This window comes from Escherichia sp. E4736, from assembly GCF_005781225.1.
Classification (GTDB): Bacteria; Pseudomonadota; Gammaproteobacteria; order Enterobacterales; family Enterobacteriaceae; genus Escherichia.
The window spans coordinates 57672-114606 of record NZ_VATT01000020.1; the positions used below are offsets into that span (position 1 = coordinate 57672).

Annotated in this window: 56 protein-coding genes (2 of these 56 only partly in view); 33 read left to right on the forward strand and 23 right to left on the reverse strand. The window is 52.4% G+C overall.

Annotated features, from left to right (window positions below; translation table 11 throughout):
- From FEK46_RS15360 to FEK46_RS15420, 13 genes are all read right to left on the reverse strand, one after another.
- Nucleotides 1–573, reverse strand: the 5' portion of a protein-coding gene (locus tag FEK46_RS15360) for an outer membrane lipoprotein carrier protein LolA (RefSeq protein WP_135493079.1). It extends 33 nt beyond the left edge of the window; the window shows 573 of its 606 coding nt (coding positions 1–573); the start codon lies at nucleotides 571–573; the stop codon falls past the left edge of the window.
- Nucleotides 570–992: a thioesterase family protein gene (locus FEK46_RS15365; protein ID WP_000930891.1), complete on the reverse strand. Its 423-nt coding sequence runs from the start codon at nucleotides 990–992 to the stop codon at nucleotides 570–572. Before FEK46_RS15365 ends, FEK46_RS15360 begins: the two co-directional genes overlap by 4 nt.
- A gap of 3 nt (nucleotides 993–995) precedes the next feature.
- A complete protein-coding gene (locus tag FEK46_RS15370; protein ID WP_135559206.1) occupies nucleotides 996–2672 on the reverse strand; it encodes a glycosyltransferase in 1677 nt (558 codons plus the stop codon).
- Nucleotides 2663–3016, reverse strand: a complete 354-nt coding sequence (locus FEK46_RS15375; protein WP_024225041.1) for a 3-hydroxyacyl-ACP dehydratase FabZ family protein — start codon at nucleotides 3014–3016, stop codon at nucleotides 2663–2665. The genes FEK46_RS15370 and FEK46_RS15375 overlap by 10 nt, the downstream gene beginning before the upstream one ends.
- Nucleotides 3003–4364, reverse strand: coding sequence for an acyl-CoA synthetase (locus FEK46_RS15380; protein ID WP_135559207.1), 1362 nt, complete (start codon nucleotides 4362–4364; stop codon nucleotides 3003–3005). The genes FEK46_RS15375 and FEK46_RS15380 overlap by 14 nt, the downstream gene beginning before the upstream one ends.
- Nucleotides 4361–4942, reverse strand: a complete 582-nt coding sequence (locus FEK46_RS15385; protein ID WP_130260972.1) for a hypothetical protein — start codon at nucleotides 4940–4942, stop codon at nucleotides 4361–4363. The genes FEK46_RS15380 and FEK46_RS15385 overlap by 4 nt, the downstream gene beginning before the upstream one ends.
- A 4-nt stretch (nucleotides 4943–4946) precedes the next feature.
- Nucleotides 4947–5198 (reverse strand): acyl carrier protein, encoded by a 252-nt coding sequence (locus FEK46_RS15390; RefSeq protein ID WP_000139646.1) that lies wholly within the window; start codon nucleotides 5196–5198, stop codon nucleotides 4947–4949.
- An 11-nt stretch (nucleotides 5199–5209) separates the two neighbouring features.
- Complete coding sequence (locus FEK46_RS15395) at nucleotides 5210–5467, reverse strand: phosphopantetheine-binding protein (protein ID WP_047643688.1); 258 nt, start codon at nucleotides 5465–5467, stop codon at nucleotides 5210–5212.
- On the reverse strand, nucleotides 5442–6263 hold the full coding sequence (locus FEK46_RS15400) for a lysophospholipid acyltransferase family protein (protein ID WP_131161867.1): 822 nt from the start codon (nucleotides 6261–6263) through the stop codon (nucleotides 5442–5444). The genes FEK46_RS15395 and FEK46_RS15400 overlap by 26 nt, the downstream gene beginning before the upstream one ends.
- A complete protein-coding gene (locus FEK46_RS15405) occupies nucleotides 6251–6982 on the reverse strand; it encodes a beta-ketoacyl synthase chain length factor (protein ID WP_135559208.1) in 732 nt (243 codons plus the stop codon). Before FEK46_RS15405 ends, FEK46_RS15400 begins: the two co-directional genes overlap by 13 nt.
- Before the next feature lie 40 nt (nucleotides 6983–7022).
- The gene (locus FEK46_RS15410; RefSeq protein WP_130209102.1) at nucleotides 7023–8081 is read right to left on the reverse strand and encodes a methyltransferase; all 1059 of its coding nucleotides are present in this window, start codon (nucleotides 8079–8081) and stop codon (nucleotides 7023–7025) included.
- 68 nt (nucleotides 8082–8149) lie between these two features.
- A complete protein-coding gene (locus tag FEK46_RS15415) occupies nucleotides 8150–8527 on the reverse strand; it encodes a hypothetical protein (RefSeq protein WP_130209208.1) in 378 nt (125 codons plus the stop codon).
- A gap of 393 nt (nucleotides 8528–8920) precedes the next feature.
- The gene (locus FEK46_RS15420; protein WP_130209100.1) at nucleotides 8921–9970 is read right to left on the reverse strand and encodes an AI-2E family transporter; all 1050 of its coding nucleotides are present in this window, start codon (nucleotides 9968–9970) and stop codon (nucleotides 8921–8923) included.
- A 98-nt stretch (nucleotides 9971–10068) separates the two neighbouring features.
- On the opposite strand from FEK46_RS15420, the gene FEK46_RS15425 reads away from it, so the two are divergent.
- Complete coding sequence (locus FEK46_RS15425; protein WP_130209098.1) at nucleotides 10069–11319, forward strand: MFS transporter; 1251 nt, start codon at nucleotides 10069–10071, stop codon at nucleotides 11317–11319.
- Nucleotides 11320–11322: 3 nt separating this feature from the next.
- Here the strand turns inward: FEK46_RS15425 and dcrB are convergent, their stop codons facing one another.
- Together dcrB and FEK46_RS15435 are read right to left on the reverse strand one after the other, a co-directional pair.
- Nucleotides 11323–11880 (reverse strand): phage sensitivity protein DcrB, encoded by a 558-nt coding sequence (dcrB, locus tag FEK46_RS15430; RefSeq protein ID WP_130209096.1) that lies wholly within the window; start codon nucleotides 11878–11880, stop codon nucleotides 11323–11325.
- A gap of 72 nt (nucleotides 11881–11952) precedes the next feature.
- A complete protein-coding gene (locus FEK46_RS15435) occupies nucleotides 11953–12618 on the reverse strand; it encodes a 7-cyano-7-deazaguanine/7-aminomethyl-7-deazaguanine transporter (protein WP_130209094.1) in 666 nt (221 codons plus the stop codon).
- Between the two features lie 220 nt (nucleotides 12619–12838).
- On the opposite strand from FEK46_RS15435, the gene tusA reads away from it, so the two are divergent.
- On the forward strand, nucleotides 12839–13084 hold the full coding sequence (gene tusA, locus FEK46_RS15440; RefSeq protein WP_000130623.1) for a sulfurtransferase TusA: 246 nt from the start codon (nucleotides 12839–12841) through the stop codon (nucleotides 13082–13084).
- A gap of 214 nt (nucleotides 13085–13298) precedes the next feature.
- The gene (locus FEK46_RS15445; RefSeq protein ID WP_135559209.1) at nucleotides 13299–13607 is read left to right on the forward strand and encodes a hypothetical protein; all 309 of its coding nucleotides are present in this window, start codon (nucleotides 13299–13301) and stop codon (nucleotides 13605–13607) included.
- Between the two features lie 32 nt (nucleotides 13608–13639).
- Here the strand turns inward: FEK46_RS15445 and zntA are convergent, their stop codons facing one another.
- Nucleotides 13640–15838: a Zn(II)/Cd(II)/Pb(II) translocating P-type ATPase ZntA gene (zntA, locus tag FEK46_RS15450; protein WP_135559210.1), complete on the reverse strand. Its 2199-nt coding sequence runs from the start codon at nucleotides 15836–15838 to the stop codon at nucleotides 13640–13642.
- Nucleotides 15839–15911: 73 nt separating this feature from the next.
- Nucleotides 15912–16538, reverse strand: coding sequence for a lysoplasmalogenase (locus FEK46_RS15455; protein WP_064527705.1), 627 nt, complete (start codon nucleotides 16536–16538; stop codon nucleotides 15912–15914).
- A 141-nt stretch (nucleotides 16539–16679) separates the two neighbouring features.
- Between FEK46_RS15455 and FEK46_RS15460 the strand changes: the two genes are divergently transcribed.
- Nucleotides 16680–17039: a DUF2500 domain-containing protein gene (locus tag FEK46_RS15460; RefSeq protein WP_135559211.1), complete on the forward strand. Its 360-nt coding sequence runs from the start codon at nucleotides 16680–16682 to the stop codon at nucleotides 17037–17039.
- Between the two features lie 2 nt (nucleotides 17040–17041).
- Here the strand turns inward: FEK46_RS15460 and FEK46_RS15465 are convergent, their stop codons facing one another.
- Together FEK46_RS15465 and rsmD are read right to left on the reverse strand one after the other, a co-directional pair.
- On the reverse strand, nucleotides 17042–17311 hold the full coding sequence (locus FEK46_RS15465; RefSeq protein ID WP_089635439.1) for a DUF1145 family protein: 270 nt from the start codon (nucleotides 17309–17311) through the stop codon (nucleotides 17042–17044).
- Nucleotides 17301–17897: a 16S rRNA (guanine(966)-N(2))-methyltransferase gene (gene rsmD / locus FEK46_RS15470; RefSeq protein WP_130209084.1), complete on the reverse strand. Its 597-nt coding sequence runs from the start codon at nucleotides 17895–17897 to the stop codon at nucleotides 17301–17303. Before rsmD ends, FEK46_RS15465 begins: the two co-directional genes overlap by 11 nt.
- 149 nt (nucleotides 17898–18046) lie before the next feature.
- On the opposite strand from rsmD, the gene ftsY reads away from it, so the two are divergent.
- The 5 genes from ftsY (at nucleotide 18047) to livJ (ending at nucleotide 23781) form a co-directional block, all read left to right on the forward strand.
- Entirely contained in the window at nucleotides 18047–19585 is a 1539-nt protein-coding gene (gene ftsY, locus FEK46_RS15475) for a signal recognition particle-docking protein FtsY (protein WP_138194696.1), read from the forward strand.
- Between the two features lie 2 nt (nucleotides 19586–19587).
- Nucleotides 19588–20256: a cell division ATP-binding protein FtsE gene (gene ftsE / locus FEK46_RS15480; protein WP_000617723.1), complete on the forward strand. Its 669-nt coding sequence runs from the start codon at nucleotides 19588–19590 to the stop codon at nucleotides 20254–20256.
- Nucleotides 20249–21307, forward strand: coding sequence for a permease-like cell division protein FtsX (ftsX, locus tag FEK46_RS15485; protein WP_130209080.1), 1059 nt, complete (start codon nucleotides 20249–20251; stop codon nucleotides 21305–21307). The genes ftsE and ftsX overlap by 8 nt, the downstream gene beginning before the upstream one ends.
- Before the next feature lie 244 nt (nucleotides 21308–21551).
- On the forward strand, nucleotides 21552–22406 hold the full coding sequence (rpoH, locus tag FEK46_RS15490; RefSeq protein ID WP_000130217.1) for an RNA polymerase sigma factor RpoH: 855 nt from the start codon (nucleotides 21552–21554) through the stop codon (nucleotides 22404–22406).
- A 271-nt stretch (nucleotides 22407–22677) separates the two neighbouring features.
- The gene (gene livJ, locus FEK46_RS15495; RefSeq protein WP_074399485.1) at nucleotides 22678–23781 is read left to right on the forward strand and encodes a branched chain amino acid ABC transporter substrate-binding protein LivJ; all 1104 of its coding nucleotides are present in this window, start codon (nucleotides 22678–22680) and stop codon (nucleotides 23779–23781) included.
- A gap of 199 nt (nucleotides 23782–23980) precedes the next feature.
- Here the strand turns inward: livJ and panM are convergent, their stop codons facing one another.
- On the reverse strand, nucleotides 23981–24364 hold the full coding sequence (gene panM, locus FEK46_RS15500) for an aspartate 1-decarboxylase autocleavage activator PanM (RefSeq protein ID WP_135410755.1): 384 nt from the start codon (nucleotides 24362–24364) through the stop codon (nucleotides 23981–23983).
- 423 nt (nucleotides 24365–24787) lie between these two features.
- Here panM and livK point away from each other — a divergent pair, with 423 nt between their 5' ends.
- From livK to ugpQ, 11 genes are all read left to right on the forward strand, one after another.
- The gene (livK, locus tag FEK46_RS15505; protein WP_130209072.1) at nucleotides 24788–25897 is read left to right on the forward strand and encodes a high-affinity branched-chain amino acid ABC transporter substrate-binding protein LivK; all 1110 of its coding nucleotides are present in this window, start codon (nucleotides 24788–24790) and stop codon (nucleotides 25895–25897) included.
- 47 nt (nucleotides 25898–25944) lie between these two features.
- Nucleotides 25945–26871 carry a high-affinity branched-chain amino acid ABC transporter permease LivH gene (livH, locus tag FEK46_RS15510; RefSeq protein WP_130209070.1) on the forward strand — a complete coding sequence of 309 codons (927 nt, stop codon included), beginning with the start codon at nucleotides 25945–25947 and terminating at the stop codon, nucleotides 26869–26871.
- On the forward strand, nucleotides 26868–28145 hold the full coding sequence (gene livM / locus FEK46_RS15515; RefSeq protein WP_135559213.1) for a branched chain amino acid ABC transporter permease LivM: 1278 nt from the start codon (nucleotides 26868–26870) through the stop codon (nucleotides 28143–28145). The genes livH and livM overlap by 4 nt, the downstream gene beginning before the upstream one ends.
- Nucleotides 28142–28909 carry a high-affinity branched-chain amino acid ABC transporter ATP-binding protein LivG gene (gene livG / locus FEK46_RS15520; protein ID WP_135493067.1) on the forward strand — a complete coding sequence of 256 codons (768 nt, stop codon included), beginning with the start codon at nucleotides 28142–28144 and terminating at the stop codon, nucleotides 28907–28909. Before livM ends, livG begins: the two co-directional genes overlap by 4 nt.
- A 1-nt stretch (nucleotide 28910) precedes the next feature.
- Complete coding sequence (livF, locus tag FEK46_RS15525; protein WP_000416891.1) at nucleotides 28911–29624, forward strand: high-affinity branched-chain amino acid ABC transporter ATP-binding protein LivF; 714 nt, start codon at nucleotides 28911–28913, stop codon at nucleotides 29622–29624.
- A 524-nt stretch (nucleotides 29625–30148) separates the two neighbouring features.
- Complete coding sequence (locus FEK46_RS15535) at nucleotides 30149–30895, forward strand: tetratricopeptide repeat protein (protein WP_135559214.1); 747 nt, start codon at nucleotides 30149–30151, stop codon at nucleotides 30893–30895.
- A 359-nt stretch (nucleotides 30896–31254) separates the two neighbouring features.
- A complete protein-coding gene (ugpB, locus tag FEK46_RS15540) occupies nucleotides 31255–32571 on the forward strand; it encodes a sn-glycerol-3-phosphate ABC transporter substrate-binding protein UgpB (RefSeq protein ID WP_135559215.1) in 1317 nt (438 codons plus the stop codon).
- 97 nt (nucleotides 32572–32668) lie between these two features.
- On the forward strand, nucleotides 32669–33556 hold the full coding sequence (ugpA, locus tag FEK46_RS15545) for a sn-glycerol-3-phosphate ABC transporter permease UgpA (RefSeq protein ID WP_000099289.1): 888 nt from the start codon (nucleotides 32669–32671) through the stop codon (nucleotides 33554–33556).
- Nucleotides 33553–34398, forward strand: coding sequence for a sn-glycerol-3-phosphate ABC transporter permease UgpE (ugpE, locus tag FEK46_RS15550; protein ID WP_000572183.1), 846 nt, complete (start codon nucleotides 33553–33555; stop codon nucleotides 34396–34398). Before ugpA ends, ugpE begins: the two co-directional genes overlap by 4 nt.
- Nucleotide 34399: 1 nt before the next feature.
- A complete protein-coding gene (gene ugpC, locus FEK46_RS15555; RefSeq protein WP_130258722.1) occupies nucleotides 34400–35470 on the forward strand; it encodes a sn-glycerol 3-phosphate ABC transporter ATP binding protein UgpC in 1071 nt (356 codons plus the stop codon).
- On the forward strand, nucleotides 35467–36210 hold the full coding sequence (ugpQ, locus tag FEK46_RS15560; RefSeq protein ID WP_135405477.1) for a glycerophosphodiester phosphodiesterase: 744 nt from the start codon (nucleotides 35467–35469) through the stop codon (nucleotides 36208–36210). The genes ugpC and ugpQ overlap by 4 nt, the downstream gene beginning before the upstream one ends.
- On the opposite strand, the gene FEK46_RS15565 is transcribed toward ugpQ, so the two are convergent.
- A complete protein-coding gene (locus FEK46_RS15565) occupies nucleotides 36197–36637 on the reverse strand; it encodes a DUF2756 family protein (protein WP_130209058.1) in 441 nt (146 codons plus the stop codon). The two genes, ugpQ and FEK46_RS15565, sit on opposite strands and share 14 nt — an antisense overlap.
- Before the next feature lie 120 nt (nucleotides 36638–36757).
- On the opposite strand from FEK46_RS15565, the gene ggt reads away from it, so the two are divergent.
- Nucleotides 36758–38491 carry a gamma-glutamyltransferase gene (gene ggt, locus FEK46_RS15570; RefSeq protein ID WP_135410759.1) on the forward strand — a complete coding sequence of 578 codons (1734 nt, stop codon included), beginning with the start codon at nucleotides 36758–36760 and terminating at the stop codon, nucleotides 38489–38491.
- A gap of 60 nt (nucleotides 38492–38551) precedes the next feature.
- On the opposite strand, the gene yhhY is transcribed toward ggt, so the two are convergent.
- Nucleotides 38552–39040, reverse strand: coding sequence for an N-acetyltransferase (gene yhhY / locus FEK46_RS15575; RefSeq protein ID WP_130217728.1), 489 nt, complete (start codon nucleotides 39038–39040; stop codon nucleotides 38552–38554).
- A gap of 474 nt (nucleotides 39041–39514) precedes the next feature.
- On the opposite strand from yhhY, the gene FEK46_RS15585 reads away from it, so the two are divergent.
- The 5 genes from FEK46_RS15585 to gntU all read left to right on the forward strand — a co-directional run bounded on the left by FEK46_RS15585 (nucleotide 39515) and on the right by gntU (nucleotide 44469).
- A complete protein-coding gene (locus FEK46_RS15585; RefSeq protein WP_135559216.1) occupies nucleotides 39515–40552 on the forward strand; it encodes an oxidoreductase in 1038 nt (345 codons plus the stop codon).
- Nucleotides 40553–40674: 122 nt separating this feature from the next.
- Nucleotides 40675–41370 carry a quercetin 2,3-dioxygenase gene (gene yhhW / locus FEK46_RS15590; protein WP_130209049.1) on the forward strand — a complete coding sequence of 232 codons (696 nt, stop codon included), beginning with the start codon at nucleotides 40675–40677 and terminating at the stop codon, nucleotides 41368–41370.
- A 93-nt stretch (nucleotides 41371–41463) separates the two neighbouring features.
- A complete protein-coding gene (gene gntR, locus FEK46_RS15595) occupies nucleotides 41464–42459 on the forward strand; it encodes a gluconate operon transcriptional repressor GntR (protein ID WP_130209047.1) in 996 nt (331 codons plus the stop codon).
- A 138-nt stretch (nucleotides 42460–42597) separates the two neighbouring features.
- A complete protein-coding gene (gene gntK, locus FEK46_RS15600; protein ID WP_000108320.1) occupies nucleotides 42598–43125 on the forward strand; it encodes a gluconokinase in 528 nt (175 codons plus the stop codon).
- Between the two features lie 3 nt (nucleotides 43126–43128).
- A complete protein-coding gene (gntU, locus tag FEK46_RS15605; protein ID WP_135559217.1) occupies nucleotides 43129–44469 on the forward strand; it encodes a gluconate transporter in 1341 nt (446 codons plus the stop codon).
- A gap of 56 nt (nucleotides 44470–44525) precedes the next feature.
- Here the strand turns inward: gntU and yhgN are convergent, their stop codons facing one another.
- Nucleotides 44526–45119 (reverse strand): NAAT family transporter YhgN, encoded by a 594-nt coding sequence (yhgN, locus tag FEK46_RS15610; protein ID WP_135559218.1) that lies wholly within the window; start codon nucleotides 45117–45119, stop codon nucleotides 44526–44528.
- Nucleotides 45120–45310: 191 nt separating this feature from the next.
- Between yhgN and asd the strand changes: the two genes are divergently transcribed.
- The 7 genes from asd to FEK46_RS15645 all read left to right on the forward strand — a co-directional run.
- Entirely contained in the window at nucleotides 45311–46414 is a 1104-nt protein-coding gene (gene asd, locus FEK46_RS15615) for an aspartate-semialdehyde dehydrogenase (RefSeq protein ID WP_064527660.1), read from the forward strand.
- Nucleotides 46415–46685: 271 nt separating this feature from the next.
- Nucleotides 46686–48872 (forward strand): 1,4-alpha-glucan branching enzyme, encoded by a 2187-nt coding sequence (gene glgB, locus FEK46_RS15620; protein ID WP_130209043.1) that lies wholly within the window; start codon nucleotides 46686–46688, stop codon nucleotides 48870–48872.
- Nucleotides 48869–50842 (forward strand): glycogen debranching protein GlgX, encoded by a 1974-nt coding sequence (gene glgX, locus FEK46_RS15625; protein ID WP_130209041.1) that lies wholly within the window; start codon nucleotides 48869–48871, stop codon nucleotides 50840–50842. Before glgB ends, glgX begins: the two co-directional genes overlap by 4 nt.
- 17 nt (nucleotides 50843–50859) lie before the next feature.
- Complete coding sequence (glgC, locus tag FEK46_RS15630) at nucleotides 50860–52155, forward strand: glucose-1-phosphate adenylyltransferase (RefSeq protein WP_130209039.1); 1296 nt, start codon at nucleotides 50860–50862, stop codon at nucleotides 52153–52155.
- The gene (gene glgA, locus FEK46_RS15635) at nucleotides 52155–53588 is read left to right on the forward strand and encodes a glycogen synthase GlgA (protein WP_130209037.1); all 1434 of its coding nucleotides are present in this window, start codon (nucleotides 52155–52157) and stop codon (nucleotides 53586–53588) included. The genes glgC and glgA overlap by 1 nt, the downstream gene beginning before the upstream one ends.
- Nucleotides 53589–53606: 18 nt before the next feature.
- Nucleotides 53607–56054 (forward strand): glycogen phosphorylase, encoded by a 2448-nt coding sequence (gene glgP / locus FEK46_RS15640; RefSeq protein ID WP_135559219.1) that lies wholly within the window; start codon nucleotides 53607–53609, stop codon nucleotides 56052–56054.
- Nucleotides 56055–56536: 482 nt separating this feature from the next.
- Nucleotides 56537–56935, forward strand: the 5' portion of a protein-coding gene (locus tag FEK46_RS15645) for a fimbrial protein (protein WP_130209033.1). Its footprint extends 306 nt past the window's final position; only the first 399 of its 705 coding nucleotides appear in the window; its start codon is at nucleotides 56537–56539; its stop codon lies off the right edge, out of view.

Below are 56935 nucleotides of genomic sequence, written 5' to 3' on the forward strand. Positions count from 1 at the left end.
GGTCAGTTGCGCTGGCGTCAGTTGATGTTGGGTAAGAGCGATATCGGTGCGATCGCCCTGTTTATCATTAAGCTGAATGCTCTCCAGATAGGTTTGCCCGGCGAGATCGATGGTGTTGAAAATTTTATCCAGCGGCGTGGTGGTTGGGGTCAGGCGCAGCGTCCAGCGGCCTTCGCCTTTATCAGCAAATTCGACGCGGAAGTTTTGTTCCAGCACTTTGCGATCGGCCTGGAACAGCGCGCGCAGCAGGTGGTTAAACTGGAACATCTGCGGGTTATTTTCTGCCGTGATGATTTGCGGCGGCTGACCGTTGATCACCTGCACCATGCGTTTATCGTCCAGCAATAGCTGCATGGAGAACGGTGAGGTTTGATCCCACAATAACCCATGGTCGCGGGCGATCAACATCTGGCCCTGCGATCTCAGCGGCTGCGGCAGATCTTTAATCGTCCGAGTTTGATCGAAATGGGCGCGGATCACCGGCTGTTCGGTAAAGCGTTGCTGAAGATCGTCCAGGGTCAGGGCGCTCACAAACGGGCTAATCAGCAGCGCCAGCAGCGGTAAAAATTTCATGGTTTGACTCCCATGCGTTCAAACAGAATATCGGGGCTGACAAAGCACAGTTCGCGGCTTTGCTCGTCTACTGCGACCTGGATGGTGTATCCGGTGGTGGCGCGTTTTCCCGTTTCGGCATCGAAAATCTGATAGCCAATCCGCAGACGGTTTTCGAACTCTTCGATATGCGCACGCACGCGGATGCGTTGCTCAAAGGTGAGGGCGTGGCGATATTTCACCCGCGCATCGACCACCGGCCACAAATAACCGGACTCTTTCATCTGCCGATAGCCGTAATTGAACTGGTTGAGCAGCGCCTCGCGGGCCACTTCAAAGTAGCGAAAATAGTTACCGTGCCAGGCCACGCCCATCATATCGACGTCGTGAAAGGGAATGGTCAGTTCAACTTCAGCGGTAAATCGGGGATCGTTCAGCACCCTTTACTCCTTGTCCTGGACTTCCGGCAGTTGCCAGAAATCGAAAAAATTAAACCAGTCGAGGGGCGACTGGAGCGCGTAATGTTCCAGACGCGCGGCGTAATGATCGATAGCGTTTTGCAGCGCCTGCTGGCGTTCGCCACGCGGCAGCTGCAGCGGGTCGGCAAAGGTTTCGCAGTGAATATGCAGCTTGCCGTGCTGGCGCAGGGCGAAAATCAGATTCACCGGGCAGCGCAAAATGGACGCGAGAATAAACGGCCCCTGTGGGAAAGGCGCAGGCTGGCCCATAAACGGACTCCAGCAGACGCGCCAGTCGCCGCCGCGTTGCGGGTTGACGGCGATGCGGTCACCGACAATCGCCACCCATTCGCCGTTATCCAGCTTCTCTTTCAGCAGGATGGCGGTTTCCGGGCCGATATCTGTTACCGGGAGCAGGTTAATGCCTGCCTGAGGAGCCATCTCCTGCATTATCTGTTTAAAGCGTTGGGCATTTTCGCTAAACACCAGCGCGTTAATGGTTTTGTAGCCCTGAATTTTTGCCAGCGCCCGGCACACTTCGACATCGCCAAGATGCGAGGCCAGCAGCAATTTGCCGCGCGGATCGCGGACGTCAAGCGCCGCTTCTGCGCCTGGCGCAAACAGCACATCGCGCCCCAGTTGCAGCTCGCCGCGCCAACTGGCGATTTTGTCGAGCATGGCGTTGCCGAAACGTAAAAAGTGCTGGTAGCTGTTGAGTTTTGCTGCCTGTGGTTGATGCTGGCGCACACGGGCGAGCCAGTCTTGCGACGCTTTACGCGCCCGGCTGGCAGTGAGCCAGTAGACGCCCACTACCGGGTAAAGCAGCGCGCTAAACGCCGTTCTTCCCAGCAGACGCCAGACCAGCAGCATCAGGCGCATTCCCCATAATCCTTTCACTTCACTCTGCCGCGCCCAGTGGCTGGAAGAGCGGCGCATTAACAGCGAAGGAATACGCGGCAACATGCCGAAAAACAGACGCGTGTGCATGAGCGAGATGCGGACGTTATCTTTCAGGGCATCAAAATGCGAAAGCCCGTCCAGCGGATAGGTGACGCGGGTCGGCACGAAATAACTGGTATTTCCCTGCCAGTAGAGGCGCACCATCACTTCGGTGTCGAAATCCATCCGCTTGCCGATGGTGGCGTGTTTTGCCAGTTGCAGCGTTGGCGCAACCGGATAAACGCGAAAGCCGCACATGCTGTCTTTCAGTTGCAGGGAGAGCGTTTCGATCCATACCCAGACGTGGGTGACCCAGCGCCCGTACAGCCGTGAGCGGGGAATGGAGTCATCGTAAATCGGCTGGCCGGAGATCAGCGCCGCAGGGTGCTGTTCGGCAAGTGCCAGCAGTTTGGGGATATCTTCAATCGCGTGTTGACCGTCAGCATCCACCTGCACCGCATGGCTGAACCCCGCGTCTGCCGCCGCCTGTAAGCCGCGCATCACCGCCGCGCCTTTGCCTGCGTTTTCTGCCTGGCGAATTAAGGTCACGCCAGGCTGTTCGCTAACCAGCTTATCCAGTTGCTGTTGCGTGGCGGCATCGCTGCCGTCATCCACCACAATACAGGGCAGATTAAATGGCTTAAGACGCGCCAGCACGCCCGGCATCATTGCGCCGTGGTTGTAGCAGGGGATCAACACGCAGGGAGAAAAGTTTACCGACATAGGCGGATCTTCCCGCTACTGGCGGTGTGGCGGGCGTCACCGTCGTGACGCTGATAGCTAAAGCTCAGAATCTGGCGATCTTCCTGCCAGTTAAGCGTGAGCGTGACGCGGTTTTCCGGCAGCAACGGAGACTGGAATTTTATGTTCTGAATGGAGTGAAAACGCCAGCCGGGCGCGAGCAGAGTGAGCGCGTAGCTCATCGCCCAGTCGATTTGCGCCACGCCAGGGAGTAATGGTTGCACGGCAAAATGACCGCGAAACCAGAACAGATCTGCCCTGAGATGCAAAACAATCTCAAGGTGATTCGCTTGTGCCTGATGGCGCTCGATTTCATGGGGCTTCATGAAATAACTCCTGTAATTGCGCATAGACACGCTTGTTCATACTGTTTACTGGCATTTCATCAATAACGCGCCAGTAACGCGGAATGGCAACTGGCTCCAGCGTCGGGCGCAGTAATCGCCGCCAGGTCATTTCCTGGCTATGCCCGCCACCGTTCTGCCATTGCAGATGAGCTTCGTCATCCAGCACCAGCAAAACGCCAATGCACTGACGCCCGCCGCGCGTAACGGGAACTGCCGCCACCTCGCGAATACCGTCCAGCGCCAGCAGACGCTGTTCCACTTCCTGCAGAGAAATACGTTTTTCTTCAATCTTAACGATGCGCCCACGACGCCCCATCAGATGGAACTGGCCGTCTTCGCTAAACTGTAAGGCATCGTCGAGCAACAGGCCGTTATCTTCCGTCATCAGCGGTGAAAAGAGGCGAAAAGAATCACCTTCGGCCTGGAACTTCATACCTGGAAAGGGCAGCCAGCGTCGTTGCTCCTGATCGCGGTAACGCCAGGCAATGACGCCGGTTTCCGTGCTGCCGTAGATTTCATCAGGCCAGACGCGTAGCCAGCTCGCGGTGTGTTGTACGTCCTGCCACGGTAGCTCACCACCAGCAGAGAGAAGCACCTGAACAGGCGGCGGGGATAGCTGAGCATCCAGACGCTTCAAAAATGCCGGGCTGCTGATGAATATATAGCGATGCTGATGACTCAACGCGGCAAACTGTTCGACATACCAGAGCATGGCGGCATGCAGGGGTAATCCCAGCGCCATTGGCAAGAAAATGCGAAAAGTCAGGCCGTACAAATGCTGCGGTAATACGGAACCGACCACCCGACAACCCGCCAGACGTGCGCCTAATCGTTCAGCCAGCAGTTCTGCTTCACGGTCCAGCAAATGAACAGGTTTAATCACCCGCTTCGGCTGCCCCGTGGAACCAGAGGTAAATAGCTCGATATAAGCGTCTGGCGCTATAGCAACAAAGGTGAATGATTGTGGCGCGACTTGTGGGGAACTTGCTACCAACAGCAATGAACCTTGCCAGTTAAGTTCGCTGTCGCTAAGCACACCATCAAAAAGTTCACGTTGCTCATTAAGCTGGATGACGCGGTTATGCCCCGGAAGCACCGGCGTTTTTCCGGCGTGTAGCGTGGCGAGCAGGGCAACGATAAACAGATAGCTGTTCTCAAAGCATAGCGCCCAGCGTTTCCCGGGCTGTTGCTGTAAACGGCAGATAAGTTGCGCGACATCGTGACGCAAATCGCCCAGTGCCCAAGTGCTTTCGTCCAGCCACGCAATGGGCGTGTCATCAGGGCGTGGCGCAGTCAGCCAGCGTGCAAGCGGTAAGGTCTGCTTCATGAGCGATCTCTTTTCATCACCTGACGGCGCACCAGCCATTCACCAGCCATTAATGTTCCCATCAACAAATAAGCGATCATGCCGTTCCAGGCAGTCCATAACGACATATCGCCATGCAGCGCGGTAAAGAGGGCAATTCCGCCGTTGATGATGAAAAAGCCGCACCAGATTTGCGTGACGTGGCGGGTATAGCGCACGCCCTTTTCTGGAAGGTCTGGCTCCTGCAAACGCGCCAACCGCTCAACTATCGGCATTGCCGACCACAGCGAACCGCCAAAAACCGCCAGCATTACCGCATTAACCACTACCGGGTAAAACAGCAGTAGCTGGTGCGTTTTCAACAGAAAGCTGGCGACACACAAGGCGATGCCCACGACAGCGACGATTTGTGTGACGACCTGGAGCGGCCCCGCCTGGCGACGGGTCTGGCGCAGGCGCAACAAAAGCAGCAGCGCCATCAGCGGCAACAGCCAATGCAGGCCGTTATGTGCCAAACCAAGCCAAATTACAAACGGCCAGGCGAGCAGCAATAATCCGGTCAGCAGCTTTATAATCGGTAGCGAGCGAATGCCCGACATCAGATCAGGCTTCTTGTAGCAGGCGTTCTACGGCCTCTACGACATCCTGGACTGTACGCACTGCTTTAAACTCTTCCGGCTTGATTTTCTTACCGGTTTTCTTTTGCAGGTGCACAATCATGTCAACGGCGTCGATGCTGTCCAGTTCCAGATCTTCGTACAGGCGCGCTTCAGGTTTGATGTCCTGCGGATCGATTTCAAACAGCTTGACCAGCAGGGCTGAGACTTCCTGATAGACGGTTTGTTGTTCTGTCATGATGGCTTTCCTCAGGCGCGTTGCGCAGCAATGAAAGAGGCCAGAGTGGCGACGGAGAAAAAGTGCTGACGCATCTCTTCACTTTCCGCGGAAAGTACAACGCCATATTCATTTTTCACTGCCAGCCCCAGTTCCAGGGCATCGATGGAATCCAGCCCTAAACCGTCGCCGAACAGCGGCGCATCGGTATCGATATCATCAGGAGTCAACTCGTCCAGATTGAGGGTGCTGATGATGAGATTTTTAATTTCCAGATAAAGCGCTTGCATTATTTATTCCTGAGAGAGGTAAACAACCTTGTTGTAATTGAAGCAAAAGATGCCGGTTTAACCGCCTTGCTGCCAGCGCCGGTTCTTGTGAAGTTGCATCGTAAAATTTATTGATTTCTACCCGCCCACGGACTTCAACCGTAAAAAACGGCCTGGCAGGCGGAACGTCATACCATTTACTTTGTTTATCCAGCAGATGCTCGCTACAGCCGATCGTCACGATGCGTAAATCGCTGGCACAGCGCACGGCAATATTCGCTGCCCCGCGCTGCAACGTCATTTTTTCACCAGGCTTCGTTCGCGTGCCTTCGGGGAAAATCAAGATAGTGTCGCCCTGTGCCAGTCGCTGTTGGCAACGGGGTAAGAGGGTTTCAGCTTCGCTGTTGATTAAATAATCTGCCGCCCGCACGACGCCGCCAAGAAAAGGATTTTTTAACAGCGCGCTTTTCACCAGGCAGTCAGTTTCTGGCATGACTGACGCCAGCAGTACGTAATCGATCAGCGTGGGATGATTGGCTACGACGAGGCAACCGCGTTCCTGACGTAAAATTTCAGCCCCATCAATCCGATAATCCAGCACGCCAAGCCCTTTTGCGACTGTTAAAAACAGACGAAAACTGGCGGCAATGCTGCGGCGCGCCACACGACGGCGGCGGGAAGTATCCCACACCAAAACTAACAATACGTTAAACCACACCACAGAGAGCAGTAGTCCGCCGAGGCCAAACAGGGCAAAACACAACCCGGTCATAACCAATCGCCATGCCCACTCCAGGCGCGACATCAGCTTACGCATCTGCGGCTCCAGCGCCATTGCACGCGCTCGCCATGCAGTGAAAATTTATTAGCGTTTTGTAAATAGTGCTGTAAAAACAACATGCTTTGCGGCAGTGATGTTTCATTGCCCGCAATGGCTGGCTGTGTTTCACATTGCCAGTCATCGCCAGCTTCAATCACCAGCGCGACGGCGTACGGCCAGGTCGGCATTTCTGCTGGCAGTTGTGGGTGATAGAACTCAGGCAGAAAGCCATCAAAATCGACCATCAACACGCGCTGGTATCCCGCTTGTAACAGGCTAAGCACTTCACATAAACCTTGCTGGAAACTGTCGCGACCAGCCGAAAGCGATGACGAAACGATCGGTTGTTTGGCCGCAATGGTCAGGTTACCCACGGAAGAGTTATGTACGGAGAGCGCGAAGTCTGTCGGAGAGAGTGCCTGTTCGGTTGCCAGTGCATGAACAATGCGGTAATTGCGTTCCAGTTCGCCATGACGACTGGTATACAAAACGGCGTCTATTTGATGGCGGCGTAGCATTGCCAGACCGCACTCCACGGCCAGTTTGCTGCCAGAACTGAGACGGCGGGCGGTCATCATTGGCAATTCGCATAATTTTGCCAACGGTGCAGCAGGGTCAACCGCCCACGGCTGGCACGACCATGCTTGCCATTGCTGGACTTCGCTAAGTCCAGGCGCCAGTGCCTTCCAGTCGGTAATATTTAATGTAAATTTCATCAACGCGCGCCCGCGGTAAACCAAAATTATTAAGTGACGATTATTTCTTTTGGCATATCAATAATGTATGCCCAACGCCTAAATTATCGTGGCGCTCTGCTACCTGAAATCCTGCTTTATTCAGATAGTCGTAAAATTTCTCTGCGCTATAGAAACGACTGTTACCGTTTGCCATGCAGGTGAAATAAAGTGAGGAGGCATTCAGGCTAAACGATGCCGCTTCAAACCGCTGCGCATCCCAGAACAACTCCATAATGCAAAGTTTTGCGCCGGGCTTCATTACGCTGGCAACTTTGCTGAGTATGCTAATTATTTGTTCGGGTGAAAAACAGTCTAAAAATTGACTCATCCACCAGATATCAGCCTCGCCCGGTAACGGCGCATCGCTTAGCATATCCACAGCATGGAAATCTATACGATCAGAAAAGCCTGCATTCGCGATATTTTCTTTGGCGAGCACGATTTGTTGTGGCAGATCTAATAACGTAACGGTGATGTTTTCGTTGTATTTACAGCAGCGCAAAGCCCACTTACCGGTATTGCCGCCTACATCGTACAAGGTTGTGGGGTTGTTGGCGAATACATAAGGCAGTGCGGCGTTAAATGCGCCATCTGAATAGTAATGATCAAACGCGAACCAGCTTTCACGGGCGGCGTCAGGTAATTGTGAAAGTGCCGGATATATCGTCGGCCAGTCGCCAAATACTTTTAACCCGGAAGGTTTGCCTTCATTGAGTGAATCGGCGAGGAAGAATAGCCCCTGATAACAGACATCCTGGGTGAAATCCATATTCACGCGCGTCATGGTGTCATGCAGGAGGTAATGACCGATTTTCGCCAGGTAATAAATTCCCTCTTTGCAGGTAATAATTCGCCCGCTTAAGCCCATATCTAACAGAACGCTGGCAGCATATTCGTTGATATGACTATTTTCGGTGATATCAGACAGCGTTGCGCCATCTTTGCCTTGCCGATCCAGATAAGAAAGTACACCCGCATTACGCAGGCAGAGAGCTGTTTGAAAAAGCATGGGGGCAAAGGCAATGCGTTGAGCTTCGGTAATCGCATCCAGTGCGCTAAGAGAATCCTGTTCGTACATGTTGGGCACAACCTGTTAAGAGGGAATTAAATTATTATCGGACCGAAGCGGCCCGACTTTAGGGGAAATTACAAATCTGCGCCAGCCGACAAATTCAGTTGAATATCTTTGTCGAGATTGCGGACCCAGCGATTATAGTTTTTATGAATTTGTCCGCCTGATGCTTGCAGGTTCTGACTATTTTCATAATTGATATCGTAGCTGGATGCCGTGTAGTTAATGCGAATTTCTGCTGAATGATCGCGTGATTGTTGACGTGCTTTAATTACACCTTGTCCGGCTTCGGACATAATCCATTTGCGTTCAACGCCAGCTTTCAGAATCGCTTTTTTAACTTGATCCTGGGTATGACCGGCGCTGACGGTTGAGTGGACTTGATCAATTGGTGCAGTACGCGCACAACCCGCTAAAGCGCCGACAACAGCAATAGCAGCAAACCATTTCATGTAGTGTTTCATTAAAGCCCCATTAAAGTATTGTTTTTACGAGTAAAGCAGGATTTAACTGTAATTGCTGGTATCACTATTCTTTATTTAGCGAAAAATTTACTTATGAGATAAGTCAGTAAGTGCACATCAGAACAAATCATTTTGAGATGACTAAATTACTGCCAGCGGGGACCAACTATAAGTGAGTGAGAAAAATGAGGCAATAAAAATAACACAATATAATCAGTGCGTTCTCTGGGATGGGAATTTAATGATTATTTGGTGTTTATATATATTTGACTTAAGGAGTGGTTTTTAGAAATTAATTTTCTGAATAATATTGCATCATTTTCTCGAATCAAATGGCCACCGTTAGATAAACGGTGGCCATTGTCTGATCAGGGTGCGCTATTACCCCGGTAACCGACTTTTCGGTCTGCCTGGCCCCAGTAAAATCGCAAGTTTGCTACCGCCTTTCGTGGTTTCCATCCAGATTTTACAGACGCTGGTTAATGGCACCGAAAGTAGCATCCCTACCGGACCGAGCAGCCATCCCCAAACCAACAACGAAAGAAATACCACCATGGTGGACATCCCCAGGCGATGGCCCATCATCCGTGGTTCTAAAATATTGCCGATGACCATATGGACAACTAAAAACAATGCGCCGACCAGAATACATTCGTAAACACCATTAAACAGCAGCACCTGAATCATTGGCGGTACGGCGGAAATTACCGCGCCGATATTGGGGACGTAGTTGAGTAAAAAAGCCAGTACCGCCCACATCAGCGCAAACTGCACGCCCATCAGCGCCAGCCCCAGCCAGACGATAACGCCCGTCCATAAACTTAGCAGCGTTTTTAATGCCAGATAATGCGAAACGCCTTTTAATGCGCGGTGTAATCCGGCGATGTGAATCTGTGGGTTATTCAACGCAAAGCGCATTTTGTAAGGGACGTGGCGTACTTCAAACAGCATAAAAACAACGGTCATCACCAGCAGAAGTACGCTCGCCATGGCCCCGGAAAGCCCGGTCATTAAAGCGGTGGTGAAGGTAACCACTTTTTCTGAATCCATCCGCTGCAACATTCGTTCCGGCGACATATGCAAATTAAGAAAAGGCAGCATCTCCTGCAATTTAAAAAGCTTGCGCGTCAGCTCCTTATTAAACTTCGGCAGCATAGAGATGAATTCGTTAAACGATGCCGCCAGCACACCGACCAGCGCAGTAAGCGCAATCAACATCACTACGACTACAATCGTAATGGCAACGGGACGCTGAACTCCGCGACGAATAAACCAGGTCACCAGTGGATTGAGGACGATGGCGAAAAACAGCGCCAGTAACAATTGCACAATGATATCTGCCGCTGCGTGAATACCCGCGAGGATTACTACCAGTGAAGCCAGCTTGAGTAGAATGTGCATGCCCGTTTTATCGGGTTGAGATGTTTCCATTGGGGCTTCCTTATGACTTTTTGTATTAAGTGTAGCGGGAGTCACGCCAGCAATATTCTGATTCTTCTTGCTGATTTACACGCCACCACGTGGTAAAAATGAAACACTGTTGTAAAAATGTGGTGCTTCTCATGCCCGTACCTGTTGCCGAACCGGCGCTTAACGGAATGCGCCTGAATTTGCGCATTGTCTCCATTGTCATGTTTAACTTCGCCAGCTATCTGACCATTGGGTTACCGCTCGCCGTGCTACCGGGCTATGTCCATGATGTGATGGGCTTTAGCGCCTTCTGGGCGGGGTTGGTTATCAGTCTGCAATATTTCGCCACGTTGCTGAGTCGTCCTCATGCCGGGCGTTATGCTGATTTGCTGGGGCCAAAAAAGATTGTCGTCTTCGGTTTGTGCGGCTGCTTTTTGAGCGGGCTGGGTTATCTGGTGGCTGGGTTAACCGCCAGTCTGCCAATTATCAGTCTGTTACTACTTTGCCTGGGGCGCGTGATTCTTGGGATTGGGCAAAGTTTTGCCGGAACGGGGTCGACACTGTGGGGCGTTGGCGTGGTCGGTTCGCTGCATATCGGGCGAGTGATTTCGTGGAATGGCATTGTCACTTACGGAGCGATGGCGATGGGCGCGCCGTTAGGTGTGGTGTTTTATCACTGGGGCGGTTTGCAGGCGTTGGCATTAATCATTATGGGCGTGGCGCTGGTGGCTATTTTGTTGGCAATACCGCGTCCGACGGTGAAAGCCAGTAAAGGCAAACCTCTGCCGTTTCGCGCGGTGCTTGGGCGCGTCTGGCTGTACGGTATGGCGCTGGCGTTGGCTTCCGCCGGGTTTGGCGTTATCGCCACCTTTATCACACTGTTTTATGACGCTAAGGGCTGGGACGGTGCGGCCTTCGCGCTGACGTTGTTTAGCTGTGCGTTTGTTGGAACGCGATTGTTATTCCCTAACGGCATAAACCGCATTGGTGGCTTAAACGTGGCGATGCTCTGCTTTAGCGTTGAGATAATCGGCCTGCTGCTGGTTGGCGTGGCGACTATGCCGTGGATGGCGAAAATCGGCGTCTTACTGGCGGGGGCGGGCTTTTCGCTGGTGTTCCCGGCATTGGGCGTAGTGGCGGTCAAAGCGGTGCCGCAGCAGAATCAGGGGGCGGCGCTGGCAACCTACACCGTATTTATGGATTTATCGCTTGGCGTGACCGGACCACTGGCAGGGCTGGTGATGAGTTGGGCGGGCGTACCGGTGATTTATCTGGCGGCGGCGGGGCTGGTCGCAATCGCGTTGTTGCTGACGTGGCGATTAAAAAAACGGCCTCCGGTGGAAGCACCTGAGGCCGTTTCGTCATCTTAAAACTTACTGAATAACCAGCGTGTTAATGATGTTTTCTGCGGTGGTCTGCGCTTTTTGCTGATCGTCAGCAGGCAGTGTGATTTGCATGGTCAGCAGTTGGTTGCCCACGTTACCCAGAATGACGGAAGAGTACGCCGTCTGGCCTTTAGCAGAGATAACGCTGTCTAACTGCTGCATTTTGTGACCTTTCAGCTCAATGGCTTTGTTGGTCACCACTTGCAGCTGTGGATCGCGGCTACGTTGCTGATCTTCCAGACGCTTCGCCAGCACAGCCAGGTCTTCTTTCGGATCATCGCCCATAATAACAATCACCGCTTTCTGCCCGGTGGCGTCGGACCAGACGTGCATGTTATTGGCCTGTGTTCCCAGCTTACCGCTCTGGTCGGTCATATCCGCTGGCAGCGAGAAGCTTAACTTGCCATCAAGCAGGTTGACGGGATTCGCGGTAGCGTTACTTTCCGCGACTGTACCTTCCGCTGTAGCGTTAGTGTCTTTATCATCACAGGCCGCAAGCCCCATAACCAGCAGGCCAATTCCGACATATTTAACCAGATTGCGCATTGACATCTTCCTTTCGATAAACGGCCATAACGGCTCATTCATCCATCTTATCACAAGTCTGATAACGAACCTTTAACTGGCCTGCAAAGCGTTGATTTCGGATTTATCTGCCAGTCTTTTCAATAGCATATTGAGTAATACGCCATACATTGGCAGGAAAAAAACGATGCTGATTAACACTTTGAAACAGTAATCAACCAGCGCGATTTCCATCCAGTGTTCGGCCATAAAGGCATCCGGACTACGCCAGAAAGCAATGAAGAAGAAGGCCAATGTGTCACTGACGTTACCGAACAGTGTGGACGCCGTCGGTGCCAGCCACCAGCGGCGATTCTGGCGCAGGCGGTTAAATACATGCACGTCGAGGATCTGCCCCAGTGCGTAGGCCATAAAACTGGCGGCAGCGATACGGGCGACAAACAGGTTGAAGTGGGCGAGAGCGCCGAATCCCTGCCATGAACCCATATAGAACAGCGACGAGATGACATAGGAGATCAATAACGCCGGGATCATCACCGCAAAGATGATACGACGGGCCAGCGGTGCGCCAAAAATACGCACGGTCAGGTCGGTAGCAAGGAAAATAAACGGAAAGCTAAACGCGCCCCAGGTGGTATGAAAACCAAAAATGGAGACAGGAAGCTGAACCAGATAGTTACTGGAGGTGATCACCAGCAGATGAAATAACGATAACCAGAACAACGCCTTATAGCGTTGAGTTTGTGAGGAAACGTTCATATTGTACCTTTTTGATTAGTCATTGGGGTGAGGGAACCCAATACGTACGACACGTCTGTTACCTTAACATAATAACGTGCTTACCCTTTTTTCGAGCCGCCGCATGATACTGCTTTACGTTGACAATGCAATGGTTAATTTTCACGCAATCGTTAACCTGGTTTGCTTACGGACTCACAGAGCGTAAACTAGCGCCGTTTTTTTATGTGATGAGAAGAAAATGACCGATCTCTTTTCCAGCCCTGACCACACACTCGACGCGCTTGGCCTGCGCTGCCCGGAACCGGTGATGATGGTGCGCAAAACCGTGCGCAATATGCAGCCTGGCGAAACGTTGCTGATTATTGCTGACGATCCGGCGACGACTCGCGATATTCCTGGGTTTTGTACCTTTATGGAACACGAACTGGTTGCTAAAGAGACGGATGGACTGCCTTATCGTTATTTGATTCGCAAATCGGGTTAAGGTGGAGCAGGCTAGCGGACCGATCGCGCTCAATTTTGCGGTTTGCAACGGGTTTGTAGGACGGATAAAACGTTCAAGCTGCATCTGGCGATACGGTGCGCAATGCCTGATGCGACGCTGTCGCGTCTTATCATGCCTACGAGTTCGATGCCTTATGTAGGCCGGATAAGGCGTTCACGCCGCATCCGGCACGCAAGCGTAATGGAATACAAAAATGGATTATTTAATTCCAGTTTGTCTGGCATTGCTGGGATTGCTGGCGATCTTCACTCCCAATGGGCTGATCCCTGTTTTTATCGTCGTGGGGGGATGGCTGGGGGTACTTGCCTGGGGTTGGCTCTGGCTAATGATTTTTTTACCTTTACTTAACGGTGTTGGGCTTGCTTATGCCCTGTGGTTGATGTTCAAAAGGCCATCATTAGCATCCCGCCTGGTTGCTGCATGCTGTGTTATCTCAGTCATTCTGATGTTAGCGCTATATTACGCTATTCTGACCATGCCGCCGTTCCCGCCTCAGCACTAAGCCTGATAGCCAGAGGCTATCAGGCAACACCTTTATCTCCTGCGCAACAACCTTAACGCATTCGCCGTCACCAGCACCGTCGCCCCCGTATCTGCCAGCACTGCCAGCCACAACCCGGTCATCCCTAACAGTGTGGTGACGAGGAAAACGCCTTTCAGCCCCAATGCAATGGTGATGTTCTGGCGGATATTAGCGTGAGTGGCGCGCGCCAGTTCAATCATCTGCACCAGGCCGCGCAGGTGATTATGGGTTAATGCTGCGTCGGCGGTTTCCAGCGCCACGTCTGTGCCGCTACCCATTGCAATTCCGATGGCGGCAGCTTTCATTGCTGGCGCGTCGTTAATACCGTCACCGACCATTGCCAGCGGCGCATGTTGATTCAGCTCGGTCACCGCTTTGACTTTATCTTCCGGCAACAATCCAGCTTTAAACTCCAGCCCCAGCTCCCCGGCGATTGCCGCCGCTGCGCGTGGATTATCGCCGGTGAGGATCACCCCTTTGACGCCCAGCGCGTTCAGTTCATTGATAGCAGTTGCGGCATCGGCGCGCAGGGTGTCCTGCAATGCAATGACACCCAGCACGTCATCGTTACGTACCACCAGCACTACCGTTTGCCCGGCGCTTTCCAGTTCATTAATCAAACCGGCGAATGCATCAGCAGGATGTTTTCCGGCAGCGCAAATCAATACGCGCTCACCGTTAACCTGCGCTTCAATGCCGGACCCGACCAGCGCCCGCTGTGACTCGGCGGCGGGAATGGCGAGTGCAGCGACCTGTGCTTCACGAACTATGGCTTGCGCAAGTGGATGCGTTGCGCCTTGCTCGACCGCCGCCGCCAGTGTCAGCAGTTCAGATTCGCTAATACCCGTTGCCGGATGGATGGCGGTAACGCGTGGTTTCCCGACGGTCAGCGTTCCGGTTTTATCAAACGCCACCTGGGTAACGCGACCTAGCTGTTCCAGTGCCGCGCCACCTTTAATCAATGCCCCTCGACGTGCCGCCGCCGCCAGCCCGGAGGTAATTGCCGCGGGCGTGGAGATAACTAACGCACACGGGCAACCAATCAGTAGCAGCGTCAGACCTTTATAAATCCACTCCAGCCAGCTTGCGGCAAACAGCAGCGGCGGAACCAGCGTTACCAGCAGAGCGACGGCCATAATCGCGGGCGTATAGATACGGCTGAAACGGTCGATAAACCGCTCAATGGGCGCGCGGCGCTCTTCGGCTTCTTCGATCAGTTTCAGAATCCGGTCAATGGCGCTGGCACCCGGTTCTGACAGCACTTCCAGTGTCACCAGACGGTCTACGCTGGTGGCGCCTGCAGGAACTTTATCGCCCGTTGCGCGCTCCACCGGAATGGATTCTCCGGTCAGGGCGCTTTCATCAAAACTGGCAAACGGTGAGAGCAGTTTACCGTCGGCAGGCAAACGCCCACCTGCCGCAACTTCAATCACATCGCCAGGGCGCAGGCTATTGATCGCCACCTCTTCCCGCTCACCGTTACGCAGGCGCGTGGCGGTTTCTGGTTTCAACGCCATTAACGCGCTAACGCCCTGACGTGCGCGGCTGGCGGCCCAGCCTTCCAGTCGTTCGCCAATCAAAAACAGCAGCAACACCATCGCAGCTTCAGCCGTTGCGCCAATAAACAGCGCACCAATGGCGGCTACGCTCATTAACGTTTCAATAGCAAAGTAACTGCCGGATTTGATCAGCCGTAATGCCTGACGAGCAATTGGGTACAGCCCAACCAGCGTGGTCGCGATAAACGCCAGTTGACCAAACGGATGATTGAACTGCTCCAGTCCCCAACTGATTGCCATCATCACGATAAGCGTAATCAGCGGCAGATTCTCTTTCAGGCGCGATGCTTGCGGTTCGTCGGCGGCCTGTTCATCGCGCAGGGAATAGCCTGCTTTTTGCACCGCAGATTCAACTTGTGCACGGATGTCATTGTCGGCATCAACCACCAGCTTTTCGGTGGCGAACAACACCTGCACCTGATTCACGCCTGCAAGCTGGCGCACGGCATTTTCTACCTTGCGCGCACAGGCGGCACAGTCCATACCGCTGACTTTCCAGCTATAGCGGTTGCCGGAGACGTTTTCGGAGAGTGTTGGCGTACTGGAACATGCGCCGTCGCAGCAACAGTCGTTAGCGTTCTTTACTGGTGTTAGCGGTTTGAACGCAGCAAATTGAGGGGCTTTCTTGCCGAGATTGTCAGGAGTCGACATGGCATCCTCCGGTTAAGTTTTTTCTCATTAACCGAAGGATACACTCTGGAGTCGACTCCAGAGTCAAGTTTTATCAGAGATACAGCGAGCGGACGATGAGGAAGTGACCGGCAAAGTAGCAGGCAGCAGCAATCGCGTTATCGGCCCGGAAGCGGCGGCGATAGTGGCTACCCAGCCAGACAAAGTTGCTGATAAACAGTAACGAAGCGCCGACAAACGCAGAGAGCGCCGGAGCGGTCGGACGGAAGAACCACAGTTCACCTGCCAGCCACACCATCACCAGCGTCATACCGACAAAGGTACAAATGGGCCAACGTAACTCTTCCAGGCGTGTCCAGATAATGGCCAGCAACAGCGCGCCCAGTACCAGCAGCACCAGCGGCAATGGCCAGAAGAAAGAGAGCGTCATCTGGCTGGCGAAATAGATGGTGTACAGCAGGTGCGAGAGGAAAAATGCGCCAATGGCGTACATCAGACGCTGACGTGGCAATAGCGTTAGCGCATCGCCCAGCAGCGACGCACATAGCCCCGCCAGCACCAGATAGCTAATGGCGTCGAACATCGGCGCTTGCCAGGCCAGTAATAGCAGGAGAAGAAGAGTTAACGGCTTAAACACCCAGCGTTGCCAGGTTGAACCACGATAGGAGGCATCCACAGATAGCCATGCGGAAAGACAGACAGCGATAAACGACCAAAGCATCTTAGTTCCTTGAATTCGTTATTATTTAGTAAGCGGAATGCCTACAGTCTTGCTATTCAGTTTAGTGGCGAGGGCGGACAGATGACAACACCATAACGGGCAGGGTATGCTTATTTCCGCATTTTCCGATAAGGTACAAAGATGAGTAAACCACCTCTTTTCTTTATTATTATCATTGGCTTAATTGTTATCGCTGCATCGTTTCGCTTTATGCAGCAGCGGCGGGAAAAAGTTGATAATGATATGGCACCGCTCCAGCAAAAACTGGTGGTGGTGAGTAACAAGCGGGAAAAACCAATTAACGATCGCCGTTCGCGCCAGCAGGAAGTGACTCCGGCTGGCACCAGTATGCGCTATGAGGCAAGCTTCAAACCGCAAAGCGGTGGACTGGAGCAGACGTTCCGCCTCGACGCCCAGCAGTACCACGCCCTGACAGTGGGCGATAAAGGTACGCTGAGCTATAAAGGCACGCGTTTTGTCAGCTTTGTTGGCGAAGAATAAGGTTATTTTTTAACTTTAAATTTCTTCTGCCAGGCCAGCAGTTCAAACACGCCGAAAAGGAAAATACGCACCTTTTCGGCGGTGGTAAGCTGCGGACCATCCTTCGGCAAAGTGGATTTCAATAGCGCCAGCTGCATACCATGCATCAGCACGGTAAAAATCAGCGCCACGTTAACGAAAATATTCAGCGGTCGCGGAAATGGCTGAACAAGATTGAGGATTAAAAATCCCCATACGCAAAGCATTAACAAACGTCCAATATTAATCAGCATCACTTTCTCCTTGTGTTTCACGCTGATACAACCGATAAGCAACTTGCCCCGCCACTTTTTCCCGATATAACGACCAGTTTGCCGGAACAGTCGGCAGGCCATTTTCTACTTCGCTCTCGACATATATCCAGGCTTCGTCAGCCAGCCAGCCGTTGTCTTCCAGTAAATTAATGGTTTCTTCCAACAAGCCTCGGCGGAATGGCGGATCGACAAACACGATATTATGCGGTGTGCCTTTTTGCGCCAGGAATGACATTGCATTGCTGTTAACTACCCGCGCATTATCTGCTTTCAGGGTTGCCAGATTCTTGATTAATTGCTGATGCACCGCACGATCCATCTCAATCAGCGTGGCACCCGCAGCGTAGCGAGACAAGGCTTCCAGCCCCAGCGCGCCGCTACCGGCGAAGCAATCCAGACATTGCGCATCGACGATAACCGGAGCCAGCCAGTTAAATAACGTTTCGCGCACGCGATCGGTGGTGGGGCGCAGGCCAGGGCTGTCCGGAACCGGGAGTTTACGGCCTCGCCACTGCCCGCCAATAATGCGGATTTGGCCGCTACCGGAATGATTCGGTTTTTTCATGATAAATTGCTCAATCCGCCAGATAACACATAATTGCAGGCGGTGATGTGTATTCAGTTAAGTGATAGACTATTTCATCATTTTTTTAGCTGCTATGTACATAGCGTTAACGCTGTGCCATGAAGCAACAGCGAGGAGTGTAGTCGCAGATGGCGAAAGAAAAAAAACGTGGCTTTTTTTCCTGGCTGGGCTTTGGTCAAAAAGAGCAGACCCCGGAAAAAGAGACAGAAGTCCAAAATGATCAATCGGTTGTAGAAGAAACTGTCCAGGCAGAAGAGCCTGCGAAGGTTGCTGAACAACCTGTTGAGGAGTTGCCGCAGGCCCATACTGAAGCCGAGGCGGAAACTTTTGCTGCCGAAGTGGTGGAAGTGACGGAACAGGTTGCCGAAAGCGAGAAAGTGCAGCCTGGAGCTGTTATCGAAGCGGAAGTCAGTGCGCAGCCAGAACTCGTAGTGGAAGAATCGCCAGCACCGGTAGTTGAACCTGAAGTTACGCCGGAGCCAGTGGCTATCGAGCGTGAAGAGCTGCCATTGCCGGAAGACGTCAACGCCGAAGAGGTTTCGCCAGAAGAATGGCAGGCAGAAGCGGAAACCGTGGAGATTGTCGCAGCGGCGCAAGAAGAAGCGGCTAAAGAAGAAATCACCGACGAAGAGCTGGAAGCACAGGCGCTGGCTGCCGAAGCGGCAGAAGAGGCGGTGATGGTGGTTCCTCCGGCAGAAGAAGAGCAGCCGGTTGAAGAAATTGCCCAGGAGCAAGAAAAACCGACCAAAGAAGGTTTCTTCGCGCGCCTGAAACGCAGCCTGTTAAAAACCAAAGAAAATCTCGGTTCCGGATTTATCAGCCTGTTCCGCGGTAAAAAAATCGACGATGATCTGTTTGAGGAGCTGGAAGAGCAGCTTTTGATCGCCGATGTGGGTGTGGAAACCACGCGTAAAATCATCACCAATCTGACAGAAGGCGCATCCCGCAAGCAGCTTCGTGACGCCGAGGCGCTCTATGGCCTGCTGAAAGAAGAGATGGGCGAGATTCTGGCGAAAGTCGATGAACCACTGAACGTCGAAGGCAAAGCGCCGTTTGTGATCCTGATGGTCGGCGTCAATGGCGTGGGGAAAACCACGACGATTGGCAAGCTGGCGCGTCAGTTTGAACAGCAAGGTAAATCTGTCATGCTGGCGGCGGGCGATACTTTCCGTGCGGCAGCGGTTGAGCAGCTTCAGGTCTGGGGGCAGCGCAACAATATCCCGGTGATTGCCCAGCATACTGGTGCGGATTCCGCCTCTGTTATCTTCGACGCCATTCAGGCTGCGAAGGCGCGTAATGTTGACGTTCTGATTGCCGATACCGCCGGACGCTTGCAGAACAAATCGCACCTGATGGAAGAGCTGAAGAAAATCGTCCGCGTGATGAAGAAACTCGACGTTGAAGCCCCGCATGAAGTTATGCTGACTATCGATGCCAGCACCGGGCAGAATGCGGTAAGCCAGGCCAAACTGTTCCACGAAGCGGTTGGCTTAACCGGCATCACGTTAACGAAACTGGACGGCACGGCGAAAGGCGGGGTAATTTTCTCGGTGGCTGACCAGTTTGGTATTCCTATCCGCTATATTGGTGTCGGCGAACGTATTGAGGATTTGCGTCCGTTTAAGGCGGACGACTTTATAGAGGCACTTTTTGCCCGAGAGGATTAACAATGATTCGCTTTGAACATGTCAGCAAGGCTTATCTCGGTGGGAGACAGGCGCTGCAGGGCGTTACGTTTCATATGCAGCCGGGTGAGATGGCGTTTCTGACCGGTCATTCCGGTGCAGGGAAAAGTACCCTCCTGAAGCTGATCTGTGGGATTGAGCGGCCAAGCGCCGGGAAAATCTGGTTTAGCGGCCATGACATCACGCGTCTGAAAAACCGTGAAGTTCCGTTTCTGCGCCGCCAGATCGGCATGATTTTCCAGGATCACCATCTACTGATGGACCGTACTGTCTATGATAACGTGGCGATCCCGTTGATTATCGCCGGTGCCAGCGGTGACGATATTCGTCGCCGTGTATCGGCGGCGCTGGACAAAGTCGGGCTACTGGACAAAGCGAAAAACTTTCCAATACAGCTTTCTGGCGGTGAACAGCAGCGCGTTGGCATTGCCCGCGCGGTGGTGAACAAACCTGCGGTACTGCTGGCGGACGAACCGACCGGTAACCTGGATGATGCGCTGTCAGAAGGGATTTTACGTCTGTTTGAAGAGTTTAATCGCGTTGGGGTAACAGTATTGATGGCTACACACGACATCAACCTGATTTCACGACGTTCCTATCGCATGCTCACCCTGAGCGATGGTCACTTGCATGGAGGCGTGGGCCATGAATAAGCGCGATGCAATCAATCATATCCGGCAGTTTGGCGGGCGTCTTGATCGCTTCCGTAAATCGGCTGGCGGCTCTGGCGACGGGGGGCGTAACGCGCCGAAACGCGCGAAGTCCTCGCCAAAACCGGCAAATCGCAAAACCAACGTTTTCAACGAACAGGTGCGCTATGCGTTCCACGGCGCTTTGCAGGATCTGAAAAGCAAACCGTTCGCCACGTTTCTAACCGTGATGGTCATCGCCATCTCCCTGACGCTGCCAAGCGTCTGTTATATGGTGTACAAAAACGTTAACCAGGCGGCGACGCAGTATTATCCGTCACCACAAATCACTGTTTATCTACAAAAAACACTGGATGATGACGCCGCAGCAGGCGTAGTGGCGCAGCTACAGGCCGAGCAGGGCGTGGAGAAAGTGAACTATCTTTCTCGTGAAGACGCACTGGGCGAGTTCCGTAACTGGTCTGGCTTTGGCGGCGCGCTGGATATGCTGGAGGAAAACCCGCTTCCGGCAGTAGCGGTGGTGATCCCGAAACTCGATTTTCAGGGGACGGAGTCACTGAATACGCTGCGCGATCGTATCACTCAGATTAACGGCATTGACGAAGTGCGGATGGATGACAGCTGGTTTGCCCGTCTGGCGGCGTTGACCGGGCTGGTCGGGCGCGTTTCGGCGATGATTGGCGTATTGATGGTGGCGGCCGTGTTCCTCGTCATCGGCAACAGCGTACGTCTGAGCATCTTTGCTCGCCGTGACTCCATCAACGTGCAGAAACTGATTGGTGCGACGGATGGTTTCATCCTTCGCCCGTTCCTGTACGGCGGTGCGCTGCTGGGATTTTCTGGCGCATTGTTGTCATTAATTTTGTCAGAAATTCTGGTACTGCGTTTGTCGTCAGCGGTGGCGGAAGTGGCGCAGGTTTTCGGAACTAAGTTTGATATCAATGGCTTATCGTTCGATGAATGTCTGCTTTTGCTGCTGGTGTGTTCGATGATTGGCTGGGTGGCAGCCTGGCTTGCCACGGTACAACATTTACGCCATTTTACGCCTGAATAATAAAAGCGTGTTATACTCTTTCCCTGCAATGGGTTCCGTAGCAGGGAAAGAGACCCCGTTGTCTCTTCCCGGTATTTCATCTCTATGTCACATTTTGTGCGTAATTTATTCACAGCGTTGCATTGAACTTGTGGATAAAATCACGGTCTGATAAAACAGTGAATGATAACCTCATTGCTCTTAAGCTCTGGCACAGTTGTTGCTACCACTGAGGCGCCAGAAGATATCGATTGAGAGGATTTGAATGACTGACAAAATGCAAAGTTTAGCTTTAGCCCCTGTTGGCAACCTGGATTCCTACATCCGGGCAGCTAACGCGTGGCCGATGTTGTCGGCTGACGAGGAGCGGGCGCTGGCTGAAAAGCTGCATTACCATGGCGATCTGGAAGCAGCTAAAACGCTGATCCTGTCTCACCTGCGGTTTGTTGTTCATATTGCTCGTAATTATGCGGGCTATGGCCTGCCACAGGCGGATTTGATTCAGGAAGGTAACATCGGCCTGATGAAAGCAGTGCGCCGTTTTAACCCGGAAGTGGGTGTGCGCCTGGTCTCCTTCGCCGTTCACTGGATCAAAGCAGAGATCCACGAATACGTTCTGCGTAACTGGCGTATCGTCAAAGTTGCGACCACCAAAGCGCAACGCAAACTGTTCTTCAACCTGCGTAAAACCAAGCAGCGTCTGGGCTGGTTTAACCAGGACGAAGTCGAAATGGTGGCCCGTGAACTGGGCGTAACCAGCAAAGACGTGCGTGAGATGGAGTCACGTATGGCAGCGCAGGACATGACCTTTGACCTGTCTTCCGACGACGATTCCGATAGCCAGCCGATGGCTCCGGTGCTCTATCTGCAGGATAAATCATCCAACTTTGCCGACGGCATTGAAGATGATAACTGGGAAGAGCAGGCGGCAAACCGCCTGACCGATGCGATGCAAGGTCTGGACGAGCGTAGCCAGGATATCATCCGCGCGCGCTGGCTGGACGAAGACAACAAGTCCACGTTGCAGGAACTGGCTGACCGTTACGGTGTTTCCGCTGAGCGTGTGCGTCAGCTGGAAAAGAACGCGATGAAAAAACTTCGCGCTGCTATTGAAGCGTAATTTCCGCTGTTAAGCAGAGAACCCTGGATGAGAGTCCGGGGTTTTTGTTTTTTGGGCCTCTGCAATAATCAATTTCCCCCTCCGGCAAAACGCCAATCCCCACGCAGATTGTTAATAAACTGTCAAAATAGCTATTCCAATATCATAAAAATCGGGTATGTTTTAGCAGAGTATGCTGCTAAAGCACGGGTGGCCATGCATAAAACGAAATAAAGTGCTGAATAACAACATCACAACACACGTAATAACCAGAAGAATGGGGATTCTCAGGATGAATATAAAGGGTAAAGCGTTACTGGCAGGATGTATCGCGCTGGCATTCAGCAATATGGCTCTGGCGGAAGATATTAAAGTTGCGGTCGTGGGCGCGATGTCTGGTCCGGTGGCCCAGTACGGTGACCAGGAGTTTACTGGCGCAGAGCAGGCGGTTGCAGATATCAACGCTAAAGGCGGTATCAAAGGCAACAAACTGCAAATCGTGAAATATGACGATGCCTGTGACCCGAAACAGGCGGTCGCGGTGGCGAACAAAGTCGTTAACGACGGCATTAAATACGTGATTGGTCACCTCTGTTCTTCATCAACGCAGCCAGCGTCTGACATCTACGAAGACGAAGGCATTTTAATGATCACCCCAGCGGCAACCGCGCCAGAGCTGACCGCGCGCGGCTATAAGTTGATTATGCGCACCACCGGCCTGGACTCCGACCAGGGACCGACGGCGGCGAAATATATTCTTGAGAAAGTGAAACCGCAGCGTATTGCTATCGTCCACGACAAACAACAGTACGGCGAAGGTCTGGCGCGTGCGGTGCAGGACGGCCTGAAGAAAGGCAATGCTAACGTGGTGTTCTTTGATGGTATCACCGCCGGGGAAAAAGATTTCTCAACGCTGGTGGCGCGTCTGAAGAAAGAGAATATCGACTTCGTTTACTACGGCGGCTACCACCCGGAAATGGGGCAAATCCTGCGTCAGGCACGCGCGGCAGGGCTGAAAACTCAGTTTATGGGGCCGGAAGGCGTGGCTAACGTCTCGCTGTCTAATATCGCGGGCGAGTCAGCGGAAGGGCTGCTGGTGACTAAGCCGAAGAACTACGATCAGGTTCCGGCGAACAAACCAATTGTTGACGCCATCAAAGCGAAAAAACAGGACCCAAGCGGCGCATTCGTCTGGACTACCTACGCGGCGCTGCAATCTTTGCAGGCGGGCCTGAATCAGTCTGACGATCCGGCGGAGATCGCCAAATACCTGAAAGCGAACTCGGTGGATACCGTGATGGGGCCGCTGACCTGGGATGAGAAAGGCGACCTGAAAGGTTTTGAGTTCGGCGTATTTGACTGGCACGCCAACGGCACGGCGACCGATGCGAAGTAATCATTAATCGGCAACTTTGGGTTGCCGCCAAATTGCTAATATCGAGTACGTTGCTTCATGCCGGATGCGGCGTAAACGCCTTATCCGGCCTACAAGAACCAAAGAAATCAGTAAATTGCAACACACATTGTAGGCCTGATAAGCGTAGCGCATCAGGCAATTTCTCGTTGGTCATCACTTTTGAAATTAAACTTGACGATTAACGCTTCTCCCAGCCGCCCTGTTGTGCCGTAAACCCCAATGCCTGCATAAACGCTGTCATCACGCTGCGGTCTTCCACGCCAGCATCCGCCATCCACCAGCCTGAAACGCCAGGATTGTTACGCAAAACCTCTTCCAGCAGATATTGCCCTACACCGCGACGCCGGGTGACTTCCCGCACGCGCAGGGAATCCAGTGCTCCCTCGGTGCCGCTTAAGGTTACCCGCACGGCCGCGAGCAGACGCTCGTTAAAACGCGCGGCGTAGATACGGTGGTTATCGTCAATCTGTAAAGAGGAAGGGGAATACTCCGGCCAGATCTTTTGCAGGTCAATCCGGTCCTGGTCGCTAAAGTTTTCTAATCGAATGATGGTCAGCTTCATGGGTAACCCGTGTAAATCACAAAAGTGGAACCAGTGTAGCGAAATAATTTAATCGGAGGCTTTCTCTTTTTTATTTCTTTTGGCAGGTGATTAATTTTTTTTCAGCAATAATTACAAATTAAAAACATTAGAGAATGAAAATTGTCCAGCATAATCCCCTGATGGGTAGTGAATTGTTCCGCCCTTTATGCCGTTATTTTATGCTGACAACGACGCTTTTTTCTGTTTATCTATCAACATATTCAGAATATTATCTGTTCTTAATCGACTGAAAAATAGGGATTTTAATCGCTATTATCACAATATACTGTGCTAAACCCTTAATCAGACAGGTAAAAACAGTGCAGTATAAAAAAAGAACAGTCTGATTTCTGAATACATAAAAACAAAGCAGCACAACATTACGAGTGGGGATTTTGAATAATGAAACGGAATGCGAAAACTATCATCGCAGGGATGATTGCACTGGCAATATCACACACCGCTTTAGCCGACGATATTAAAGTTGCCGTTGTCGGCGCGATGTCCGGCCCGGTTGCCCAGTGGGGCGATATGGAATTTAACGGCGCGCGTCAGGCAATCAAAGACATCAATGCCAAAGGGGGAATTAAAGGCGATAAGCTGGTTGGCGTGGAATATGACGACGCCTGCGACCCGAAACAGGCCGTTGCGGTCGCCAACAAAATCGTTAACGACGGCATTAAATACGTTATTGGTCATCTGTGTTCTTCTTCTACCCAACCTGCGTCAGATATCTATGAAGACGAAGGTATTCTGATGATCTCGCCGGGAGCGACCAATCCGGAGCTGACCCAACGCGGTTATCAACACATCATGCGTACTGCCGGGCTGGACTCTTCCCAGGGGCCAACGGCGGCGAAATACATTATTGAGACGGTGAAGCCCCAGCGCATCGCCATCATTCACGACAAACAACAGTATGGCGAAGGGCTGGCACGTTCGGTGCAGGACAGTCTGAAAGCGGCTAATGCCAACATCGTTTTCTTCGACGGCATTACTGCTGGTGAGAAAGATTTTTCTGCGCTGATTGCCCGCCTGAAAAAAGAAAACATCGACTTCGTTTACTACGGCGGTTACTACCCGGAAATGGGGCAGATGCTGCGCCAGGCCCGTTCCGTAGGCCTGAAAACTCAGTTCATGGGGCCGGAAGGTGTGGGTAATGCGTCGCTGTCGAATATTGCTGGCGATGCTGCCGAAGGCATGTTGGTCACCATGCCAAAACGCTATGACCAGGATCCGGCAAACCAGGGCATCGTTGATGCGCTGAAAGCAGACAAGAAAGATCCGTCCGGGCCTTATGTCTGGATCACTTACGCGGCGGTGCAATCTCTGGCAACTGCCCTTGAACGTACCGGCAGCGATGAGCCGCTGGCGCTGGTGAAAGATTTAAAAGCTAACGGTGCAAACACCGTGATTGGGCCGCTGAACTGGGATGAAAAAGGCGATCTTAAGGGATTTGATTTTGGTGTCTTCCAGTGGCACGCCGACGGTTCATCCACGGCAGCCAAGTGATCATCCCACCGCCCGTGAAATGCGGGCGGGTTTAAAAAGGTTACCTTATGTCTGAGCAGTTTTTATATTTCTTGCAGCAGATGTTTAACGGCGTCACGCTGGGCAGTACCTACGCGCTGATTGCCATCGGCTACACCATGGTTTACGGCATTATCGGCATGATCAACTTCGCCCACGGCGAGGTTTACATGATCGGCAGCTACGTCTCATTTATGATCATCGCCGCGCTGATGATGATGGGCATTGATACCGGCTGGCTGCTGGTGGCGGCGGGATTCGTCGGCGCAATCATCATTGCTAGCGCCTACGGCTGGAGTATCGAACGGGTGGCTTATCGCCCGGTGCGTAACTCTAAGCGCCTGATTGCGCTCATCTCGGCAATCGGTATGTCCATCTTCCTGCAAAACTACGTCAGCCTGACCGAAGGTTCGCGCGACGTGGCGCTGCCCAGCCTGTTTAACGGTCAGTGGGTGGTGGGCCATAGCGAAAACTTCTCTGCCTCTATTACTACCATGCAGGCGGTGATCTGGATTGTTACCTTCCTCGCCATGCTGGCGCTGACGATTTTCATTCGCTATTCCCGCATGGGGCGCGCCTGTCGTGCCTGCGCGGAAGATCTGAAAATGGCGAGCCTGCTTGGCATTAACACCGACCGGGTGATTGCGCTGACCTTTGTGATTGGCGCGGCGATGGCGGCGGTGGCAGGTGTGCTGCTCGGTCAGTTCTACGGCGTGATTAACCCCTACATCGGCTTTATGGCCGGGATGAAAGCCTTTACCGCTGCGGTGCTCGGCGGGATTGGCAGTATTCCAGGGGCGATGATTGGCGGCCTGATCCTGGGGATTGCGGAGGCGCTCTCTTCTGCCTATCTGAGTACGGAATATAAAGATGTGGTCTCATTTGCCCTGCTGATTCTGGTACTTCTGGTGATGCCGACCGGTATTCTGGGTCGCCCGGAGGTAGAGAAAGTATGAAACCGATGCATATTGCAATGGCGCTGCTCTCTGCCGCGATGTTTTTTGTCCTGGCGGGCGTCTTTATGGGCGTGCAGCTGGAGCTGGATGGCACCAAACTGGTGGTCGACACGGCTTCGGATGTCCGTTGGGAGTGGGTGTTTATCGGCACGGCGGTGGTCTTTTTCTTCCAGCTTTTGCGACCTGCTTTCCAGAAAGGGCTAAAAAGCGTTTCCGGGCCGAAGTTTATCCTGCCCGCCATTGATGGCTCCACGGTGAAGCAAAAGCTGTTCCTCGTGGCGCTGCTGGTGCTTGCGGTGGCGTGGCCGTTTATGGTGTCGCGCGGGACGGTGGATATCGCCACCCTGACCATGATCTACATTATCCTTGGCCTCGGGCTGAACGTGGTGGTAGGGCTTTCCGGCTTGCTGGTGCTGGGCTACGGCGGCTTTTACGCCATCGGCGCTTACACCTTTGCGCTGCTCAATCACTATTACGGCCTTGGCTTCTGGACCTGTTTGCCGATTGCCGGATTGATGGCAGCGGCGGCGGGCTTCCTGCTCGGCTTCCCGGTGTTGCGTCTGCGCGGTGACTATCTGGCGATAGTTACCCTCGGTTTCGGCGAAATTGTGCGTATATTGCTGCTCAATAACACCGAGATTACCGGCGGCCCAAACGGTATCAGTCAGATCCCGAAACCGACTTTCTTCGGCCTTGAGTTCAGCCGTACCGCCCGTGAAGGCGGCTGGGACACCTTCAGTAATTTCTTTGGCCTGAAATACGATCCGTCCGATCGCGTCATTTTCCTCTACCTGGTAGCGTTGCTGCTAGTGGTGTTAAGCCTGTTTGTCATTAACCGCCTGCTGCGGATGCCGCTGGGGCGTGCGTGGGAAGCGTTGCGTGAAGATGAAATCGCTTGTCGTTCGCTGGGCTTAAGCCCGCGTCGTATCAAGCTGACTGCCTTTACCATCAGCGCTGCGTTTGCCGGTTTTGCCGGAACGTTGTTTGCTGCGCGCCAGGGCTTTGTCAGCCCGGAATCCTTCACTTTTGCCGAATCGGCGTTTGTGCTGGCGATAGTGGTGCTCGGCGGTATGGGATCGCAATTCGCGGTGATTCTGGCGGCAGTTCTGCTGGTGGTATCGCGCGAGTTGATGCGTGATTTCAACGAATACAGCATGTTAATGCTCGGTGGTTTGATGGTGCTGATGATGATCTGGCGCCCGCAGGGCTTGCTGCCCATGACGCGCCCGCAACTGAAGCTGAAAAACGGCGCAGCGAAAGGAGAGCAGGCATGAGTCAGCCATTATTATCTGTTAACGGCCTGATGATGCGATTCGGCGGCCTGCTGGCGGTGAACAACGTCAATCTTGAACTGCACCCGCAGGAGATCGTCTCGTTAATCGGCCCTAACGGAGCCGGAAAAACCACGGTCTTCAACTGCCTGACCGGATTCTACAAACCCACTGGCGGCACCATTTTACTGCGCGATCAGCACCTGGAAGGTTTGCCCGGTCAGCAAATTGCCCGCATGGGCGTGGTGCGTACCTTCCAGCATGTGCGTCTGTTCCGCGAAATGACGGTGATTGAAAACCTGCTGGTGGCGCAGCATCAGCAACTGAAAACCGGGCTGTTCTCTGGCCTATTGAAAACGCCTTCTTTCCGTCGCGCCCAGAGTGAAGCGCTCGATCGCGCCGCCACCTGGCTTGAGCGCATTGGTTTGCTGGAACACGCTAACCGTCAGGCGAGTAACCTGGCCTACGGTGACCAGCGCCGTCTGGAGATCGCCCGCTGTATGGTGACGCAGCCGGAGATTTTAATGCTCGACGAACCGGCAGCAGGTCTTAACCCGAAAGAGACGAAAGAGCTGGATGAGCTGATTGCCGAACTGCGTAACCATCACAACACCACTATCTTGTTGATTGAACACGATATGAAGCTGGTGATGGGAATTTCAGACAGAATCTACGTGGTCAATCAGGGTACGCCGCTGGCAAACGGTACGCCGGAGCAAATCCGTAATAACCCGGACGTGATCCGTGCCTATTTAGGTGAGGCATAAGATGGAAAAAGTCATGTTGTCCTTTGACAAAGTCAGCGCCCACTACGGCAAAATCCAGGCGCTGCATGAGGTGAGCCTGCATATCAATCAGGGCGAGATTGTCACCCTCATTGGCGCGAACGGGGCGGGGAAAACCACCTTGCTCGGCACGTTATGCGGCGACCCGCGCGCCACCAGCGGGCGAATTGTGTTTGATGATAAAGACATTACCGACTGGCAGACGGCGAAAATCATGCGCGAAGCGGTAGCGATTGTCCCAGAAGGGCGTCGCGTCTTCTCGCGGATGACGGTGGAAGAGAACCTGGCGATGGGCGGCTTCTTTGCCGAACGTGACCAGTTTCAGGAGCGCATAAAGTGGGTGTATGAACTGTTTCCACGTCTGCATGAGCGCCGTATTCAGCGGGCGGGAACGATGTCCGGCGGTGAACAGCAGATGCTGGCGATTGGTCGCGCGCTGATGAGCAACCCGCGTTTGTTGTTGCTTGATGAGCCCTCGCTCGGTCTTGCGCCGATTATCATCCAGCAAATCTTCGACACCATCGAGCAGCTGCGCGAGCAGGGGATGACTATCTTCCTCGTCGAGCAGAACGCCAACCAGGCGCTGAAGCTGGCGGATCGGGGCTACGTGCTGGAAAACGGCCATGTAGTGCTCTCCGATACTGGTGATGCGCTACTGGCGAACGAAGCGGTGAGAAGTGCGTATTTAGGCGGGTAAATTGTCATCTGCCCGGTGGCATACAGATCACCGGGCCTATAAAAAACGGCGCTTGAGTTGGATTCAGTGACGGCCAGGAGTATGGTTTAATTCCGATAATGGAATATTAGCTGGATCATAATGGATTTCTTAACGGTCGTTTTAAAGCTATTTTGCTGTGCGGTTGTTTTGCGATGGAGTTCTTCAGACGAAAACGATAAATCGTGTAGCACGCTGATCGTCTATTTTAGCGCCTGGTTGTATGCTGGATGGGTTGGAAGAACATGCGAGCCATTGCAAGGGTTTGGGTTATTTATTTTCCCTTTTGTTGCCTTATGGTTAGCGGACAAAAAAATAAACTTAATGCTTGGTGCAAGCGTACTGGTCGTGGGATATGCCATCGTCTTTATTCAGTCTTACACCGGGGGATAGCCGTTAAATCCGGTAGCCGACAAGCAATGTACTTCGTCCGTATACAGACTTGTTTCAACTGACCGGGAGGATTAAAACCAGACCACTTATTTGCCACGGAAAGGTTCCCTCCCATGCATTATGCCGTTGTCGCCATGCTTGAAATGCTTTGCTGTATCCACGCTTACCGTACCGGACAAGAGCGATATTGGTTTTTTATCATCTTCTGTTTTCCGGTGATTGGTTGCGTGGCGTATTTCGTCATGGTGATGCTGCCTGAAACGGGCGCTGACCTTCACGGACGTACTTTGCTGATGCGTCTGCAGGACAAAATCAACCCGGAACGGCACCTGCGCAAATTAACCGAAGAGCTGGCGATTGCCGAGACTAATCAAAACCATTATGCGTTGGCTAATGAACTGGCGCGCCTTGGGCGTTATCACGAAGCCGTTCCCCATTATCAGCAGGCGTTAAGCGGGATATTCGTCCATGAAGCGGCAATGATGTTGAGCCTGGCGCAGGCACAATTTGCCATCCAGGAGTTCGCCGCCTGCCAGCAGACGCTGGAAGATGTGATGCGTTATAACCCCGATTTTCAGTCGGCAGAAGGGCACTTGTTATTTGCCAGAACCTTAGCCGCTCAGGAAAAATACGCTGATGCGGAAAGTGAGTTTGACGTGTTGGTTTCTTATTACCCCGGCCCGCAGGCGCGTATTTACTATGCGGAAATGCTGGCGAAAATGAGTCGGTTACGTGAAGCCAACGAGCAGTATGTTGCTGTGGTTGATACGGCTAAACGCTCAAGACCTCATTATAGAAAACACCACCGGGAATGGATTAAGACCGCCAATGAACGGCTGAAGCAGAGTGTGGTGCGATGAAAATCTTCTTTGCCGTTAGACCAGTGTAGCGGCAATCTATTGTTAAAATTGAAAAATGTACTTCTCAACGGGCAGCAAAACTGGATGCAGAATTTGCTGCCATTTTTACTCTTCATGGTAAGGCGTTCTGGCGATTAGCTGGTCGTTAATCGCCTCTTTTCAGTGCATTCTCGGGATATCCGTGCCCCATCTCCCATTTTCCCTCACCCACGCCGTCACCGCCTTGTCATCTTTCTGACACCTTACTATCTTAAAAATGTAACAAAAGAGTTATTTTTCTGTAATTCGAGCATGTCATGTTACCCCGCGAGCATAAAACGCGTGAATTCGCGCATTCGGTACAACAAGAGAGATAATCAATGAAACCGTTACATTATACAGCTTCAGCACTGGCGCTCGGACTGGCGTTAATGGGCAATGCGCAGGCAGTGACGACCATTCCGTTCTGGCATTCTATGGAAGGGGAACTGGGGAAAGAGGTGGACTCTCTGGCCCAACGTTTTAACGCCGAAAACCCGGATTACAAAATTGTACCGACCTATAAAGGCAACTACGAACAGAATTTAAGCGCGGGGATTGCCGCATTCCGTACCGGTAACGCGCCGGCTATTTTGCAGGTTTATGAAGTTGGCACCGCCACTATGATGGCATCGAAAGCCATTAAACCGGTGTATGACGTGTTTAAAGAGGCGGGGATTCAATTCGATGAGTCGCAGTTTGTGCCGACGGTTTCAGGTTACTACTCCGACAGCAAAACGGGCCACTTACTCTCCCAGCCGTTCAACAGCTCGACCCCCGTTCTCTATTACAACAAAGACGCCTTCAAGAAAGCTGGGTTAGACCCGGAACAGCCGCCGAAAACCTGGCAGGATCTGGCTGACTATGCCGCGAAACTGAAAGCCTCCGGCATGAATTGCGGCTACGCCAGCGGTTGGCAGGGCTGGATCCAACTGGAAAACTTTAGCGCCTGGAACGGTCTGCCGTTTGCCAGCAAAAACAACGGCTTTGACGGCACAGACGCGGTGCTTGAATTCAACAAGCCGGAGCAGGTGAAACACATCACCATGCTCGAAGAGATGAACAAGAAGGGCGACTTCAGCTACGTCGGGCGTAAGGATGAATCCACCGAGAAGTTCTATAACGGTGATTGCGCAATGACGACAGCCTCTTCTGGTTCTCTTGCCAACATTCGCGAGTACGCCAAATTCAACTACGGCGTAGGCATGATGCCTTACGACGCCGATGCGAAAGGTGCGCCACAAAACGCCATTATCGGCGGGGCCAGCCTGTGGGTGATGCAGGGCAAAGATAAAGAAACGTATACCGGCGTGGCGAAGTTCCTCGACTTCCTCGCGAAGCCAGAAAACGCTGCCGAGTGGCATCAGAAAACCGGTTATCTGCCAATCACCAAAGCAGCGTATGACCTGACCCGTGAGCAGGGCTTTTACGAGAAAAACCCCGGGGCGGATACCGCGACGCGTCAGATGCTGAACAAGCCGCCGTTGCCGTTCACCAAAGGGCTGCGTCTGGGCAACATGCCGCAGATCCGCGTGATTGTGGATGAAGAACTGGAAAGCGTGTGGACCGGTAAGAAGACGCCACAGCAGGCGCTGGATACCGCCGTTGAGCGTGGGAATCAGTTGCTGCGCCGCTTTGAGAAATCGACGAAGTCTTAACCAGTGAAATGTCGGGTGCGCTTCGCTTATCCGACCTGCCATCGTGTGTAGGCAGAATAAGCGAAGCGTATCCGGCACAGTTCAGGAATTAACCGTAATGTCATCATCCCGTCCGGTGTTTCGCTCGCGCTGGCTGCCTTATTTGCTGGTCGCGCCGCAGCTCATCATCACCGTTATCTTTTTTATCTGGCCTGCGGGCGAAGCGTTGTGGTACTCGCTACAAAGCGTCGATCCGTTTGGTTTCTCCAGCCAGTTTGTCGGCCTGGATAACTTCGTCACGCTGTTCCATGACAGCTACTATCTCGACTCCTTCTGGACGACGATAAAATTCAGCACCTTTGTCACCGTCAGCGGTTTGCTGGTGTCGCTGTTCTTCGCGGCGCTGGTGGAGTACATCGTGCGCGGCAGCCGTTTCTATCAAACCTTAATGCTGCTGCCGTATGCCGTGGCTCCCGCTGTTGCCGCCGTATTGTGGATCTTCCTGTTTAACCCCGGTCGTGGGCTGATCACACATTTTCTCGCTGAGTTCGGCTACGACTGGAACCATGCGCAAAACAGCGGTCAGGCGATGTTTCTGGTGGTGTTTGCCTCGGTGTGGAAGCAAATCAGCTACAACTTCCTGTTCTTCTATGCCGCGCTGCAATCCATTCCTCGTTCGTTGATTGAAGCCGCAGCTATTGACGGCGCAGGGCCGATTCGCCGCTTCTTTAAGATTGCGCTGCCGCTTATTGCTCCGGTGAGTTTCTTCCTGTTGGTGGTGAACCTGGTGTATGCCTTCTTCGACACCTTCCCGGTGATCGACGCCGCCACGTCCGGCGGGCCGGTTCAGGCCACCACGACGCTGATTTATAAGATCTACCGCGAAGGCTTTACCGGACTGGATCTGGCTTCGTCTGCCGCGCAGTCGGTGGTGTTGATGTTCCTCGTCATCGTGCTGACGGTGGTGCAGTTCCGCTATGTTGAAAGCAAGGTGCGTTACCAATGATTGAGAACCGTCCGTGGCTGACGATATTCAGCCATACCATGCTGATCCTCGGGATCGCGGTGATCCTCTTCCCACTGTACGTGGCGTTTGTCGCGGCGACGCTGGATAAACAAGAAGTCTACGCCGCGCCGATGACGCTTATTCCCGGCACGCATCTGCTGGAAAATATCCACAACATCTGGGTGAACGGGGTCGGCACGAATAGCGCGCCGTTCTGGCGGATGTTGCTTAACAGCTTTGTGATGGCGTTCAGCATTACGCTCGGCAAAATTACCGTCTCGATGCTCTCGGCATTTGCCATTGTCTGGTTTCGTTTTCCGCTACGTAACCTCTTCTTCTGGATGATTTTTATCACCCTGATGTTGCCGGTTGAAGTGCGTATCTTCCCGACGGTGGAAGTCATCGCCAACCTGAAGATGCTCGACAGCTACGCTGGTTTAACGCTGCCGCTGATGGCCTCGGCGACCGCTACCTTCCTGTTCCGCCAGTTCTTTATGACGCTGCCGGATGAACTGGTGGAAGCGGCGCGGATCGACGGCGCGTCGCCAATGCGTTTCTTTTGCGACATCGTTTTTCCGCTGTCAAAAACCAATCTGGCGGCGCTGTTTGTGATCACCTTTATTTACGGCTGGAACCAGTATTTGTGGCCGTTGTTGATTATTACCGACGTTGATCTCGGCACCACCGTGGCAGGGATTAAAGGGATGATCGCCACTGGCGAAGGTACAACGGAATGGAACTCGGTGATGGCGGCGATGTTGTTAACCCTGATCCCACCAGTAGTGATTGTTTTAGTGATGCAGCGTGCCTTTGTGCGCGGCCTGGTCGATAGTGAGAAATAAGATGGCAGGACTGAAATTACAGGCAGTAACCAAAAGCTGGGATGGCAAAACCCAGGTCATTAAACCGCTGACCCTTGATGTGGCGGATGGCGAATTTATCGTGATGGTCGGGCCGTCTGGCTGCGGGAAATCGACGTTATTGCGAATGGTGGCCGGACTGGAGCGGGTAACGACGGGCGATATCTGGATCGACCGCAAGCGTGTCACTGAAATGGAGCCGAAAGATCGCGGAATTGCGATGGTATTCCAGAACTACGCGCTTTATCCGCATATGAGCGTCGAAGAAAACATGGCGTGGGGGCTGAAAATCCGCGGCATGGGCAAGCAGCAAATTGCCGAGCGCGTTAAAGAAGCGGCGCGTATTCTGGAACTGGACGGCCTGCTCAAACGTCGCCCGCGTGAGCTATCCGGCGGTCAGCGCCAGCGTGTGGCGATGGGGCGCGCGATTGTGCGTGAGCCGGCGGTGTTCTTGTTTGATGAGCCGCTCTCTAACCTCGATGCCAAGCTGCGCGTGCAGATGCGGCTTGAACTACAACAACTGCACCGTCGCCTGAAAACAACTTCACTCTATGTTACCCACGATCAGGTTGAAGCGATGACCCTCGCCCAGCGAGTGATGGTAATGAACGGCGGTGTTGCCGAACAGATTGGCACGCCAGTTGAAGTCTACGAAAAGCCCGCCAGCCTGTTTGTGGCGAGTTTTATCGGCAGCCCGGCGATGAACCTACTGGCTGGCCGCGTGAATAACGAAGGCACGCATTTCGAACTGGATGGCGGTATTGCGCTGCCGCTAAACGGTTACTATCGCCAGTATGCCGGGCGTAAAATGACCCTCGGTATCCGCCCGGAACATATTGCGCTAAGTTCGCAGGCAGAAGGCGGCGTGCCACTGGTGATGGACACGCTGGAGATCCTCGGCGCTGATAATCTGGCACACGGACGCTGGGGCGAACAGAAGCTGGTGGTGCGACTGGCGCATCAGGAGCGCCCGACGGCAGGCAGCACGCTGTGGCTGCATCTGCCGGAAAATCAGCTACATCTTTTTGATGGTGAAACAGGACAACGAGTATGAGTAACTGGCCTTATCCCCGCATCGTCGCTCATCGTGGCGGCGGTAAGTTGGCCCCGGAAAACACCCTGGCGGCAATCGACGTAGGGGCAAAATACGGTCATAAGATGATCGAATTTGACGCGAAGTTATCGAAAGATGGCGAGATCTTTCTGCTCCATGATGACAACCTCGAACGTACCAGCAACGGCTGGGGCGTCGCGGGTGAGCTGAACTGGCAGGATTTACTGCGCGTGGATGCGGGCAGTTGGTACAGCAAAGCGTTTAAAGGTGAGCCGCTGCCGTTGCTTTCGCAGGTGGCGGAACGCTGTCGCGAACATGGGATGATGGCGAATATCGAAATCAAGCCCACCACTGGCACCGGGCCATTAACGGGCAAAATGGTGGCGCTGGCGGCGCGCGAACTGTGGGCAGGTATGACGCCGCCGCTGCTGTCATCGTTTGAGATTGATGCTTTAGAAGCTGCGCAACAGGCTGCACCGGAACTGCCGCGTGGTTTGTTGCTTGATGAGTGGCGCGACGACTGGCGCGAACTGACCACGCGGCTGGGCTGCGTCTCTATTCATCTCAATCATAAGTTGCTCGATAAAGCGCGAGTGATGCAGTTGAAAGACGCCGGACTGCGGATTCTGGTGTATACCGTCAACAAACCCCAGCGCGCGGCAGAGTTGCTGCGCTGGGGCGTGGATTGCATCTGTACCGATGCGATTGATGTGATTGGTCCGAACTTTACGGCCCAATAGTTTTCAACGGAATGTCAGGCTGCGACGTGCTGGGCGGATTCAGCATGTCGCCGTTTTTCCTCTCTTGCAGCATATGCTGCTGATTTAGCGAACTATCCGGATTATGGTTACTGTTTAACATCCCGCCGTTGGTGTTGGGCAGCATTTGCTGCCGGGCAGGATTTAGCTCCCCCGGCTGCGACTGCAATACCCGCTGGGAGTTGCTATTAATCTGATTTTCTAAATGCTGCTGTTGCAATTGCGTCTGAGTTTTCAGTTGCTGATTCAGCATCCCTTTTTGCTGGATTTGCTGAGTCTGCATTTGAGTTTGCATCCGCTGCTGGCTGGGGATCTGATACCCCGGCTGGTTAGGATTATTCAGAGTATTAATGGGCTGTGCAAAGCCGACAAACGGCAGGAGTGCCGTCAAAAGCAGAAGTCGTTTCATCGCGTATCCTCCTCTGAAGATATCCTTTAAGTTTACTCGCTTCCCGGCAAAACGATGATTAATTCAGAGTTATATACCAGGCTTAGCTGGGGTTGCCCCACACATAACTGGAGAATAACGATGATAAAACCGACGTTTTTACGCCGGGCGGCGATTGCAGCTTTGCTTTCAGGATGTTGTTTTAGTGCGGCAGCCGCGCCACCTGTTTCTTATGGTGTGGAGGAAGATGTCTTCCATCCGGTACGCGCAAAGCAGGGGATGGTGGCGTCTGTAGATGCTACTGCCACTCAGGTGGGGGTGGATATCCTCAAGGAGGGCGGGAATGCCGTTGATGCCGCCGTGGCGGTGGGCTACGCGCTGGCGGTAACGCATCCGCAGGCAGGGAATCTGGGCGGCGGTGGTTTTATGTTAATCCGCTCGAAAAATGGCAATACCACGGCTATCGATTTCCGCGAAATGGCGCCCGCCAAAGCGACCCGCGATATGTTCCTTGATGATCAGGGCAACCCGGACAGCAAAAAATCACTCACTTCGCATCTGGCTTCCGGCACGCCCGGTACGGTAGCAGGTTTCTCGTTGGCGTTGGATAAATACGGCACCATGCCGTTGAACAAAGTGGTGCAACCGGCGTTTAAACTGGCACGCGATGGTTTTATCATTAACGACGCTTTGGCAGACGATCTCAAAACCTACGGTAGCGAAGTGCTGCCGAATCACGAAAACAGCAAAGCTATCTTCTGGAAAGAGGGCGAACCGCTGAAAAAGGGCGACAAGCTGGTGCAGGCGAACCTGGCAAAGAGCCTGGAGATGATTGCCGAAAACGGCCCGGATGAATTCTATAAAGGCACGATAGCGGAGCAGATCGCTCAGGAGATGCAGAAAAATGGCGGCTTGATTACGAAAGAAGATTTAGCCGCGTATAAAGCAGTAGAACGCACACCGATTAGCGGCGATTATCGCGGGTATCAGGTTTACTCCATGCCACCGCCATCTTCCGGCGGGATTCATATCGTGCAGATCCTCAATATTCTGGAAAACTTCGATATGAAGAAATACGGCTTTGGCAGCGCCGATGCGATGCAAATCATGGCAGAGGCCGAGAAATACGCCTACGCCGACCGCTCGGAATATCTTGGCGACCCGGATTTTGTCAAAGTACCGTGGCAGGCGCTGACCAATAAAGCCTATGCCAAATCTATTGCCGAGCAAATCGATATCAATAAAGCGAAGCCATCCAGCGAAATTCGTCCTGGCAAGCTTGCGCCTTATGAGAGTAATCAAACTACCCATTACTCAGTGGTGGATAAAGACGGTAACGCAGTGGCGGTGACCTATACGCTGAACACCACCTTCGGTACGGGTATTGTCGCAGGCGAGAGCGGTATTTTGCTCAATAACCAGATGGATGATTTCTCCGCCAAACCAGGCGTGCCGAACGTTTATGGGCTGGTGGGCGGTGATGCCAACGCCGTCGGGCCGAACAAACGCCCGCTGTCGTCGATGTCGCCGACTATTGTGGTGAAAGACGGTAAAACCTGGCTGGTCACCGGAAGCCCTGGCGGTAGCCGGATTATCACCACTGTGCTGCAAATGGTGGTGAACAGCATCGATTATGGTATGAACGTTGCCGAAGCGACCAATGCGCCGCGTTTCCACCATCAGTGGCTGCCGGACGAGCTGCGTGTCGAGAAAGGATTTAGCCCGGATACGATCAAGCTGCTGGAAGCAAAAGGTCAGAAAGTGGCGCTGAAAGAGGCGATGGGCAGTACACAAAGCATTATGGTTGGGCCTGACGGTGAGTTGTACGGCGCATCCGACCCGCGCTCGGTGGATGATTTAACGGCAGGGTACTAATATCTTAAGCCCTCTCCTGGTAGGTGAGGGCTTAAATGACAAACTTAGATTACAAATTCTCTATTTCACCCGCGCCATATAATACGCATCAACATATTCACCATTACGCAATGCGTACTTCTTGCCGGTCCCTTCAATCTCAAAGCCGAATTTTTTATAGACCTTAATTGCTGGCGCGTTATCGACGAACACCGTTAGTTCAATACGATCTACCCGCAACCAGTTGTCGCACATTTCAATCATCTCTCGCATCAGGGCGCTGGCGACGCCGCGATTCTTCCAGCGGGCGTCGACACAGATACCAAAATCGGCAACATGACTGCGGCGCGGGCGTTGCTGTACATCAATGGTGAGATGACCTACTACAGTTCCATCAATACAGGCGACGAGTTGCTTGATGCTGGGGCGATCGGCGAGTCGTTCCAGCCACATATGTTCTGAAGGATGAGGCACCTGTAGTGTGTTGTAATACACCTCCGGCTGGGCGTGGATATGTCGAATGGCCTCATAATCGCGCGTTTCTGCGTGGCGTATTACTATCTCACTCATTCCTCTGTCCTCTTTAGGGTAAATGTCCCTTTCAACATCATTGACTTTCAAATACGAGTCAAATGCATTTTTTTGCAAAAAGTGTTGGACAAGTGCGAATGAGAATGATTATTATTGTCTCGCGATCAGGAAGACCCTCGCGGAGAACCTGAAAGCACGACATTGCTCACATTGCTTCCAGTATTACTTAGCCAGCCGGGTGCTGGCTTTTTTTTTGCTTTCGTACTGGTTTGTTTGCCATTTTGTCCACGTGAAGTGTTCCTCGTGTCGAGACAAATGCAAAATTGCCTGATGCGCTACGCTTATCAGACCTACAAACCGATGCCATTTTGTGTAGGCAGGTAAGGCGTTCACGCCGCATCCGGCATGATCAAAGTGCACTTTGCCAACAATCTGACGTACTGAAGCCCAGGCATAGGAACCGCGTCCGCTTTGCGCTAAGGTGTAAATAACCACCTTAAAAAGGACGAAATCATGGTCATCAACTGTGCCTTTATTGGCTTCGGCAAAAGCACCACCCGTTACCATCTTCCGTATGTACTTAACCGCAAGGATAGCTGGCATGTCGCGCATATTTTTCGCCGCCATGCGAAGCCGGAAGAACAGGCCCCCATTTATTCCCATATTCATTTCACCAGCGATCTCGACGAAGTATTAAACGATCCCGATGTTAAGCTGGTTGTCGTCTGCACCCACGCGGACAGCCACTTCGAGTACGCGAAGCGCGCGTTGGAGGCCGGGAAAAATGTACTGGTCGAAAAACCGTTCACCCCGACGCTTGCGCAGGCGAAAGAGCTGTTTGCGCTGGCGAAAAGTAAAGGGCTGACCGTCACGCCGTATCAGAATCGTCGCTTTGATTCCTGCTTCCTGACGGCGAAAAAAGCGATTGAAAGCGGCAAGCTGGGAGAGATTGTCGAAGTGGAAAGCCATTTTGACTATTACCGCCCGGTGGCAGAAACCAAACCTGGACTGCTGCAGGATGGCGCGTTCTATGGGCTTGGTGTGCATACCCTGGACCAGGTTATCTCGCTGTTTGGTCGCCCGGATCACGTCGCTTATGACATCCGCAGCCTGCGTAATAAAGCCAATCCTGACGACACCTTTGAAGCGCAGCTGTTTTATGGCGACCTGAAAGCGATCGTTAAAACCAGTCATCTGGTGAAAATCGATTATCCGAAATTTATCGTTCACGGTAAGAAAGGTACATTTATTAAATACGGCATCGACCAGCAGGAAACCAGCCTGAAGGCTAATATTATGCCGGGCGAACCTGGATTTGCGGCGGATGATTCGGTCGGTGTGCTGGAGTATGTCAATGACGAGGGCGTGACGGTCAGAGAAGAGATGAAGCCAGAGATGGGCGACTATGGACGTGTGTATGATGCGTTGTACCAAACCATCACCAACGGTGCGCCAAATTACGTCAAGGAATCTGAAGTTCTTACCAATCTGGAAATCCTTGAACGCGGTTTTGAACAAGCCTCTCCCTCCACAGTGACTCTCGTGAAGTAAGTTTGATGGCCCCTCGAATAGTTCAATTTTTTTGAACAGAGGGGGCAATTTTCACCCTCTATCATCCCAGGCAGATCGGGTCCACACTAAGCCCATCGAAATCATTCAGGGGGCGAATACAAATGATCTACTTACGCAAAGCAAATGAACGCGGTCATGCTAATCATGGCTGGCTGGACTCCTGGCATACTTTCTCTTTTGCCAATTATTACGATCCGAACTTTATGGGCTTCTCCGCGCTGCGCGTGATTAACGACGACGTGATTGAAGCAGGGCAGGGCTTCGGCACTCACCCGCATAAAGATATGGAAATTTTGACCTACGTGCTGGAAGGTACTGTTGAGCATCAGGACAGCATGGGCAATAAAGAACAGGTTCCGGCGGGCGAGTTCCAGATTATGAGTGCGGGTACGGGTATTCGTCACTCAGAGTACAACCCAAGCAGCACCGAGCGTCTGCACCTGTATCAGATCTGGATCATGCCAGAAGAAAACGGTATTACGCCGCGTTATGAACAGCGTCGCTTCGATGCCGTGCAGGGCAAACAGCTGGTGCTCTCGCCGGATGCGCGTGACGGTTCGCTGAAAGTGTATCAGGATATGGAACTGTACCGCTGGGCGCTGGTAAAAGATGAGCAGTCGATACATCAGATTGCCGCTGAACGCCGCGTCTGGATCCAGGTGGTGAAAGGTAATGTCACTATTAACGGCGTAAAAGCCTCGACCAGCGATGGTCTGGCGATTTGGGATGAGCAGGCGATTTCCGTCCACGCTGATAGCGACAGTGAAATCCTGCTGTTCGATTTACCGCCAGTCTAAATTTATCTCACAAACCTTCCTGAGGAATCAGGAAGGTTGTGATGCGTCCGTGGTAAACTAAAGGAATCTATCCCTTTTGTACCTTTCAGGACGATGAAAAAGAAAAGACCCGTACTTCAGGATGTGGCTGACCGTGTAGGCGTGACCAAAATGACGGTCAGCCGTTTTTTGCGTAACCCTGAGCAGGTTTCCGTCGCTCTACGTGGCAAGATTGCCGCCGCTCTTGATGAACTGGGTTATATTCCCAATCGCGCGCCCGATATCCTCTCTAACGCCACCAGCCGGGCGATTGGTGTCCTGTTACCTTCTCTCACCAACCAGGTTTTTGCGGAAGTATTACGCGGAATCGAAAGCGTCACCGACGCGCACGGTTATCAGACGATGCTGGCGCACTACGGTTATAAGCCGGAAATGGAGCAAGAACGCCTTGAATCGATGCTCTCCTGGAATATCGATGGCCTGATCCTTACCGAACGCACCCACACGCCACGCACCTTAAAGATGATTGAAGTGGCGGGTATTCCGGTGGTGGAGCTGATGGACAGCCAGTCGCCGTGCCTCGATATCGCTGTCGGTTTTAATAACTTTGAAGCGGCACGCCAGATGACTGCTGCCATTATTGCTCGCGGGCATCGACACATTGCTTATCTCGGCGCACGTCTCGACGAACGTACTATCATCAAACAGAAGGGATATGAGCAGGCGATGCTGGATGCAGGCCTGGTGCCATATAGCGTGATGGTTGAACAATCTTCTTCTTACTCTTCCGGTATTGAACTGATTCGTCAGGCGCGGCGGGAATATCCGCAGTTGGATGGCGTGTTCTGTACCAACGATGACCTGGCGGTCGGCGCGGCGTTTGAATGTCAGCGTCTGGGGTTGAAAGTTCCTGACGATATGGCGATTGCCGGTTTCCACGGTCATGACATTGGCCAGGTGATGGAGCCACGGCTGGCAAGTGTGCTGACGCCGCGTGAGCGGATGGGCAGCATTGGCGCTGAACGCCTGCTGGCGCGTATTCGTGGCGAAGCGGTGACGCCGAAAATGTTAGATTTAGGTTTCACCTTGTCACCAGGTGGATCTATTTAAGCCTACAAATTTGAAGTGGCTCACACTTATACACTTAAGGCACGGATGGATATTGCTTCTGATTTTGTCCGGCTGGACAATGTTACCGATAACAGTTACCCGTAACATTTTTAATTCTTGTACTGTGGGGGCACCACTTTGAGCACGACTAACCATGATCACCACATTTACGTTCTGATGGGCGTCTCAGGCAGCGGCAAATCTGCGGTCGCCAGTGAAGTGGCGCATCAACTTCATGCCGCGTTTCTTGATGGCGATTTCCTCCATCCGCGCTGCAATATCGAAAAAATGGCGTCTGGTGAACCGCTGAACGACGACGATCGCAAACCGTGGTTGCAGGCGCTGAACGACGCCGCGTTTGCCATGCAGCGTACCAATAAAGTGTCGCTGATCGTCTGCTCTGCACTGAAAAAACACTATCGCGACTTGCTGCGTGAAGGTAATCCGAATCTCTCTTTCATCTACCTGAAAGGCGATTTTGATGTGATTGAAAGCCGCCTGAAAGCGCGCAAAGGCCATTTCTTTAAAACCCAAATGCTGGTGACGCAGTTTGAAACGCTGCAGGAGCCGGGTGCGGACGAAACCGATGTACTGGTGGTGGATATCGATCAACCGCTGGAAGGTGTTGTGGCAAGCACCATTGAGGTTATTAAAAAAGGCAAATAAGTAGTGACTACATTAACGCTTGTTTTAACAGCAGTAGGGTCTGTTTTACTGCTGCTGTTTTTAGTCATGAAGGCGCGTATGCACGCTTTCCTGGCTTTGATGGTGGTGTCTATGGGGGCTGGCCTTTTTTCCGGTATGCCGCTCGATAAAATCGCAGCGACGATGGAAAAAGGGATGGGAGGCACCCTCGGCTTCCTGGCGGTGGTTGTCGCCCTGGGAGCCATGTTTGGCAAGATCTTACATGAAACCGGCGCAGTCGATCAGATTGCCGTCAAAATGCTCAAATCCTTCGGTCACAGCCGCGCGCATTATGCCATCGGCCTTGCGGGGCTGGTCTGCGCGCTACCGCTGTTCTTTGAAGTGGCGATTGTTCTGCTGATTAGCGTTGCCTTCTCGATGGCGCGCCACACCGGTACGAATCTGGTGAAACTGGTAATCCCATTATTCGCAGGCGTGGCGGCAGCGGCGGCATTTCTGGTGCCTGGACCAGCGCCAATGCTGCTGGCATCGCAGATGAATGCCGATTTTGGCTGGATGATCCTGATTGGCCTGTGTGCGGCAATTCCGGGAATGATTATTGCCGGGCCGCTGTGGGGCAATTTCATCAGCCGTTACGTTGAGCTGCATATTCCTGACGACATTAGCGAACCGCATCTCGGCGAAGGCAAAATGCCGTCTTTTGGATTTAGCCTGTCGCTGATCCTGCTGCCGCTGGTGCTGGTAGGTCTTAAAACCATTGCTGCGCGTTTTGTACCAGAAGGATCAACTGCTTACGAATGGTTTGAGTTTATCGGTCATCCGTTTACCGCGATTCTGGTTGCTTGTCTGGTAGCAATTTATGGCCTGGCAATGTGTCAGGGCATGCCAAAAGACAAAGTGATGGAGATTTGCGGTCACGCGCTGCAACCGGCGGGGATCATTCTGCTGGTGATTGGTGCGGGCGGCGTGTTCAAACAGGTGCTGGTTGACTCTGGCGTAGGTCCGGCGCTGGGCGAAGCGTTAACCGGCATGGGCCTGCCGATTGCTATCACCTGCTTCGTGTTGGCAGCTGCAGTGCGCATCATTCAGGGGTCTGCCACCGTTGCCTGTTTAACGGCGGTGGGGCTGGTGATGCCGGTCATTGAACAACTGAACTACTCCGGTGCGCAAATGGCGGCACTGTCGATTTGTATCGCCGGTGGTTCGATTGTTGTCAGCCACGTTAACGACGCTGGTTTCTGGTTGTTCGGTAAATTTACCGGTGCGACCGAAGCCGAAACGCTGAAAACCTGGACCATGATGGAAACCATCCTCGGCACTGTTGGTGCCATCGTCGGGATGATTGCGTTCCAGTTGTTGAGTTAAGTCTGTTTGCCCGGTAGGTCTTACACTACCGGGCTCCTTCCTGGTAATGCCTCTCGTCACCCCTTCATCCACATCCGAATGCCGTCGAGGAACATCTGGGTTGCCATCATCACCAGAATCAATCCCATCAGGCGTTCCAGCGCATTCACTCCTTTCTCGCCCAGCAGACGTAAAAATAGCGATGACTGTAGCAGGATAACAAAGGTGCCGCCCCAGGCCAGCAGCAGCGCAATCACCAGATGCCCCATCTGATTCGGGTACTGGTGAGACAGCAACATTAATGTGGCGAGGATAGTCGGCCCTGCTACTAATGGGATTGCCAGCGGCACAATAAACGGCTCTTCACTTGCCGGAAGCCCACTGCTATTGCCCGAAGCACTGGGGAAAATCATCTTAATGGCGATCAGAAAGAGAATGATGCCGCCAGAAATGGAGACGGTTTCTGCCCGCAGGCTAAGAAATGCCAGAATTTTCTCACCCGCAAACAGGAACACCAGCATCACCATGAGAGCAATAAGCAACTCTCGCACCATGATTGCCCGACGTCTTTTCGGTTCTGTATGTTTCAGTACGGACATAAAAATAGGTAGATTTCCGAGCGGATCCATAATCAAGATCAATAAAACTGCTGCAGAAATGATTTCATTCATAACTCAAGTTCCCTGATAATTGCCGTGGACTTTCTGCGTGCTACGAAAGCAGGATAAGTCGCATTACTGATGGCTTCGCTATCATTGATTAATTTCACTTGCGACTTTGGCTGCTTTTTGTATGGTGAAAGATGTGCCATGAGGACACCGGCACATATATACAGCACACATCTTTGCAGGAAAAAACGCTTATGAAAAATGTTGGTTTTATCGGCTGGCGCGGTATGGTCGGCTCCGTTCTCATGCAACGCATGGTTGAAGAGCGCGACTTCGACGCCATTCGCCCTGTCTTCTTTTCGACTTCACAGTCTGGTCAGGCTGCGCCTTCCTTCGGCGGTGCTTCTGGCACACTTCAGGATGCCTTTGATCTGGAGGCGCTGAAGGCTCTCGATATCATCGTAACCTGTCAGGGCGGCGATTATACCAACGAAATCTATCCAAAGCTCCGTGAGAGCGGATGGCAAGGTTACTGGATTGACGCAGCATCGTCTCTGCGCATGAAAGATGACGCCATCATCATTCTTGACCCAGTCAATCAGGACGTCATTACTGATGGATTAAATAAAGGCATCAGGACTTTTGTTGGCGGTAACTGTACCGTAAGCCTGATGTTGATGTCGTTGGGCGGTTTATTCGCCAATGATCTTGTAGATTGGGTTTCCGTTGCAACCTACCAGGCGGCTTCCGGCGGTGGTGCGCGACATATGCGTGAGTTGTTAACCCAGATGGGCCAACTGTATGGCCATGTGGCGGATGAACTCGCGACACCGTCCTCTGCTATTCTCGATATTGAACGCAAAGTCACGACTTTAACCCGCAGCGGCGAGTTGTCAGTGGATAACTTTGGCGTGCCGCTGGCGGGTAGCCTGATTCCGTGGATCGACAAACAGCTTGATAACGGTCAGAGCCGCGAAGAATGGAAAGGGCAGGCAGAAACCAACAAGATTCTCAACACATCTTCCGTTATTCCGGTAGATGGTTTGTGTGTGCGTGTCGGGGCGTTGCGCTGCCACAGCCAGGCATTCACCATCAAATTGAAAAAAGATGTGTCTATTCCGACCGTGGAAGAACTGTTGGCGGCCCATAACCCGTGGGCAAAAGTGGTTCCAAACGATCGCGAAATCACTATGCGTGAGCTAACCCCAGCTGCCGTCACCGGTACGCTGACCACGCCGGTAGGCCGTTTGCGTAAGCTGAATATGGGACCTGAGTTCCTGTCAGCCTTTACCGTGGGCGACCAGCTGCTGTGGGGGGCCGCGGAGCCGCTACGCCGGATGCTTCGTCAACTGGCGTAATGTTTATTCATTAAATTTGGGGCGTAATGCTGCCCCTTTTAGTGCGTAGTACAGGAGTAAGCGCAGATGTTTCATGATTTACCGGGAGTTAAGTAGAGCATTGGCTATTCTTTAAGGGTGGCGGGATACATACGTATTCAATGCCTTACCTGAAGTGAGGACGGCGTAGAGAGGATGCACAGAGTGCTGCGCCGTTCAGGTCAAAAAAATGTCACAACCAGATGTCAAAAATTAGTTGGATGGGGTGACACAATAAAACAGGAAGACAAGCATGTCCGATCGTATCGATAGAGACGTGATTAACGCGCTAATTGCAGGTCATTTTGCGGATCCTTTTTCCGTACTTGGAATGCATAAAACCACAGCGGGACTGGAAGTCCGTGCCCTTTTACCTGACGCCACCGATGTGTGGGTAATTGAACCAAAAACTGGACGCAAAGTCGCTAAACTGGAGTGTCTCGACTCTCGTGGATTCTTCAGCGGCGTCGTTCCTCGGCGTAAAAATTTTTTCCGCTATCAGTTGGCGGTTGTCTGGCATGGCCAGCAGAATCTGATTGATGATCCTTACCGTTTTGGCCCTTTAATCCAGGAAATGGACGCCTGGCTGTTATCTGAAGGTACCCACCTGCGCCCATATGAAACCTTAGGTGCGCACGCAGATACTATGGATGGCGTTACCGGCACGCGTTTTTCTGTCTGGGCGCCAAATGCCCGCCGTGTCTCGGTTGTTGGGCAATTCAACTACTGGGATGGTCGTCGTCACCCGATGCGCCTGCGTAAAGAGAGCGGCATTTGGGAACTGTTTATCCCTGGCGCGCATAACGGTCAGCTCTATAAATACGAAATGATTGATGCCAATGGCAATCTGCGTTTGAAGTCTGATCCTTATGCCTTCGAAGCGCAGATGCGCCCGGAAACCGCTTCCCTTATTTGCGGACTGCCTGAAAAGGTCGTGCAGACCGAAGAGCGCAAAAAAGCGAATCAGTTTGATGCGCCAATTTCTATCTATGAAGTTCACTTGGGGTCATGGCGTCGTCATGCAGACAACAACTTCTGGTTAAGCTATCGCGAACTTGCCGATCAGTTGGTGCCTTACGCTAAATGGATGGGCTTTACCCACCTCGAACTGCTGCCAATTAACGAACATCCATTCGATGGCAGTTGGGGCTATCAGCCGACAGGTTTGTATGCGCCAACTCGCCGTTTTGGCACTCGCGATGATTTCCGCTATTTCATTGATGCCGCCCACGCAGCAGGTTTGAACGTGATTCTCGACTGGGTGCCGGGTCACTTCCCGACAGATGACTTTGCACTTGCCGAATTTGACGGCACAAATCTGTATGAACACAGCGATCCGCGTGAAGGCTACCATCAGGACTGGAACACCCTGATTTACAACTATGGCCGCCGTGAGGTCAGCAATTTCCTTGTTGGTAATGCGCTGTACTGGATCGAGCGTTTTGGTATCGATGCGCTGCGCGTCGATGCGGTTGCTTCGATGATTTATCGTGATTACAGCCGTAAAGAAGGCGAGTGGATCCCGAACGAGTATGGTGGACGCGAGAATCTGGAAGCGATTGAATTCCTTCGCAATACCAACCGTATTATCGGTGAACAAGTTCCTGGTGCAGTGACGATGGCGGAGGAGTCTACCGACTTCCCGAACGTTTCCCGCCCGCAGGATATTGGTGGTCTGGGCTTCTGGTACAAGTGGAACCTCGGCTGGATGCACGACACTCTGGATTACATGAAGCTCGACCCGGTTTATCGTCAATACCACCACAATAAACTCACCTTCGGGATGCTCTACAACTACACTGAAAACTTCGTCCTGCCGCTGTCGCACGACGAAGTGGTGCACGGCAAAAAATCGATTCTCGACAGGATGCCTGGCGATGCATGGCAGAAGTTTGCCAATCTGCGAGCCTACTATGCCTGGATGTGGGCGTTCCCGGGCAAGAAACTGTTGTTCATGGGTAACGAATTTGCCCAAGGGCGTGAGTGGAACCACGATGCCAGCCTCGACTGGCATCTGCTGGAAGGTGGCGACAACTGGCATCACGGTGTCCAGCGACTGGTACGCGATCTGAACCATACTTATCGTCACCACAAAGCTCTGCACGAGCTGGATTTCGACGCCTACGGCTTTGAATGGCTGGTGGTGGATGACCATGAGCGCTCGGTGCTGATCTTTGTGCGTCGCGATAAAGAGGGTAACGAAATTATCGTTGCCAGCAACTTTACGCCGGTGCCGCGCCATGATTATCGCTTTGGCATTAATCAGCCAGGTAAGTGGCGTGAGATTCTCAACACCGATTCCATGCACTACCACGGCAGCAATGCTGGCAATGGCGGCGCGGTACATAGCGATGAGATCGCCAGCCACGGTCGTCAGCATTCATTGAGCCTTACTCTACCACCGCTGGCCACTATCTGGCTGGTGCGGGAGGGAGAATGACACAACTCGCCATTGGCAAACCTGCTCCCCTTGGCGCGCACTATGATGGCCAGGGCGTCAACTTCACGCTCTTTTCCGCTCATGCCGAGCGGGTAGAGCTGTGTGTGTTTGACGCTCAGGGCATAGAACACCGGTATGACTTGCCAGGACGCAGCGGCGATGTCTGGCACGGTTACTTGCCGGATGCTCGCCCGGGTTTGCACTATGGGTATCGCGTACATGGCCCCTGGCAACCTGCCGTGGGGCATCGTTTTAACCCGGCGAAGTTGTTGATTGATCCTTGCGCGCGGCAAATTGAGGGTGAGTTTAAAGATAACCCGCTGCTGCATGCAGGCCATAATGAACCTGATTATCGTGACAACGCCGCCATTGCGCCGAAATGCGTGGTGGTGGTCGATCACTATGACTGGGAGGATGATGCCCCGCCGCGCACGCCGTGGGGCAGCACCATCATTTATGAAGCCCATGTCAAAGGATTAACCTATCTGCATCCGGAGATCCCGGTTGAGATCCGCGGCACCTATAAAGCGCTCGGCCATCCGGTGATGATCAACTATTTAAAACGGTTGGGTATTACCGCACTGGAACTGTTGCCAGTGGCGCAGTTTGCCAGTGAACCGCGCCTGCAACGCATGGGGCTAAGTAACTACTGGGGCTACAATCCGGTGGCGCTGTTTGCGTTGCATCCGGCATATGCCAGCTCGCCCGAAACGGCGTTGGACGAATTCCGCGACGCAGTGAAAGCCCTGCACAAGGCGGGTATTGAAGTTATTCTCGACATCGTACTCAACCACAGTGCGGAACTGGACCTGGACGGCCCGGTATTCTCACTGCGCGGGATCGACAACCGTAGCTATTATTGGATAAGAGAAGACGGCGATTATCACAACTGGACCGGCTGTGGTAATACGCTCAATCTGAGCCATCCGGCGGTAGTGGAGTACGCCAGCGCCTGTCTACGCTACTGGGTGGAAACCTGCCACGTTGATGGTTTCCGCTTCGATCTCGCAGCAGTCATGGGGCGAACACCGGAGTTTCGTCAGGATGCGCCGCTGTTTACGGCTATCCAGAATTGCCCAGTGCTTTCGCAAGTGAAGTTGATTGCCGAACCGTGGGATATCGCGCCAGGTGGTTATCAGGTGGGCAATTTCCCACCGCTGTTTGCCGAGTGGAATGATCATTTCCGCGACGCCGCACGCCGTTTCTGGCTGCACTATAACTTGTCGCTGGGTGAGTTTGCCGGGCGTTTTGCCGCCTCCAGCGATGTTTTTAAACGTAATGGCCGTCTGCCGAGCGCTGCGATTAATCTCGTTACTGCGCATGACGGTTTTACGCTTCGCGACTGCGTTTGTTTCAACCATAAACACAATGAAGCAAATGGAGAGGAAAATCGCGACGGGACCAACAACAATTACAGTAACAATCATGGTAAAGAAGGGTTAGGCGGTACTCTTGATTTGATTGAACGGCGGCGCGACAGCATTCACGCCCTGTTAACGACGTTGTTGCTCTCCCAGGGTACGCCGATGTTACTGGCAGGTGATGAACATGGTCACAGCCAGCATGGCAATAACAATGCCTACTGTCAGGATAACCAACTAACGTGGTTGGACTGGTCGCAGGCAAACAGTGGGTTAACGGGGTTTACCGCCGCGTTAATCCATTTGCGCAAGCGCATTCCTGCTTTGGTAGAGGATCGCTGGTGGGAAGAAGGCGATGGCAATGTCCGTTGGCTGAATCGATATGCTCAACCTTTAAGCTCGGATGAGTGGCAAAACGGGCCAAAGCAGCTGCAAATTTTGCTTTCGGATCGTTTTTTGATCGCAATAAACGCCACGCTTGAGGTAACAGAGATTGTTTTACCTGCTGGGGAGTGGCACGCCATTCCCCCATTCGCTGGAGAGGATAACCCAGTGATTACGGCTGTCTGGCCGGGACCTGCACACGGATTGTGTGTGTTCCAGAGATGATAAAAAAGGAGTTAGTCATGGTTAGTTTAGAGAAGAACGATCACTTAATGTTGGCGCGCCAGCTGCCATTGAAATCTGTTGCCCTGATACTTGCGGGAGGACGTGGTACCCGCCTGAAGGATTTAACCAATAAGAGAGCAAAGCCTGCCGTACACTTCGGCGGTAAGTTCCGCATTATCGACTTTGCGCTGTCCAACTGCATCAACTCTGGGATCCGTCGTATGGGCGTGATCACCCAGTACCAGTCTCACACCCTGGTGCAGCATATTCAGCGCGGCTGGTCGTTCTTCAATGAAGAAATGAACGAGTTTGTCGACCTGCTGCCCGCGCAGCAGAGAATGAAAGGGGAAAACTGGTATCGCGGTACCGCAGACGCGGTCACTCAAAACCTCGATATTATCCGCCGCTATAAAGCGGAGTATGTGGTGATCCTGGCTGGTGACCACATCTACAAGCAAGACTACTCGCGAATGCTTATCGACCACGTCGAAAAAGGTGCGCGTTGTACTGTTGCTTGTATGCCAGTACCGATTGAAGAAGCCTCTGCATTTGGCGTTATGGCAGTCGATGAAAACGATAAAATTATCGAATTTGTTGAAAAACCGGCTAACCCGCCATCAATGCCAAACGATCCGAGCAAATCTCTGGCGAGTATGGGTATCTACGTCTTTGACGCCGACTATCTATATGAATTGCTGGAAGAAGACGATCGTGATGAAAATTCCAGCCACGACTTTGGTAAAGATTTGATTCCAAAAATCACCGAAGAAGGCCTGGCTTATGCGCATCCATTCCCTCTCTCTTGCGTACAGTCTGACCCAGACGCCGAGCCGTACTGGCGCGATGTGGGAACGCTGGAAGCTTACTGGAAAGCGAACCTTGATCTGGCCTCTGTGGTGCCGGAACTGGATATGTACGATCGCAACTGGCCAATTCGCACCTACAATGAATCATTGCCACCAGCGAAATTCGTTCAGGATCGCTCCGGTAGCCATGGGATGACCCTTAACTCACTGGTTTCCGGCGGTTGTGTAATCTCTGGTTCAGTGGTGGTGCAGTCCGTTCTGTTCTCGCGCGTTCGTGTTAATTCATTCTGCAACATTGATTCCGCCGTATTGTTACCGGAAGTATGGGTAGGTCGCTCGTGCCGTCTGCGCCGCTGTGTCATTGACCGCGCGTGTGTCATTCCGGAAGGTATGGTGATTGGTGAAGATGCAGAGGAAGATGCACGTCGTTTCTATCGTTCAGAAGAAGGCATCGTGCTGGTTACGCGCGAAATGCTACGGAAGTTAGGGTATAAACAGGAGCGATAATGCAGGTTTTACATGTATGTTCAGAGATGTTCCCGCTGCTTAAAACCGGCGGTCTGGCTGATGTTATTGGGGCATTACCCGCAGCACAAATCGCAGACGGCGTTGACGCTCGCGTACTGTTGCCTGCATTTCCCGATATTCGCCGTGGCGTGACCGATGCGCAGGTGGTATCTCGTCGTGATACCTTTGCCGGGCATATCACGCTGCTGTTCGGACATTACAACGGGGTTGGTATTTACCTGATTGACGCGCCGCATCTCTACAATCGTCCCGGAAGCCCGTATCACGATACCAACTTATTTGCCTACACTGACAACGTGTTGCGTTTTGCGCTGTTGGGGTGGGTCGGGGCAGAAATGGCCAGTGGGCTGGACCCATTCTGGCGCCCTGATGTAGTGCACGCGCACGACTGGCATGCCGGCCTTGCGCCTGCGTATCTGGCGGCACGCGGGCGTCCGGCGAAGTCGGTGTTTACTGTGCACAATCTGGCCTATCAAGGCATGTTTTATGCACATCACATGAATGACATCCAATTGCCATGGTCATTCTTTAATGTTCACGGGCTGGAGTTCAACGGGCAAATCTCTTTCCTGAAAGCCGGACTGTATTACGCTGACCATATTACAGCGGTTAGTCCGACCTACGCTCGCGAGATTACTGAACCACAGTTTGCCTACGGTATGGAAGGTTTACTTCAGCAGCGTCATCGTGAAGGACGACTTTCCGGCGTACTGAACGGCGTGGACGAGAAAATCTGGAGTCCAGAGACGGACTTACTTTTAGCCTCGCGTTACACCCGCGATTCATTGGAGGATAAAGCGGAGAATAAGCGCCAGTTGCAAATCGCAATGGGGCTTAAGGTTGACGATAAAGTGCCGCTTTTTGCAGTGGTGAGCCGTCTGACCAGCCAGAAAGGCCTGGATCTGGTGTTAGAGGCCTTACCGGGCCTTCTGGAACAGGGCGGACAACTGGCGCTGCTCGGCGCGGGCGATCCGGTATTGCAGGAAGGTTTCCTTGCTGCAGCAGCGGAACACCCCGGTCAGGTTGGTGTACAGATTGGTTATCACGAAGCATTTTCGCATCGCATTATGGGCGGCGCGGACGTCATTCTGGTGCCCAGTCGTTTTGAACCGTGCGGCTTAACGCAACTTTATGGATTGAAGTACGGCACGCTGCCGTTAGTGCGGCGTACCGGTGGGCTTGCTGATACGGTTTCTGACTGTTCTCTTGAGAACCTTGCAGATGGCGTCGCCAGTGGGTTTGTCTTTGAAGATAGTAATGCCTGGTCGTTGTTACGGGCTATTCGACGCGCTTTTGTTCTGTGGTCCCGCCCTTCATTGTGGCGGTTTGTGCAACGTCAGGCTATGGCAATGGATTTTAGCTGGCAGGTCGCGGCGAAGTCGTACCGTGAGCTTTACTATCGCTTGAAATAGTTTTCAGGAAACGCCTATATGAATGCTCCGTTTACATATTCATCGCCCACGCTTAGCGTAGAAGCTCTTAAGCACTCTATCGCTTATAAGCTGATGTTTACGATTGGCAAGGATCCTGTCGTTGCCAATAAACATGAATGGCTGAACGCAACGTTATTTGCTGTGCGCGATCGTCTCGTGGAGCGCTGGTTACGCTCGAATCGTGCCCAGCTGTCGCAAGAAACTCGTCAGGTTTACTATCTGTCGATGGAGTTTTTGATCGGTCGTACTCTCTCCAACGCCATGCTGTCGTTAGGTATTTATGACGATGTCCAGGGAGCGCTGGAGTCGATGGGGTTAAATCTCGAAGAGTTGATTGATGAGGAAAATGACCCTGGCCTCGGTAACGGTGGTCTGGGGCGTCTGGCGGCCTGCTTCCTGGATTCTCTGGCGACTTTAGGGTTACCAGGTCGCGGCTACGGTATTCGTTACGACTACGGTATGTTCAAGCAGAACATCGTTAACGGCAGTCAGAAAGAGTCACCGGACTACTGGCTGGAATACGGCAACCCGTGGGAATTTAAACGACACAACACGCGCTACAAAGTGCGTTTTGGCGGACGTATTCAGCAAGAAGGCAAGAAAACTCGCTGGATTGAAACTGAAGAAATTCTGGCCGTTGCTTATGACCAGATAATCCCCGGCTATGACACTGACGCAACTAATACCCTGCGTTTATGGAGCGCACAAGCCAGTAGCGAAATTAACCTGGGTAAATTCAATCAGGGTGACTACTTCGCGGCGGTGGAAGACAAAAACCACTCCGAGAACGTATCTCGCGTACTGTACCCGGACGACTCCACTTATTCCGGGCGTGAACTGCGTCTGCGTCAGGAATACTTCCTGGTTTCCTCGACCATTCAGGATATTTTAAGCCGCCATTATCAGCTGCATAAAACCTACGATAATCTGGCAGATAAAATCGCGATTCATCTCAATGACACCCATCCGGTGCTGTCGATTCCTGAATTGATGCGTCTGCTGATTGATGAGCATAAATTCAGCTGGGATGACGCTTTTGAAGTGTGTTGCGAGGTCTTCTCTTACACCAACCACACGCTGATGAGCGAGGCGCTGGAAACCTGGCCGGTAGATATGCTGGGTAAAATTCTGCCGCGTCACTTGCAGATAATCTTTGAAATCAACGACTATTTCCTGAAAACCTTGCAAGAGCAGTATCCGAACGATACTGACCTGCTGGGACGGGCGTCAATCATTGATGAATCCAACGGGCGTCGTGTGCGGATGGCCTGGCTGGCGGTTGTCGTGAGTCATAAAGTCAACGGTGTTTCGGAGTTGCACTCTAACCTGATGGTGCAGTCACTGTTTGCTGATTTTGCGAAAATCTTCCCAGGTCGTTTCACCAACGTTACCAACGGTGTGACGCCGCGTCGCTGGCTGGCGGTAGCAAACCCATCGCTTTCAGCCGTGCTGGACGAACACCTGGGCCGTAACTGGCGCACCGACCTTAGCCAGCTGAGCGAGCTGCAACAGCACTGTGATTTCCCGATGGTCAACCATGCGGTGCATCAGGCGAAGCTGGATAACAAAAAACGTCTGGCCGAGTACATCGCCCAGCAGTTGAATGTGGTGGTGAATCCGAAGGCGCTGTTTGATGTGCAGATCAAACGTATTCACGAATACAAACGTCAATTGATGAATGTGTTGCACGTTATCACTCGTTATAACCGTATCAAGGCCGATCCGGATGCTAATTGGGTGCCGCGCGTGAATATTTTTGGCGGCAAAGCCGCTTCGGCTTATTACATGGCGAAGCACATTATCCATTTGATCAACGATGTTGCTAAAGTGATCAACAACGATCCGCAGATTGGCGACAAGCTGAAAGTGGTGTTTATTCCGAACTACAGCGTTAGTCTGGCGCAGTTGATCATTCCGGCGGCCGATCTGTCTGAACAGATTTCACTGGCGGGGACGGAAGCCTCCGGCACCAGTAACATGAAGTTTGCTCTTAACGGCGCGCTGACTATCGGTACGCTGGACGGCGCGAACGTCGAGATGCTGGAGCATGTCGGTGATGACAATATCTTTATTTTTGGTAACACTGCGGAAGAAGTGGAAGAACTGCGTCGTCAGGGTTACAAACCGCGTGAATACTACGAGAAAGATGAAGAGCTGCATCAGGTGCTGACGCAAATCGGCAGCGGCGTGTTCAGCCCTGAAGACCCAGGCCGTTACCGCGATCTGGTTGATTCGCTGATCAACTTTGGCGACCACTATCAGGTGCTGGCGGATTATCGCAGCTATGTCGATTGTCAGGATAAAGTCGACGAACTCTACGAGCGTCAGGAAGAGTGGACTGCCAAAGCGATGCTGAACATCGCCAATATGGGCTACTTCTCTTCAGACCGTACGATCAAAGAGTACGCCGATCATATCTGGCATATTGATCCAGTGAGATTGTAAGTTCGTAAAGTGATAACTGCCGTGTGTTCCCATAAAGCTACCGTTAATGGGCACACGGCATTTTTATATCAGATAAACAAAATGTCATGAAAATTTACATATGCTATCAATATATAATTAATATTTATTATTTATTAATAAGGCATCTCATTAGGGTATATTCCATATAACGAACATTATAAATAAATAATAAATCATTTGCCGTATTTATATATTCCTTCACTCCTCAGATCTTCTTTCTAAAATAAACTCCTTTGTTTTCAAATAACTGTATTTTTATATAAAGTCAATTATTGCGAGCATTGATTCTTTTAGTTACATTACCAAGCAGCTCATATAATATTTTCCAGCCATTCTATCTCTTGATTTTTTTGGGATTAACCACACCAGCTTTATTCATTTAAATAATGTGATTTGTTAAAGCTGAATGTAAAAATAATCGCCAATATTGCTTGGATTTTTTAACAAAAGGAAAGGTATAAATGAAATTCAATCTATCTAATTTATCCGTAGTTTTACTCGCATCAGGTATGCTGATGTCAACTGCGGTAACTGCTGCGCCAGGCGATGCATCACAATTTGGTGGTGCGGATACAGACTGGAGCACCGTTGATTATCCAAAACTCACCGATATGGATAGCAACACCGATGCGATGGGCGGAAATATCCGCTTTACTGGTCGTGTGGTTAAAGCGACGTGTAAGGTTGCTACAGAATCGAAACAGATTGAAGTGGTACTGCCAGTCGTACCTTCTAACGCTTTCACGGGCATTGATACCGAAGCAACGGGTGCCAGTAACCAGACTGACTTCAACATTAAACTGACCGACTGCAGCAATACAGACAGTCAAAACATTGAATTTCGTTTTACTGGCGTAGCA

What these genes read in the sequence shown, in the direction of transcription:
- FEK46_RS15370 (WP_135559206.1), bottom strand. Translation starts at nt 2,672, where the DNA reads ATGTCGGTAAACTTTTCTCCCTGCGTGTTGATCCCCTGCTACAACCAC.
- FEK46_RS15375 (WP_024225041.1), bottom strand. Translation starts at nt 3,016, where the DNA reads ATGAAGCCCCATGAAATCGAGCGCCATCAGGCACAAGCGAATCACCTT.
- FEK46_RS15380 (WP_135559207.1), bottom strand. Translation starts at nt 4,364, where the DNA reads ATGAAGCAGACCTTACCGCTTGCACGCTGGCTGACTGCGCCACGCCCT.
- FEK46_RS15385 (WP_130260972.1), bottom strand. Translation starts at nt 4,942, where the DNA reads ATGTCGGGCATTCGCTCGCTACCGATTATAAAGCTGCTGACCGGATTA.
- FEK46_RS15390 (WP_000139646.1), bottom strand. Translation starts at nt 5,198, where the DNA reads ATGACAGAACAACAAACCGTCTATCAGGAAGTCTCAGCCCTGCTGGTC.
- FEK46_RS15395 (WP_047643688.1), bottom strand. Translation starts at nt 5,467, where the DNA reads ATGCAAGCGCTTTATCTGGAAATTAAAAATCTCATCATCAGCACCCTC.
- FEK46_RS15400 (WP_131161867.1), bottom strand. Translation starts at nt 6,263, where the DNA reads ATGCGTAAGCTGATGTCGCGCCTGGAGTGGGCATGGCGATTGGTTATG.
- FEK46_RS15405 (WP_135559208.1), bottom strand. Translation starts at nt 6,982, where the DNA reads ATGAAATTTACATTAAATATTACCGACTGGAAGGCACTGGCGCCTGGA.
- FEK46_RS15410 (WP_130209102.1), bottom strand. Translation starts at nt 8,081, where the DNA reads ATGTACGAACAGGATTCTCTTAGCGCACTGGATGCGATTACCGAAGCT.
- FEK46_RS15415 (WP_130209208.1), bottom strand. Translation starts at nt 8,527, where the DNA reads ATGAAATGGTTTGCTGCTATTGCTGTTGTCGGCGCTTTAGCGGGTTGT.
- FEK46_RS15420 (WP_130209100.1), bottom strand. Translation starts at nt 9,970, where the DNA reads ATGGAAACATCTCAACCCGATAAAACGGGCATGCACATTCTACTCAAG.
- FEK46_RS15425 (WP_130209098.1), top strand. Translation starts at nt 10,069, where the DNA reads ATGAAACACTGTTGTAAAAATGTGGTGCTTCTCATGCCCGTACCTGTT.
- dcrB (WP_130209096.1), bottom strand. Translation starts at nt 11,880, where the DNA reads ATGCGCAATCTGGTTAAATATGTCGGAATTGGCCTGCTGGTTATGGGG.
- FEK46_RS15435 (WP_130209094.1), bottom strand. Translation starts at nt 12,618, where the DNA reads ATGAACGTTTCCTCACAAACTCAACGCTATAAGGCGTTGTTCTGGTTA.
- tusA (WP_000130623.1), top strand. Translation starts at nt 12,839, where the DNA reads ATGACCGATCTCTTTTCCAGCCCTGACCACACACTCGACGCGCTTGGC.
- FEK46_RS15445 (WP_135559209.1), top strand. Translation starts at nt 13,299, where the DNA reads ATGGATTATTTAATTCCAGTTTGTCTGGCATTGCTGGGATTGCTGGCG.
- zntA (WP_135559210.1), bottom strand. Translation starts at nt 15,838, where the DNA reads ATGTCGACTCCTGACAATCTCGGCAAGAAAGCCCCTCAATTTGCTGCG.
- FEK46_RS15455 (WP_064527705.1), bottom strand. Translation starts at nt 16,538, where the DNA reads ATGCTTTGGTCGTTTATCGCTGTCTGTCTTTCCGCATGGCTATCTGTG.
- FEK46_RS15460 (WP_135559211.1), top strand. Translation starts at nt 16,680, where the DNA reads ATGAGTAAACCACCTCTTTTCTTTATTATTATCATTGGCTTAATTGTT.
- FEK46_RS15465 (WP_089635439.1), bottom strand. Translation starts at nt 17,311, where the DNA reads ATGCTGATTAATATTGGACGTTTGTTAATGCTTTGCGTATGGGGATTT.
- rsmD (WP_130209084.1), bottom strand. Translation starts at nt 17,897, where the DNA reads ATGAAAAAACCGAATCATTCCGGTAGCGGCCAAATCCGCATTATTGGC.
- ftsY (WP_138194696.1), top strand. Translation starts at nt 18,047, where the DNA reads ATGGCGAAAGAAAAAAAACGTGGCTTTTTTTCCTGGCTGGGCTTTGGT.
- ftsE (WP_000617723.1), top strand. Translation starts at nt 19,588, where the DNA reads ATGATTCGCTTTGAACATGTCAGCAAGGCTTATCTCGGTGGGAGACAG.
- ftsX (WP_130209080.1), top strand. Translation starts at nt 20,249, where the DNA reads ATGAATAAGCGCGATGCAATCAATCATATCCGGCAGTTTGGCGGGCGT.
- rpoH (WP_000130217.1), top strand. Translation starts at nt 21,552, where the DNA reads ATGACTGACAAAATGCAAAGTTTAGCTTTAGCCCCTGTTGGCAACCTG.
- livJ (WP_074399485.1), top strand. Translation starts at nt 22,678, where the DNA reads ATGAATATAAAGGGTAAAGCGTTACTGGCAGGATGTATCGCGCTGGCA.
- panM (WP_135410755.1), bottom strand. Translation starts at nt 24,364, where the DNA reads ATGAAGCTGACCATCATTCGATTAGAAAACTTTAGCGACCAGGACCGG.
- livK (WP_130209072.1), top strand. Translation starts at nt 24,788, where the DNA reads ATGAAACGGAATGCGAAAACTATCATCGCAGGGATGATTGCACTGGCA.
- livH (WP_130209070.1), top strand. Translation starts at nt 25,945, where the DNA reads ATGTCTGAGCAGTTTTTATATTTCTTGCAGCAGATGTTTAACGGCGTC.
- livM (WP_135559213.1), top strand. Translation starts at nt 26,868, where the DNA reads ATGAAACCGATGCATATTGCAATGGCGCTGCTCTCTGCCGCGATGTTT.
- livG (WP_135493067.1), top strand. Translation starts at nt 28,142, where the DNA reads ATGAGTCAGCCATTATTATCTGTTAACGGCCTGATGATGCGATTCGGC.
- livF (WP_000416891.1), top strand. Translation starts at nt 28,911, where the DNA reads ATGGAAAAAGTCATGTTGTCCTTTGACAAAGTCAGCGCCCACTACGGC.
- FEK46_RS15535 (WP_135559214.1), top strand. Translation starts at nt 30,149, where the DNA reads ATGCATTATGCCGTTGTCGCCATGCTTGAAATGCTTTGCTGTATCCAC.
- ugpB (WP_135559215.1), top strand. Translation starts at nt 31,255, where the DNA reads ATGAAACCGTTACATTATACAGCTTCAGCACTGGCGCTCGGACTGGCG.
- ugpA (WP_000099289.1), top strand. Translation starts at nt 32,669, where the DNA reads ATGTCATCATCCCGTCCGGTGTTTCGCTCGCGCTGGCTGCCTTATTTG.
- ugpE (WP_000572183.1), top strand. Translation starts at nt 33,553, where the DNA reads ATGATTGAGAACCGTCCGTGGCTGACGATATTCAGCCATACCATGCTG.
- ugpC (WP_130258722.1), top strand. Translation starts at nt 34,400, where the DNA reads ATGGCAGGACTGAAATTACAGGCAGTAACCAAAAGCTGGGATGGCAAA.
- ugpQ (WP_135405477.1), top strand. Translation starts at nt 35,467, where the DNA reads ATGAGTAACTGGCCTTATCCCCGCATCGTCGCTCATCGTGGCGGCGGT.
- FEK46_RS15565 (WP_130209058.1), bottom strand. Translation starts at nt 36,637, where the DNA reads ATGAAACGACTTCTGCTTTTGACGGCACTCCTGCCGTTTGTCGGCTTT.
- ggt (WP_135410759.1), top strand. Translation starts at nt 36,758, where the DNA reads ATGATAAAACCGACGTTTTTACGCCGGGCGGCGATTGCAGCTTTGCTT.
- yhhY (WP_130217728.1), bottom strand. Translation starts at nt 39,040, where the DNA reads ATGAGTGAGATAGTAATACGCCACGCAGAAACGCGCGATTATGAGGCC.
- FEK46_RS15585 (WP_135559216.1), top strand. Translation starts at nt 39,515, where the DNA reads ATGGTCATCAACTGTGCCTTTATTGGCTTCGGCAAAAGCACCACCCGT.
- yhhW (WP_130209049.1), top strand. Translation starts at nt 40,675, where the DNA reads ATGATCTACTTACGCAAAGCAAATGAACGCGGTCATGCTAATCATGGC.
- gntR (WP_130209047.1), top strand. Translation starts at nt 41,464, where the DNA reads ATGAAAAAGAAAAGACCCGTACTTCAGGATGTGGCTGACCGTGTAGGC.
- yhgN (WP_135559218.1), bottom strand. Translation starts at nt 45,119, where the DNA reads ATGAATGAAATCATTTCTGCAGCAGTTTTATTGATCTTGATTATGGAT.
- asd (WP_064527660.1), top strand. Translation starts at nt 45,311, where the DNA reads ATGAAAAATGTTGGTTTTATCGGCTGGCGCGGTATGGTCGGCTCCGTT.
- glgB (WP_130209043.1), top strand. Translation starts at nt 46,686, where the DNA reads ATGTCCGATCGTATCGATAGAGACGTGATTAACGCGCTAATTGCAGGT.
- glgX (WP_130209041.1), top strand. Translation starts at nt 48,869, where the DNA reads ATGACACAACTCGCCATTGGCAAACCTGCTCCCCTTGGCGCGCACTAT.
- glgC (WP_130209039.1), top strand. Translation starts at nt 50,860, where the DNA reads ATGGTTAGTTTAGAGAAGAACGATCACTTAATGTTGGCGCGCCAGCTG.
- glgA (WP_130209037.1), top strand. Translation starts at nt 52,155, where the DNA reads ATGCAGGTTTTACATGTATGTTCAGAGATGTTCCCGCTGCTTAAAACC.
- glgP (WP_135559219.1), top strand. Translation starts at nt 53,607, where the DNA reads ATGAATGCTCCGTTTACATATTCATCGCCCACGCTTAGCGTAGAAGCT.